Raw genomic sequence first — 57671 nt, forward strand, 5'->3', positions numbered from 1 at the left:
TCGATTCGGAGAAGCAAAGCTGACCGACCTCTTTCGCGCTCTCGCCTCCGGAAAGATGACGGCCGAAGACCTCGATTCGCGGATCCGAGCGGTCGTTGGCGTCGGAACCGAGGAACTGCGAGCCGGATGGGTCGACTGGACCAACAGCCATCTGGGCTGAGTAGTTCGCGGCTGGGTCGATTGCAGCGGCGAGGTGCCCTTCGCACGTTTGAAGCACCGAGTGCCCTACGGTGGACGGATGCGCCGGACCCTCTTGGTGACCAACGATTTTCCTCCTCGCCCCGGAGGTATCCAGTCCTATCTCCACACGTTCGCCGGGCATCTGCCGCCGGACAAGTTGGTGGTGTACGCACCGCGGTGGCGGGGCGACTCGCACAAGAAGTTCGATGCGGCACAGCCTTTCGAGGTCGTTCGGCACCCGACGACGCTGATGCTGCCGTCGCCTTTTGTCGCTCGTCGAGCCGCGAAGTTGGTCAAGAAGCACGACTGCGAGTCGGTCTGGTTCGGTGCGGCAGCGCCGTTGGCGTTGTTGGCACCGGTTGTTCGACGCGCCGGAGCGAGCCGAGTGATCGCGAGTACTCACGGCCACGAGGTCGGATGGTCGATGATTCCCGGTGCGCGGCAGTCGTTGCGTGTGATCGGTGACCACACCGATGCGGTGACGTTCGTCAGCAAATACACCCGTGGGCGGTTCTCGGCGGCCTTCGGCCCGCAAGCGGCGCTCGAGCACCTTCCTTCCGGAGTGGACACGTCAGTGTTCCACCCGGACTCGGTCGCCCGCGCGGAACTGCGTAAGCGATACGGGCTGGGCGAGCGGCCCACGATCCTGTGCCTGTCGCGGCTCGTGCCACGCAAGGGGCAGGACATGCTCATCAAGGCGCTGCCGACCGTACGCAAGAGCATTGACGGGGCGGTACTGGTGATCGTCGGAGGTGGGCCGTACGAGGACCATCTCCGCCAATTGGCGCGTAAGACCGGGATGGACGATCACGTCGTCTTCACGGGCACGGTGCCCGCCGCAGAGTTGGCAGCGCACCACACGATCGCCGACGTGTTCGCCATGCCGTGCCGTACCCGAGGCGCCGGATTGGACGTCGAAGGACTGGGAATCGTCTACCTCGAGGCCTCGGCTACCGGTGTGCCGGTCATCGCCGGGCGCAGTGGTGGCGCTCCGGAAACGGTGCAGCAGAACAAGACCGGGCTCGTGGTCGACGGCACCTCTGTTCGCGACGTCGCCGAATCCGTGATCGAGGTGCTGTCCGATCGTGATCGCGCGGCCGCGATGGGAGCAGCCGGCCGGGCATGGGTTGCCGAAGACTGGAAGTGGGACACGCTCGCTTCGAAACTGCGTAATCTCCTCGGCTGAGCAAACGGGACTCGAACGCGAACGGCCCGCACCGAATTCGGTGCGGGCCGTTCATGTCGGCACGTTCGTGTCGGCAGAGGGCTGATCGGCGAAAGACTACTTGGCGTAGATCTTTTCGATGTCGGCGGCAAAGCTCTCGTGCACGACGTTGCGCTTGAGCTTCATCGTGGGCGTGAGTTCGCCTGTGTCCTCGGAGAAGTCGACCGGAAGAATGCGGAACTTCTTGATCGCCTCGGCGTGTGAGACGAGCTTGTTGGCCTCGTCGATGGCGTCCTGGATTTCGCCGACCAGTTCGCCGTCCGAAACCAGGTCGGCCGCTGTGGTTCCTGCGGCCTTGTTGTTGCGCTCGTTCCAGGCGGGGAGAGCTTCGGCGTCGATGGTGATGAGGGCGCCGATGAAAGGCTTCTGGTCGCCGACCACGATGGCCTGGCTGATCAGCGGGTGCGCGCGAAGGGAATCCTCGAGCTGAGCGGGGGAGACGTTCTTGCCGCCTGCCGTGACGATGATTTCCTTCTTGCGGCCGGTGATGGTGATGTAGCCGTCCTTGTCGACGGTGCCGAGGTCGCCGGTGTGGAACCAGCCGTTCTCGATCGACTCGGCGGTCGCCTTCTCGTTGCGCCAGTAGCCGGTGAAGACCACCGGTCCCGAGAGGAGGATTTCGCCGTCTTCTGCGATACGAACGGAGTTGCCGGCCAACGGCTTTCCGACAGAACCGACCTTCTGTGCGCCGATGGTGTTGACGGCGAACGCTGCGGTGGTCTCGGTCAGTCCGTAGCCCTCGTAGATCGTGACACCGATACCGCGGAAGAAGTGGCCGAGTCGAGCGCCCAGAGGTGCACCACCGGAAATGGCCAGCTGGCACTGCCCGCCGAGCGCTGCGCGCAGCTTCGAGTACACGAGCTTGTCGAAGAGAGCGTGCTTGGCCTTGAGAACGATGCCGGCGCCGCCCTTGTCCTGCGCCTCGCTCCACGCGACGGCGGTGTCTGCGGCCGCGTCGAAGATCTTTCCCTTGCCGTCGCCGTGCGCCTTGGCGCGTGCGCTGTTGTAGACCTTCTCGAACACGCGCGGCACCGAGAGGATGAAGTCGGGCTTGAACTCGCCGAACGTCGGAACGAGGTTCGGGATGTCGCTCGTGTGCCCCAGCGCTGCACCGGCATCGAACGACGCGATGCTGACTGCGCGAGCGAGAACGTGCGCGAGCGGCAAGAACATCAGAGTGCGAACGCCAGGAGTCTTGAGCAGCGTGCCGAGGTTGGAGTCGAGGATGCCCTTCGACTCGGCAATCAGGTTGGAGTGCGTCAGCTGGCAGCCCTTGGGTCGGCCCGTGGTGCCCGACGTGTAGATCAGGGTCGCGGGATCGGATGCCTTCAGTGCAGCGACGCGGGCGTGGACGTCCTCGTCGGAGATGTCGGCGCCCAGTGCGGTCAATTCCTCGACAACACCTTTACCGCCTGCCGCGGCATCGATCTGGTACACCGTGCGCAGCGCGGGGGCGGCTGCAGCGACGTCCTTCACGGTCGCGGCATGTGCGTCGTTCTCGACGATGAGGTCGATTGCTTCGGAGTCCTCGAGAATCCAGCGAACCTGCTCGGCTGCGGAGGTTTCGTAGATCGGAACCGTCACGCCGCCGGCCGCCCAGATGGCGTAGTCGACGAGCGGCCATTCGAAGCGAGTCGCCGACATGAGGCCGACGCGATCGCCCTGCTCGACTCCGATCGCGATCAGGCCCTTGGCGACGGCAGTCACCTGAGCGGCGAAATCGCCTGCAGTGACATCGACCCATGCATTTCCGACTTTGCGCTTGTAGACAACCGCCGCCGGCTTCGTCTTCGCGAAGGCGAAGACCGAGTCGACCGCGGAGGCATCCTCGGGAATGGTGAACGTCTGGGGTGCGCTGAACTCAGGCACGAAATACCTCCGACACTGCGAAATACTGACGAGTAGGGTTTTCGTCTCCTACTGTAGTCGCATGTCCGACGCAGTTGTGGCCAGGCTTACAGTCTGTCCGGTATGTAGTGTTGCGACACCCCTCGACGCTTCGCGGACGCGATATGTGAAGCTACTTCGGTGAGCAGCATTCAGGTCGCAGACCAGACTTTCATCGCCGCCCCGCCCGAGCGGGTCGCCGAACTGTTGTCCTCGCGCGCGCAGTGGCGTCGCTGGTTCAGTGATCTCGAGCTCGAAGTCCGGGAAGATCGCGGTCCCGCAGGATTCCGTTGGGGGGTGTCCGGTCAGCTGGTCGGCACCATGGAGGTGTGGCTCGAACCGGTCATGGACGGGACGATCGCGCACTACTTCCTGCATTGTGAGCCGGTCGGCGTATCGCCGTCCGATCTGGCGACCCTCGACCTCGCCGGGATGAACCGCAAGCGTCGGGTCGACGGCAAGGTCATGTCGTTCCAGCTCAAACGCGAACTCGAAGCGGGACGTGCCGCCGGAGTAGCACCGGACTGATAATCGAAGCACTGCACGTTGTGCAGGTTCTGGACTTTTGACGAAGGAAGGTAGCGCAGTCGTATGGCCGAGAAGACCAAGGGGTTGATCAGCATCGACGCTCCTGCCGACGCCGTGATGGACGTCATCGCCGATTTCGAGCGGTACCCCGAGTGGGTGGCCGCGGCGAAGTCCGTCGAGGTGACGGCGCCGGGACAGGGCGGCCGCGCGGACCGAGTACGTTTCGTCCTCGACGCGGGGATGGTGAAGGACACCTACGAACTGCAGTATTCGTGGGCACCGGACGGTATGGCGGTGAGTTGGGAGCTGATCTCGGGCGAGATTCAGAAGTCCCAATTCGGTTCGTACACACTCGAGCCCGGCCCGAACGGCACCACGTCGGTCACCTACGAGTTGACGGTCGACCTGACGATTCCGATGATCGGACTGTTCAAGCGCAAGGCCGAGAAGATCATCACCGACACAGCTCTGAAGGAACTGAAGAAGCGAGTCGAGGGCTGAGTGCCGGAGCAACGATCGCGCGTCCAACTGTTCGTCGGTAAAGGCGGAGTAGGCACGACGACGCTTGCCGCAGCGACTGCTGTGTCGGCTGCGACCGATGGGGCGAGAGTGCTGCTCGTGTCGATCGATCAGGCAGGTTCTCTTGCAGACGTCCTGGGCGTGCCGAATCCGCGAACGACCACATCTCTCACCGAGCGTCTCGACGTCCGGCAACTCGACACGTCAGCGCTCCTCGAGGACAAGTTCCGAGGATTGTCGGGGTTGATCGACGCTGCAGGAACTTTCGGAGCGGGAGATCACGAACACGGTTCGTCATTCGAGGGCTTGGAACCGGAAGAGTTGACGGGATCCCTGGGCATCCAAGACATGCTCGGGCTCGCCGAGATCGTCGACCTCTCGGACAGCGGCGACTACGACGTCGTGATCGTGGACTGTCCGGCCGCAGCCGAAGCGCTGCGGATACTCGGCTCGCCGTCGATGGTGTCGGAGTATCTCGAGCGATTGTGGCCGCGGCACAGGCGGATGGTCGCTGTGACAGGTACGGACATGCGGCTGCTCCTGCTCGTGTCCGTCGTCGAACGCGTGCTCGCGTCGGTGGATCGGATCGCGGTTCACCTCTCGGATCGGGAGAACACCGGCGTGCGTGTGGTGACGTCGGCCGACGGCGTGTCGGTCGCGGCGACTCGTCGGACGTTGTCCGGGCTGGCTCTGGCCGGGTTGCGAGTTGACGGGATTGTGGTCAACAACCTTGTCCCGCAGTTCAACTCGTCCGCCGGGAAGGGTGTCGACGATTCACCGGCGGCGCAGTGGCTCGCGTCGATCCGGGCGGCTCAGGCACTCGTCGTGGACGAACTGCGTGGATCAACCGATGGAATGTCCGTCACAACGGTCGAACGCGCTTGCGCCGAACCGGTAGGGTTGGCCGCTCTGGGCGAGATCGCGGCCACGTTCGAGGGTGGAGCGGGCACGGATTCGGGCACCGTCGGTACCGCGGACAACATCGTGGTGTCGTTGGAGTCCGGGACCGGAGTCGATTCGGTGTACGTGATGCGGATGTACCTTCCGCTCGTGGATCCGTCGTCGTTGTCGTTGGGCCGGGTGGAGGACGATGTGCTGGTGGGAGCAGACGGCGTACGACGCAGAGTTCGTTTGGCGTCGGTGCTGCGTCGTTGTGTCGTGAACGGGGCGGAGTTGGACGGCAGTTACCTGATCATCCGGTTCAGCCCGGATCCCGCGGTGTGGCCGGTATGAGCGAAGAGCACGAGCGCCTCGTCGCGGAGTTTCGCGCGCTGGCGGAAACCGTTCTGACGCGCCTGGAACCGGTGCTGCAGAAGGCCGCAGCAGCGACGGCAGACGTTGCGAGTGACTCGGCGTCCACGGACACGCAGCCGGTGTTCACCGGCTGCAGCTGGTGCCCGGTGTGCGCCCTCGCCGCACTGGTTCGCGGTGAGCACCACGAACTGTTGGCATTCCTCGCGGGTCAAGCAGCAGCATTCCTTGCGTTGCTTCGTGAGATTCTCGACGAGTTTCTCGGGGGGCCGTCAGGCCCCGATCGTGGACCCGAAGGCGGTCCGACGACGCCAGGTGCGGAGCGAACTCGCACGGCGGCATTTGTCCCGATCAACGTGACGGTCAAGGACTGACTCAGTACCCCGGGTAGAGCGAACGGCCCGAGATGAGCACAATCGACACAATGGTCACCGACGCACGAGGCACCGATTCAGGGTGCGCACTCCAGCGGACGCCGCTCGCGCGGGAATCGTCGCGATGAGCGCGCGCCGCTTGAAAGCGGTCTCCGACTCCACCATGGACGACATCTTGACGGTCGGCATCGACGTCGGCGGGACGAGTATCAGGGCCTCCGTCGTGGACGTCGACGGACAAGTGCTCGAGATGATTCAAGCCCCGACCCCGCAGTCGGCCAGGGCACTCGAAGACGGTCTCGATCGCGTCGTGCGCGAATTGGTCACCAGGCACGAGGTATCGGCCGTGGGGTTGGCGGTCGCCGGCTTCATCACCTCCGATCGAAGCTCGGTTCGGTTCGCTCCGCACTTGCCATGGGTGGACGCGCCGGTCGGAAGTGACTTGAGCAAGCGGCTCGGCTTGCCGGTCGTTCTCGAACACGACGCCAATGCAGCGGCGTTCGCGGAGCACCGATTCGGCGCGGCCGCAGGTGGCCGCAATGTCGTGATGGTGGCGATCGGGACCGGAATCGGTGGAGCGCTGCTGATCAACGGTGAGCTGTACCGGGGGAGTCACGGCGTCGCTCCCGAACTGGGCCACATCCAGGTCGTTCCGGGCGGGCGTCAGTGCGCGTGTGGCAAACGTGGGTGTTGGGAGCGCTATTGCAGCGGAACGGCGCTCGTCGACACGGCAATCGAACTGCTTGCCGCCGACCCGGCCGCGTCGACGGTCCTGGCGCGTGAGGTAGCGGTGGATCCTGGTTCGCTCACCGGTCGCCGGATCGCCAACGCCGCGCAGGACGGTGACCCACTCGCGCTGGCAACGATCGCCGAGTTCACCCGTTGGCTGGCCGTGGGTCTGGCCATGGTCGGTGACGTCTACGATCCCGATCTGGTCGTGATCGCCGGCGGCGTCGCGAGTTCTGCCCCACTGTTTCTCGACGACGCCCGCGAGCAATACGCGACATTGTTGACCGGGGCGAAGCACCGCCCACTGGCCCGCATCCGTTCCGCTCAGCTGGGCGAAGCTGCGGGCATGGTCGGCGCCGCCGCTTTGGCCCGATCGGTAGTGCCTCAGGATCTCGGTGGGGTCGACGGCGCTGGAACCACGTCTGCCGGACTGTGATCGGGTCGATCCTGCAGGGGCGTGTGTAGCGGGGGTTACCGGTCGGCAGTAAGGTCGTACTCAGCGAAATTCAGCTGTGAATGGGAGGGACGCCGTGTGGTATTGGCTCTTCAAGTATGTGTTGCTGGGGCCGATTCTCTGGCTGCTCGGGCGTCCGACGGTCAAGGGTCACGAGAACATTCCGACTGACGGGGCGGCCATTCTGGCCAGCAATCACCAGGCGGTTCTGGACTCGTTCTACCTTCCGCTTCGCGTCAACCGCCGCATCACGTTCCTTGCCAAGAGTGAGTACTTCACCGGTTCCGGTCTGAAGGGCGCTTTCCAGAAGTGGTTCTTCACCGCGGTCGGTCAGGTCCCCATCGACCGAACCGGTGCAGACGCGGCGCAGGATGCACTCAACGCCGGTCTCAAGGTCCTCGGTTCGGGCAGCCTGCTGGGTATCTACCCCGAGGGGACGCGCTCGCCTGACGGTCGCCTCTACAAGGGCAAGACCGGAATGGCGCGCCTCGCACTTGAATCGGGCGTCAAGGTGATCCCGGTAGCGATGGTCGGCACCGACAAGATGAATCCGATCGGCTCACGGATGTGGCGTCCCGCCAAGGTCACCGTGATCGTCGGCGAACCCATCGATTTCTCCCGCTTCGAAGGCATGGGCGGAAACCGCTTCGTCGAGCGCGCTGTGACCGACGAGGTGATGTACAAGTTGATGAAACTCTCCGGCCAGGAGTACGTGGACATCTACGCGGCAAGCCTCAAGAACCAGGCGCCCACGAAACCCGAAGCTGCCGTCGACGTTCCGGCGGAAGGCGGCGAGTCGGTTGTCGATCTCGTGGCCTCGGCCGAGTCGAAGGAATCCGCGAAGACCGACAAGGATTCGCTCCCGGACGCACAAGCCAGCTAGAGATTTCCCACACCGGCCGCACGCGCATTGGCTCCAGAGCCTGCGCGTGCGGCATAGTTTTCGGACGTGCGCTACTTCTACGACTGTGAATTCATCGAAGACGGTCGAACCATCGATCTCGTGTCCATCGGCGTTGTCTGTGAGGACGGCCGAGAGTATTACGCTGTCTCGACGGAGTTCGATCCCGCCCGTGCCGGTAGTTGGGTGCGCAAGAACGTGCTGCCGAAGTTGCCGCAGCCTTCGTCGCCGCTGTGGAAATCACGCGAGAAGATCCGCGACGATCTTCTGAAATTCTTCGTTCCGCGGCCGATGGTGGTTCCGGAGCTCTGGGCGTGGGTCGCCGCCTACGACCACGTCGCGCTGTGCCAGTTGTGGGGCGACATGACGGAACTACCGCAGTCGATGCCGCGGTACACCCGCGAACTCCGACAGTTCTGGGAAGACAACGGCAGTCCTGCCCTCCCGTCGGCGCCCGCCGACGCACACGACGCACTTGCCGACGCCAGGCACAACCTCGTGAAGTTCGACGCCATTTCGGCTGCACGGTCACTTCGCTGACCCAGGTTTCGGTGCGCGGGAAGTGTTCCGATTGGGCTGCGATCGAGAGCCTGTGTGACGCGCCGACGAGCGAGCGAATATCCTGTAGAGGTGAACTGGACTGTCGACGTGCCGATCGACCGCTTGCCCGAACTCCCGCCGTTGCCTGCCGGACTGCGTAAGCAGCTCGACGAGGCGCTCGCGAAGCCCGCTGCTCAGCAGCCCTCGTGGCCCGCTGACCAGGCGGCCGCCATGCGGACTGTGCTCGAGAGCGTGCCTCCCATCACGGTGGCCAGCGAAGTCGAGGCGCTGCAAGAGCGTCTCGCGCAGGTCGCGCGTGGTGAGGCATTTCTGCTCCAGGGCGGTGACTGCGCCGAGACCTTCGCGGACAACACCGAGCCGCACATCAAGGGAAACATCCGCACGTTGCTGCAGATGGCCGTCGTGCTCACCTACGGTTCCTCGATGCCGGTCGTCAAGGTCGCTCGCATCGCCGGCCAGTACGCCAAACCGCGCTCTGCCGACATCGACTCGTTGGGTCTGAAGTCCTACCGCGGCGACATGATCAACTCGCTCGTCGCCGACGAGGCAGTCCGCGCCCACGATCCTTCGCGACTGGTGCGTGCATACGCCAACGCCAGCGCCGCGATGAACCTGGTTCGCGCACTCACCGGCGCCGGCATGGCCGACCTGCACAAGGTGCACGATTGGAACCGCGAATTCGTCGCAGCGTCTCCCGCGGGCGCACGCTACGAGCAACTGGCAGCCGAGATCGACCGCGGCCTGCAGTTCATGAACGCGTGTGGCGTCACCGATCCGAGCCTGCACCAGGCACAGATCTTTGCCAGCCACGAGGCCCTGGTTCTCGACTACGAGCGCGCGATGCTGCGTCTCGACAACGACAGCGATCACCCCAAGCTCTACGACCTGTCGGCTCACTTCCTCTGGATCGGTGACCGCACTCGTCAGCTCGACGGCGCGCACATCGCCTTCGCCGAGTTGGTGTCCAACCCGATCGGCCTCAAGATCGGCCCGAGCACGACGCCGGAAATGGCGGTGGAATACGTCGAGCGTCTCGACCCCACCAACAAGCCAGGTCGTCTGACTCTGATCTCGCGCATGGGCAACGGCAAGGTCCGCGACCTGCTGCCGGCGATCATCGAGAAGGTCCAAGCCACCGGTCACCAGGTCATCTGGCAGTGCGATCCGATGCACGGCAACACCCACGAAGCCTCCACCGGGTACAAGACGCGCCACTTCGACCGCATCGTCGACGAGGTTCAGGGATTCTTCGAGGTCCACAACGGTCTCGGCACGCATCCGGGTGGCATCCACGTCGAGCTGACCGGTGAGAACGTCACCGAGTGCCTCGGCGGCGCGCAGGACATCTCCGACCTCGATCTCGGCGGTCGCTACGAGACGGCGTGCGACCCCCGATTGAACACCCAACAGTCGTTGGAGCTCGCGTTCCTCGTGGCCGAGATGCTGCGAGGCTGAAACCTTGCTTCGCCGAAGCTGATTCGCGCCCGGCATTGATTTCCGGCAAACGCCCTCACCCGCTCGCGCAGGTGGGGGCGTTCGCTATTGCGTGAATCGTGTGACGAATCGGCGCTGCCAGGGCATTTCGACGGCGCGAGGTGAGTAACGTGCGCGAACGTACGCGGTGGCGTCCTTACTGGGCACTCCGTCCATGACGGCAAGAGCGGCCAACGCTGTTCCGGTGCGGCCGTATCCACCACCGCACGCGATCTCGACTCTTTCGGTTGCCGAGCGCACCCACACTTCGTGCAGGGCCCTGCGCAGCGCATCGGGATCGCTCGGCAACCAGAAATCTCGCCAGCGGACCCACTCCGACTCCCACTCGGTGTCGGGAGGTTCTTTGCCGGTCAGATAGACGCCGAAGGTGGGGAGAGGTCCGGAAGGAAGTGGATTGCGGAGTCCTCGACCCCGAATCGATCTCCCCGACGGCAAGTCGAGTATCCCAATGCTCTCGGGTTCCCACGTGGCCATGAATTCAGATTAGGCCGAAGCGGACTGTCAGGGAATTGCGACGACGCTGATGTCGGTGCCCTTGGCAACGAGGTCGTTCTTGACGCTCTGGCTGATGATGACCGAGCTGTCGTTCTGGGTGAGCTGACGCACGGTGATCTCGAGGCCGAGGCGGCCGAGTTCTTCGCGTGCTGAGGAGACGGAGCGGCCGATCAGCGAGGGAACCTTGACGGAGTCGGAGATGAGGAGAACCACGGAGGTGCCGGCGTTGACGGAGGACCCGACTGCGGGATCGGTGCCGATTACGCTACCGCCCTCGACGGCGTCGTCGAACGTTGTTCTGGTGGTGCTGACTGAGATGCCTACCTTGTCGAGGGCGGCGCGCGCAGCGTTCTCGGACATGCCCTTCACATCGGGAATGTCCACGGGCGGTGACCCTTTGGATGTGATGACCTTGACCGAGGAGCCCACGGCAACTTCGGTTCCCGGTGCCGGGTCGAGCGCGGCCACGCCGCCGATCGGGATCTTGGAGCTGAATGTGTCCCCGCCGTCGACCGCGACGAGAGTGCGGTCGGCGAGTTGTGCGCCCAGGGCCGAGACGTCGCCGCCGGCCGGAATGGGCGGGACAGTCGGACGCCCGAGCGAAGTCAGCAGCGCGACGGTCGAGCCTTTGGTAACCCTCGAGCCGGAGGCCGGGTCTGTCCCGATCACCGTGTCGATGGGTTGGGCGTCGGAGTATTGACCCTGGACGTCGGGGGAGAGCCCGGCGTCCTGCAGAGCGGTGACCGCAGTGTCCTTGGTCAGCCCGTCGATCGAGGGAACAGCTGTATAGCGGCCCGAGCCCATCCACCATCCGCCGAAGCCCAACGCGAGCGCGAGGACCGCGATGACGAGCAGCCAGATCAGGGTGGCTCGTCGCGATTTACGACGTGCCTCGACAAAATGAGCATGCGGATCGTCGTGCCCCGGGTGGTCGTCGCCGAAATCGGAACCGTCGTCGAAATCCGAGTCACCGTCGACCGTCGCCGGACGAGCAGTTTGTGTGGTGACCGCGCGAGTGTGCTGGATACCGCCAGGGGGAGGAGAGCCCGTGCCGAGCGCCGTGGTGGCTGCCACAGCCGGGGCCACGCCGGACGCCAATACCGTCGTGGCAGCGGGGTTCGGTCGCGCAGCAGAGTTCGGATGTACCTCCGTGGGAGGCGCAGGCGCCGGTTGTGGCCGGGCCGGGGCAACTTGCGCGCTCTGGTGCTGGGCGCTTCGACGCGGAGCGGGAACGCGGTATGACGGAAGTTCCAGTTGCTCGCTCACACTGCGAAGTGCAGCTGCCATCTCACCGGCGTCGGCGAAACGATGTGCGGGCTCGCGGTGAGTGGCTTCGGCAACCAGACGATCGAACTGCGCCGGTACACCGGGGATACGTGAACCTGGGCGCGGGACATCGTCGTGGATGCGTTGGTAGGCGATGGAGAGTGACGTATCGCCGGTGAACGGTGTTGTACCGGTGAGAAGTTCGAACATCAACACGCCGGTCGAGTAGACGTCGCTTCGAGTGTCGGCAATTCCTGACGTCACCTGTTCCGGCGACAGATAGGCCGCGGTGCCGAGGATCACGCTGTTGGAGGTGGTGGTTGCTGCCGCAGCTGCACGCACCAATCCGAAGTCGGCGATCTTCACTTCGCCGGTGTCCGAGATCAAGATGTTCTCGGGTTTGACGTCACGGTGAACCAGTCCCGCTCGATGCGCCACCGCCAACGCGTCCAGGACAGGTGCCACTACTGCAGCGACTGCGTGTGGCGGCATCGGTCCGCGCTCACGAAGGAGTTCACGCAAGGTTCCACCGTCGACGAGTTCCATCACGAGGAACACGTGATTGCGATCGCTGCCTTGGTCGTAGACGGCCACAAGGGCCGGATGCTTGAGTCGGGCCACGGCCCGGGCCTCGAACTCGAAACGAGTCAGGAACGCTGGATCGCCGGCGAATTGCGGATCCATCACCTTGATCGCGACAGGTCGATCCAACCGTGTATCGAGGCCTCGATACACGGTCGACATACCGCCGCGCGCGATCGGTGCGTCCACTCGATAGCGGCGCTCGAGCATTTCGCCGATCAACCCTCGACCTCCGTAATGACTGTTCCTCCGTGCTTGCGATCTGCGTGCTTGTGATCTGCGTGCTTGTGATCTGTCTGCTTGCGGTCTGGGTGGTAGCTGTCAGCAATGTGGGTGGTTGTATACCGCGTACCGGTTCCCGTAGTGAGGGCACCGATTCACATCCACCGCGAAATCCCGGTTACTGATATGCCGCATCCCGTCCATCGTAGCCAGCGATACCGACGCGGAAGTCTCGAGAACGTCACAGAGCGTTGTGACCTGAGCGGAGCGGCAGTTTCGAGCACTGCACCGGGCGGTACACAGCGGGCTCGCCGGACCGGATAAACTTCTCGCGGTGAGCGCGATTCCTTATTGTGATGATGTCCTGGATTCTTCGGTTTCCCTGTTCCAGCTTGTGGATGTGGCGAAGAACGTCGGGTTGCCGGTGAGCAAGGTTCACCAGTTGCTTCGCGATCACAAGATCATCGCAGTCAAGCGGCATGGCGTTCTCGGTGTCCCCGAAGTGTTCTTCGGCGAGGACGGCCAGATCGTCAAGTGGCTGCCCGGTCTGCTGGCGGTGCTGCACGACGGCGGCTACACCGATGTCGAAATCCTCCGCTGGTTGTTCCTGGCCGACGATTCCCTGCCGGGGCGCCCGGTGGACGCACTGCATGGTGATCTCGCGCGTGAGGTCATCCGCCGCGCACAGGCCATGGCTTTCTGAGCTGCCGGCCTTCTGACAACTCACCGCATGCGGTTTTTCGCCGCGTAGGTTGCCGACCGGACCAGACCCGGCGCAGCGACTCGAAGTCGCGTGCGTCCGGGAACGGACACACGTCGATGCAGTATCCGGAAGTCGGCGCGCTCGACCTGGTCGAGAATTGCTCCGTACAACACGAAAGCCGTGCGGATCGACGGCTGGACCCGCCGATCGAGCATCGGGATGCCGGATTCGGCGGTCCGATACCGCCCCCGCGTCACGGCGATGAAGTGTGCCAGCGCGCGCTTGACCCGAACGTCCACCGTTTCGGTTCTTCGCCCATGTTCGAGCATCTCGATGTCGACCCCGAATGCGGCGAACTCGCCTGCCGGGAGATACAGACGTCCCCGGTCGAGGTCTTCACCGACGTCGCGGATGAAGTTGGTCAGCTGAAACGCCTCACCGAGATTCGACGCGGGCACTACCGCTTCCTGCTGCGGAACGCTCACTCCGAGAATCGGGAGCATCTGCAAACCGATGACGACGGCGGAGCCGTACATGTACTCGGCAAGCTCGTCCATCGTGTCGTAGACGGGTCGAAACTTCGCCGTGTCGGGGGCGTCCATCCGCATGGACTCGAAGAAGGCGTCGAAATATGCGCGCGGGATGTCGAACGTCTTCACAGCATCCGCGAAGGCCGGGAGTACGCGTGTCAGGTCGAGGGGAACCGTCGACGGAACGTCACCTGTCACAGTGGGGTTGTCGAGTGCGTTGACGGCTGCACGTTCGACGTCGGCGAGCACCGTGCCTCGTTCATGCGGACCCGAGGGTTCGTCCACGACGTCGTCGACGACGCGAGCAAATGCGTAGAGCGCGTGAACTGCGCGGCGTCGAGGTTCGGGCAACAACCGGGTGGCCAGAAAGTACGTTCGGCCGTGTTCCCTCGTCACGTTCTCGCAGAATTCATAGGACGCAGGCAGTGCGTTCATGACACGCGGATCACGCAGATCCTGACGTCGAGGGCGCCGAGGCGGCTGACGTCATTTCGATCGGTTTCTCGTGTTTGCGTCCACGAAGTCGCAGTGGGTCTTCCGTCTGCAAGGACATCGCCGCGATCACGGCAGCGACGATGGCCAGAGCAACGTGCGGGAAGGTGTACAGGCCGATCGATCCGTCCGGCTGGAACACCAGCATCAGCCAGGTGGACAGCCCGGTCAGTACGGCGAGAGTCGTCGGCGACATTGCGAAACCGGCAGCTACTGCCAGCGGCCAGGAGTAGTACCAGGGGAGTGCTGCGGGGGACAGAACGACGATGGCGACCATCACGATCACAATGCCCATGACGGCGTCGCGCTCGGTCTTGCGGTAGCGCCACCACACGACGGCGATGATCGCGATCAACACAACCGCCGAGATGGTCCGGGAGACTTCGAGGATGTCGTTGAAATGGTCGCCGGCGAACCAGGAGGTTGCCATGGTTCCGATGTGCGCCACGATCGTGGGCAGCGAGAGCCAGTTGATGATCTTTGCCGAACCGGAGAGTGCCGTCGTCCAGCCGAGGCCGACTCCGGCGATCAGTGAGGTGGATCCGAGTACCGCCACGAACACCGCGAAACCTGCGCCGGCCGTTTTGACGAACGATCGGATCGGTGACGCCGGTTCTCGCCCGGCGGCTGCGGCGTCCTCCCGCTCGTGGATCATCCAGATCCAGACTATGAAGGGAAGTGCGACGCCTGCGGTTGCCTTGATCGCGACGGCGAGCGCGATCAGCCCGATCCCGAAGAGGTGCTTGCGTTCGAGAGCGAGCGCAATGCCTGCGGCCATGAGGCCGACCATGAGCATCTCGTTGTGAACGCCGCCGATCAGGTGGATCAGGACGAGGGGATTGAGTACTGCGAGCCACAGGGCGATCGAGGTGTTTCCGCCGAGCTTCGTCGCGAGATGGGGAACGGCCCACATCATCAGGGCGAGTCCGGGGAGCATCGTGATCCGCAACAGCATCGTGCCGGCGATGACGTTCTCGCCGGTCAGCCGAACGATGGCGTCGGCAAGGAGAAGGTGAACCGGACCGTACGGGGTAGTTGTCGTCGTCCACACGTTGGAGACGTTGTCGAGCAGGATTCCCGGATTGACGACGGGGCCGACGGCATACGGGTCGAAGCCGTTGCGCAACAACGCGCCTTGCGCCAGGTAGGAGTAGGCGTCACGGCTGAACATGGGCACCGCGAACAGCAGCGGAAACGTCCAGACCGGGACGACGTAGCGCAGGCCGCGCAACGAGACGTCACCGCGCAGAGTTGAGCGGCCCAGTCGAACCCAGGCGGCGATCATGCACAGGACACCGATCCAGACGATGGCCGCCGACAGAATCGATCCGTGTCCGAAACGGAGCCAGGACAGATGCATCGACTCGAGCAGCGGATCTTGGCGCCGGACGCTACCGGCACCGAATCCGCCGAAAGTGATCATGACTGCGCCGAAGAAACCGAGCAGTGCACTGTGACCTTCGGGAGTCCGAAGGAAATTGGCGGCCCTTAGGTGCCACGGTCTTTCAGTGGCTGCGGCAGAGGACGTCATCGGTGCAGGTTCCTCCCCCGAGGAGATCGGTGTCGATCGGCGCATGCAGCGCCCGAGTCGGTGAATCGTGGATGAATGGTCGGTTACGAGGGGCTAGTTTAGTTGCTCGCACGAGTGCCCACCGCGCTGGCTCGCTCGCGTGTACCGGTAATACGTTCGGCGGCGAGCCGTCCGGACAGCAGAACGGTCGGTACTCCCACCCCCGGAACGGTTCCCGATCCGGCGAGAACGACGTTGTCGAAGCCGCGGGCGAGGTTCTTGCGTCGGAACGGCCCCGTCTGGGTGAAGGTGTGTGACGCCGCGAACGGGCTACCCGCGGCCATGCCCTTTTCGAGCCAGGTCTGCGGGGTGTCGATGTGATCGATATCGAACCCCTCCACCAGTCCCGTATAGCCACGTTCTTGCAGAGTGAGGATGATTTCACGCACGTAGGCCGGGCCGAGAACTTCCCAGTCGAGCGGCGCACTGTCCAGATTCGGGCACGGCGCGAGGACTGACAGCGGTTCACGGATCCGGCCGTCTCGCGAGAAGACCAGGCTCGGGTCGGTCTGCGCCGGTCGGGTGACGAGCAGTGACGGATCACTCATCAGCCGCCCGCGGCCGCGGCGTGCCGTGATCTCGGCGAAGGTGCGCTTCCACGCCTCGCCGAAGTCGATCATGTGGTGTCGCTGCGCGGGCCATTCGTCGGCGACCGCGGAGGAAACAGTGCCGTGAATCACGACGGCGGACGGCGATGTACGCACCGGGCGCGGACGCAATCGCGTATGCGGGCGCAAGAGCGAGTCCGTGACGGCCATGTCGGGAGTGAGGACGGCGGCGTCACAGTCGAAGCGCTCGCCGTCGCGTGTGTGAACGGTGTGCACGCGCCGATCGCTTACCTCGAGGCGTTCGACAGTGCGGCCGAGATGCAGAATTCCGCCGGCCTCGGTGAAGGCGTCGGCCATCGACTCGGCGATCGTGCGCATCCCGCCCTCGGGGAAGTAGACGCCGAGTGAGGTGTCCATGTGAGCGATCGCCCCGTACACCGCGAGGGCCCGAGACGGAGCAACACCCGCATACAGCGCTTGGAAGGTGAAGATCCGCCGGAGGCGAGGGTCGCGGATCTTGCGATCCACCTGCCCGCCCAGTTTCCCGAATCCTCCCAGTGCGACGAGCCGGCTCAGATCTTTGACTGCGTCACGCGAATTGACCAGTCCGAGGGGAGAATCGAAGTCGGCGTCCATGAAGCGGTCGAATTCCGCGTCGAAGATCCGGTTCAGCCATCGCCGCAACGCACGGTATCGCTGCGCTTCTTCCGGCCCGCAGACACGGGAGACTTCGGCAGCCATGTCTTCTGGGTCGGCGTGGACATCGAGAGCGGTGCCGTCTGCGAATCGCGCGTGGTACGTCGGATCGAGCTTGTGCACAACGAATTTGGGGTTTGTCGAGGCTGGGTCGGCGCCGACGGCCGCAAGGGCGTCTTCGACGAGTTCGGGCATCGTGAGCACCGTTGCGCCGTTGTCGATGCTGTAGTCATTGCCCTGGTAGACACCGACTCGCCCACCGACCGAGCTGTTGCTCTCGAGAATCGTGACGTCGCGGCCGGCGCCACGCAGATACAACCCCGCAGACAGTCCGGCAAGTCCCGCGCCGACGATCACGACTCGATCGGTCGGCGAGCTGACGGTTCGAGTGCGGTGCACGTGTGCCACGGTCAGTAGCTTCGCTTCGTGGCCGCGATCGCCATGTCGGTCAGGCGAGCCTTGGACTCTGCCGTTGCCGTGCTCGAGTCGAGGGCGTTCGCAGCTGCCTCGACGAGGGTGTCGATCTGCGTTTCGACGTCGGTGACGGCGCCCAGATCGGTGATCACCTGGCGCAGAGTGTCGACCTCGGTGTCGGTCAGCTGCGTGCCGATTCCGTTGCGGAGCAGTTCTGCTGCCGCCGGATCTGCGGCGTCGGCGCGGGCAAGCGCCATCGCGAACAGGACAGTTCGCTTACCGGCGATGAGATCGTCGCCCGACGGTTTGCCCGTGACGGACGGATCTCCGAAGACACCGAGCAGGTCGTCGCGAAGTTGGAAGGCGATACCGATGTCCGTGCCGAAGGTCCGGTAGGCATCGACCAACTCGGCGTCCGCACCGAACAGCGCGGCGCCGAGGTGCAGTGGGCGTTCGATCGTGTACGCGGCGGTCTTGTAGCGGTTGACCCGCATGGCTGCCTCGACGGTCTCGTCGCCTCGGGCTTCATTGCTGATGTCGAGGAATTGGCCACCGAGCACCTCGGTGCGCATTGCCGACCAGACCGGGCTCACTCGTGCGGCCGCCTCGGGGCTGATCCCGGATTCTCGGATCATGTCGTCCGCCCAGGCCAAGGCCAGGTCGCCGAGAAGAATGGCGACGGCCTCGCCGAAGTGCGCGGAATCGCCGCTCCACTCCTCGTCTCGGTGCTGGTCCTCGAATTCGACGTGAACGGTCGGGAAGCCGCGCCTGGTCGTGGATGCGTCGATGATGTCGTCGTGGACGAGCGCGCAGGCCTGCACCAGTTCGAGGGCGGCGCACGCACGAATCACCGCGTCTGCGTCCTTACCGTTCGGGTCGCCTCCGGCGCCGAGCCATCCCGTCCAGGCGAACGACGGTCGGACGCGCTTTCCTCCGCGCAGGACGAAGGCCTCGAGGGTGCTGACGGCCTCCTCGTATCCACCGCCGATGTTCGAGACGAGTTCGCGGCGTGAAGCGAAGAAGTCGCGGAGCGCTGCTTCGAACAGACCTGGCAGTTCGAGTGAGGTCGGATGCGGTGCGGTGTTGGTCGAACTCTGTCCAACGCGCGCGGTTCCTGCGGACAGGGTGGCCTCCAAGATCGGTATGTTCTCGCGCCGGATGGTTACACGGAAGCGAGCTTGGAGCCCAGCTTAGTGGGGGTTGGAATCAACGGCGGGTCGGGCCGTGAACTGCGTGATCCTGACATTCGGGATAAGCAGTCCTGGGCGATGAGCTTGTTTGCAGCTGGAAAACATATGCTTGACCGGTGACATTCGATCCAGTCAGGGGCCGCTCCAGCGAGGGGTGGGCCACCCGAACACCGTCGATCGTCGATCGGATCGCTTCCTCGACAGGTAGCCGTATTCCGTTCTCGGTCGAGTTTTCGCCGCCGCGTGACGCGGACGCCGAAGCGCGCCTGTGGCGTGCGGTGCGTACCTTCGAGCGGCTCGGACCGGCGTTCGTCTCGATGACCTACGGCGCAGGTGGCTCGACGCGCGATCGTACGGTGCGTGTCACCGGCGAACTTGCCGAAGAGACGACCCTGCTGCCGGTTGCTCACCTGACTGCTGTCTCACACAGCACCGAAGAGCTTCGCGCCATGGTCGGTGCCTACGCCGATCGTGGGATCAGCAACATCCTCGTATTGCGCGGCGATCCGCCCGGCGATCCGCTCGGCGAGTGGAAGAAGCATCCCGAAGGCGTCGAGTACGCCGAGGAACTCGTGCGGATGGTCCGTGACCTGGGCGACTTCCACGTCGGCGTCGCATCGTTCCCCGAGGGGCACTACCGCGCTCCGGACTTGGCATACGACACGAAGTACCTGGTGTCGAAGTTGCGTGCCGGCGCCGAGTACTCGATCACGCAGATGTTCTTCGACGTGGAGGACTACCTGCGTCTTCGTGACCGGGTGAGTGCGTACGACGCAGAACAGGGCGCCAAGCCGATCATCCCGGAGATCATGCCGGTCACGTCGCTACGCTCGGTGCGTCGCATGCTCGAGCTCTCGGGCTCGTCATTGCCCCCCGCTCTCGAGCGTCGATTCGACGCCGCGGCCGGAAGCGGTCCGGACGAGAACCGTGCAGCGGTCCGCGAACTCGGCATCGATTTGGCCACCGAGATGGGTGAGCGGTTGATCGCCGAAGGCGCTCCGTGCCTGCACTTCATCACGTTGAACTTCGCGCGCGCCACCAGTGAGGTCCTCGAGCGACTCGGTCTCACCCCCGACACCTCTGTCGGGACAGCACAAGCGGTCTGATCCCGGTTGCCCCGCTCGACGACAATCGAGTGGGGCAATCGAGGGGGCAATCGCCAGGCGCTACTTCGTGGTGTTTTTCGGATTCCTGTTGTCAGCTTGCTTGCTGGCAGGTGATTTCGTGACAGGCGTCTTCATGACCGGTGCTTTCGCGGCGGGCGCGCGCTTGATCGGTGCTCGATTGCGCGCCATCCAGGCCATCGCACCGACGACAATCGCGACACCGAGCGCCAGCCCGGCCATGATTCCTGCCCACCCGGCGAAGCTTCGGGTGCTTGGGTCCGCGTAGTTGACCTCGGCGCGCATCGTGGACACCTCGCCGGCGGGCAAGGTCCACGACACCCGGGAATCGCCGTCTCGTGTTCCGTTGGTCGTGCCGACCCGTGCCGGGAAGGCGATGCTGACCTGGACGTCGGCGCCCTGAGTCGGAACCGTCTTCAGGTCTGCCTTGCCGTCGAGCGTGACGGTGTCCCCGGATCGCTTGAGGGTGATCTGGAACGACCCGGACCCCTCGGCGTACATGGAGCCCAGTTGGGCGACGTCACCGAAGGACAAGTCGCTGAAGAACGCCTGGCTGCCGACGTACCCGTCCTTCTTGTACTCCTGAACCCGTATCTTGTCCTCCAGCGACGAAGGTGGGGTCAGCTGCGGACCCTTGTCCGCCTCGTTCGCCGGAATAGCGGCAGCTACCACCTGTCCGGTCACACGATCGTTCGCGGACACTCCCATCGACACCTGCACGCGGATGCACCCGGCAAGCAGGGGAACAATCATGAGGGCGAGCGCGGCAACCGTCAGGAAACGTTTCCGACTGGTCGGCTTGACGGCGGGATCGGTGGACTGTTGCACAGTGGTCATCGTGCCAGCCGTGGCGTAGCCAGTCATCGAGGCGGGGGCGTGTCGGCGGGTGAAGTTCGGCGGGTGACCTTCACGACCTGCTCGAACGACGCATCCAACGACGAGTCGCGCCCCGGCGGCTGTCCGACAGTGCGATTCGAGCCGCACTGCGACCACTGGCTCCGGACACACCGCCACCGGGATGAGTCGATGCTCCGGTCAGATACAACCCGTCTGCTCCCGGAACGCGATGGCCGGACAGTTCCGGAAGCGGTCGCCACAACATCATCTGATCGAGTGACATCTCGACGTGCATGACATTTCCGCCGATCATCCCCAATTCCGACTCGATGTCCCGGGGGGTCTGAATGAACCGGTCGAGGACGGAATCGGCGAACCCGGGTGCGAAAGCCTCCATCTCGCCGACGATCCGGTCGGCCTCCGCCTCGGCGACCGATGCCCAATCGCGATGTCCGCTGAGGCGATACGGTTGCCACTGCGACCACAGTGTCACCTGATGCCGACCGGCCGGGGCGATCGTGGGATCGATTCCGCTGAAACTCATTCCGAGAACCGCAGGGCGAGGAGGAAGTTCCCCCGCCAGTGCTGCGCCGTGTGCAGTGCGCAAGTGTGCGCGATCGGAGACGAGTAATTGCAATCCCGAGGTACTTTCCCGTGTCGTGGCGTCGCCGCGGTACGACGGAAGCGCGGATGTCGCCAGTCGAAGTACCGCGCCGATGCCGGGGCCGACCCTGATTTTCCGCCGCCAGTGATCGAGCGTGGCTCGGTCGAAGCCCCCTAGGCCCAGGAGGTCGAGCGTGGTCAGGATGTGGCACCCGGCGATTACCTTGCGAGCGTGAACTTCTCGACCGCTCTCGGTTGTGGCGGTCCAGTGACTCGAGTTTCGACGGATCGACGTCACGCCGTCACCGAGCGCGACCGTGGCGCCGTCGACAGCCATCCGGGAGGCCAACGCAGCACTCAGTGCGCCGCTTCCACCGACTGCTCGCCCTGGCGGCAAGACGTGCATGAGGGCCGCGAAGCCGACCATCGGAGCGGTTCCCGGTTCCGACATCGCAGGCCCGGACTGGGCGCCGAACCACGCAAGCGCTGCTTTGAGTGCCTCACTGTCGAAATACTCGTCGAGCAGTGCGTCGCCAGGCGCGAGGAACTGCCGAGACAGTTCGCTGTTGCCGCGTGCGGTGGCGAGACCTCCGAACGCACCGATCAGGTTCGATCCGGTGGGCGGTGCGGAAAACGCTTTCATGACATGTCGACTGCGCTCCGACCAGACCGCGACGAATCGCCGGTAGGAGTCGGCGTCCTTTGTCCCGCATGCTCGTTCGATGGACCAGCAGGTTGCGTCGAGGTCGCGGTGAAACACGATGCCCGGCCCGTCGGTGCCCGGGGCGGGCGGCGCGAACGCCCACGGGTCACAGTCGATGTAGCGCAGTCCGTGCGCGCCGAGTCCGAGTTCCTCGATGATGCCGCTGTGTCGGATCATGAGGTGTGCCGACGACCCCCGGTCCACCTTGTATCCGGGAAATCGCTCGACGGTCGAGACGGCGCCGCCGAGAACCGTGTCCTTCTCCAGAACCTCGACCGACCAACCCTCGCGTGCGAGGTAGGCGGCCGATACGAGCGCGTTGTGTCCGGAGCCGACGACGACGGCGTCGAGAAGCGCGCTCACAGCGGCAGTCCACGGCCGAGGACTGCGAACGGCCGGTTGTCGCCGGCAAAACGAAATCTGCGGAGCACGTCACGAAAGCCGAGGCGACGGTACAGCCGCCAGGCTCGGTTGTCCTCGTCGTACACCTCGGGTGTCGACAACAGAACACTGCGTTCGGGTCGATCGACGAGGAGGTGACGCAAGAGCGATTCGCCCAACCGGTGACCTTGTCCGTTCGGATGCACGTGGAGTTCGGTGAGTTCGAAGTAGTCGCTCAGAATCGCGTCGATCTCGCTCTGGGGACGACCCGAGCGCCGAAGCCCGTGCAGTACCTGTTGATGCCACCACTGGTCCGGGCTCCCGCGATACCCGTAAGCGATCCCCACCAGCGGCAGATTTTCGTGTGACGGTTGCTGAGGAACCGCCAATGCGCCGACGGCCTTCCAGCCAGGCCGGTTCGCGTGCTCCTGCCACATCGGTGCGCGATGGAACTCGGTTCCTCGCGGATAGTCCATCGCGGTGACGTACACGGCCAGTGCCTCGTGGAGTCGACTCGCGAATTCTGCGCGATCGAGGTCGACCGTATGTGGTGTCCAGGCGATCTGCGGGTCGACCGGTCTCACCTCTTCTCTTGACGGCGTGTCGGTGGGTGCAGTTATATTGAATAGGTCGAACAGATGTTCGATGTGGGTGATCCGGAGATGCCCGAAGGGAAGCGGGCATCTCCGGCCCACCTGGTCTTGGATCCTCACGGTGCAGGAGGTGCCCCGATGTCCGAGCGTGTGAAGCCTGAACGTGTGAAGTGCCAACGAACTCTTCCTGCCGAGTTGTCGAGTCCGTCGGATGCCGCAATTTCTCGATTGCCGATGTCGGCGAGGCGGTCCTTCGGCGCGACGGACGCCAGCCACCGCACTGCTCGAGTGGGAATGTCCGGTGTGGCGTGGGGGCTGCTCCGGAAGGCGGATGCGCTTCTCGAGGAAGCGATTGGGGCGGGCGATCCTGCCGACCGGTTCCGGTGTGCCTACCTGGCGGCCCTACGTGGTGCCGGGGCAGTGTTGGCCGCAGCTCCTGCCGGTGCCGGCTCGAAGCGCAAGCGAAGCGGAAACGCGTGGGTTCTGATGGACGCCGCAGCGCCCGCGTTCGGAGCGTGGTCGAAGTTCTTCGCAGGGTGGTCCGCTACGCGTGCGGCCGTGGAAACCGGCGTGTCGATCGTGATCACGGACTCCGATTCCGACGCATTCTTCGCCGAGGTCGGCCGTTTTCTCACGGCGGTCGAAGATTTCATCGGTCAGGACGCGTCCGAGCATTTGCGAGCGTCGTGAACAAATGGTCCGTGTCGGCAGTTGTTTCCGGGGAATTTCCTGGTCCGCACAGGCAAATGGAGCCGAATCGGGGCCCTTCGGCACGAATACGTACGCTTGTGGCGGAACTCGTACCCGGAGTTGGTGGTCCGAGACCTAAACTGCTCGTATTATGAAAACAGGTAATCGTCCAACTTGATTACCCGCCGCCTCACACCGTGGGGTGGTTGCCAAACTTCCAGTGCCGGGGGAGGTACCGTGCCACTCTCCGAGCACGAGCAGCGCATGCTCGATCAGATCGAGAGCGCTCTCTATGCCGAAGACCCCAAGTTCGCCTCCAATGTGAGGGGCGGCCGTATGCGGGCGCCGTCGAGTAGACGGCGGTTCCAAGCAGCGGCTCTATTCGTGCTGGGTCTGGTCCTGCTGATCGCGGGGGTTGCACTCCCGCTCAAGCCGGGCGGTTTTCCGATCATCAGCCTGTTCGGTTTCTTGTTCATGTTCGGCGCAGGGGTGTTGTTCCTCTGGGGTGGTGGACGTAAGTCTGCGCCGGCCGCCGACTCCGCTTCCGAAGGTGGCAATCATCCCTCCGGTCCGCCGGGTAGGGGTAGTGCCGGCGGATCCGGGCGGGGACGCGGCCGGAAGTCCGGCGGCGGATTCTCGTCGCGGATGGAAGATCGATTCAAACGCAGGTTCGAGCAGGACTAGCTCTCCCGCCCTTCTTCGGGCGTACTTCGAGAGTGATGCAGTTCGGACGTGACGCCCTCTTCAGGGCACGGACGACCACACGTGTGGCGGTCGGCAACCAAGGTTGCCGACCGCCACACGCCGTTGCTGTGGGTGTTGTACGTGTGCGCCGGCAATCCATCGAGTGAATCAGTGACGTGCGAGCGAATCACTCGCCACTCCTGCTGCCTCAGGGCATGCCCGCGGGCTTCCTCCACTTCGCTCCACTCGGCCCTCCACTTTCCTCCACCCTGGTCGAACTGCAACGCACGACCAGACCTCGTCCCGCTCACGTCTATTCGAAAACCGCGCTTGTACTGCGATTTTGTGTGGGGGAGCAACAGATCGTGGCGTAAAGGGTCGATCTGACGGCGGTGTGGGCCGGGACACGGTTACAAATTTCCCCCACGTCTCCCCACCTGCGCTGACCTGCTATTTATCAGCAAATGATGCTGAATAGGGACCATGTGCTCCTTGTTTGTGGGGGAAAGTGGGGTACTGTGGGTTCGGGCGGAGAGCTGAAGCACGATCCGCTCGATAGGGAGGGTTTCAGCGCAAGCTCGCAGGAGGTGTCGAGTGTTCCTCGGTACCTTCACGCCGAAGCTCGACGACAAAGGTCGGCTCACGTTGCCGGCAAAGTTCCGAGACGAACTGGCAGGAGGATTGATGATCACCAAGAGTCAGGATCACAGCCTCGCCATCTACCCCCGGGACGAGTTCGTCAAGCTTGCTCGAAAGGCAGCGGCAGCTCCACGCAATGATCCGGCAGCTCGGGCGTATGTCCGTGCCCTGGCCGCCGGCACAGATGAACAGCACGCCGATGCCCAGGGGCGAATCACCCTCTCGGCTGATCATCGGCGTTACGCAAACCTGTCCAAGGAATGCGTAGTGACCGGCTCCGTCGATTACCTCGAGATCTGGGATCTAGCAGCCTGGGAGAGGTATCTCGGAGACAACGAAGAGGACTATTCGCAGGCAACAGGCGAATCTCTCAGCGAGATCGTCTAGGCGAAGAGCCCCCGGCGAATGCCGCGAGGCCTCTGCCCGGAAAGACCCTGACGCACTTCCCCAGCGCCAGGTTCTCCTTCGGGCAGGGACCTCGAAGCATTCGCCTTCTCGAACAGTCATCGCCTTCTCGGAAAGTCAGCACCTTTTCGAAAAGTCATCGGAAATCATGAAAGTAGGAGCCGGAGCAATCATGGTGGATCACGAGGTGAACGAACCCTCGGATGCCGATGGCTTCGCGCACGTCCCTGTACTTCTGCACCGCGCCGACGATCTTCTCGGCCCTGCCATCACCGCCGTCGGTGACGGTGGAGCGGGCGCATACATGATCGATGCGACGTTGGGGCTCGGTGGCCACTCCGAATTCTTCCTGGGCAAGTACCCGGGCCTTCACCTCATCGGTCTCGATCGCGACACCAACGCACTCCGGATCGCTTCCGAGCGTCTGGCGCCATTCGCGGACCGAACGACGTTCGTGCACACCACGTATGACGGGATCGAGGACGCGCTCGAACAGGCAGGTCTGCCGTCGACGGAGTCGGTTCACGCGATCCTTTTCGATCTGGGTGTGTCGTCGATGCAGTTGGACGAAGCCGACCGAGGTTTTGCGTACTCGATCGACGCTCCTCTCGACATGCGGATGGATCAGACGGTCGGGCTGACCGCGGCAGAGGTCCTGAACACCTACAGTCACGGCGACCTTGCTCGCATTCTGAGCACGTACGGCGAAGAACGGTTCGCGGGAAAGATTGCGTCCGAGATCCTTCGGCAGCGTGAGCGTGAACCCTTCACCACCAGTGCAGCTCTGGTCGAATTGCTGTACCGAACAATCCCGGCAGCCACGCGGCGTACGGGGGGACACCCGGCCAAGCGCACCTTCCAAGCGCTGCGGATCGAAGTCAATGCCGAGTTGGATTCGCTTCGTGCAGCCGTTCCTGCCGGGCTCGACGCACTGGCAGTCGGTGGGCGAGTGGTGTTCATGTCCTACCAGTCGCTCGAGGATCGAGTTGTGAAGGCGGAGTTGGTTCCCCGCTCGAAGTCCACCAGTCCTGAAGGACTACCGGTCGAGTTGCCGGGTATGGGACCGGAGTTCCGCATTCTCACCCGTGGCGCAGAACGTGCGTCAGAGCAGGAAATCGAAGAGAACCCACGATCAGCTCCGGTGCGTTTGCGTGCCGCAGAACGCATTTCCAGGAGGCGGGCATGAGTCGTCAGGGCAAATCCGGTGCAGCGCAACGTGCATACGACAAGCGCACCGCACGGGCGGCAGGCCGGACCGGAACTGTCGCTGCTGCCGGCCCGTCTATCTCTCCTCGGGCGATGCTCAAGGGGAGAGTGCCGTTCGTCGCCTCCGTCATCGGACTTCTGTCCATCGGTCTCGCGGTGACTCTGCTGCTGACCACTCGCGCTGCCGAGGATTCGTACCAACTCAGTGATGCACGTGCATACAACCAGTCTTTGGTCGAGCAGAAAGCAGCGCTCGAACGTGACTTCCAGTCGCGTAACTCGGCTCCGGAGTTGGCAAATCAGGCAAGCGCTCTCGGCATGGTCCCCGCCAAGGACCCTGCACGACTGGTAGTTCATCCGGACGGTTCGGTCGAGGTCGTCGGAACGCCGACTCCCGCGACTGCCGGAGCTATGCCGCCGCTCGATGCGCCCGCATCGGTGCCCGCACCGACTGCGACACCCCCGCGCACCACAACGCCGGTTGCTCCCGGAGCCACGCCGAGCGTTCCGAATAACACGCGAAACCTCGCGCAGAGTGAACAATTGGTTCCTGTGATCCCCACGACGACAGCACCCGCCACCACGACGGCGGTGCCTGCTCCGCCTGAGGAACGTCGGTGAGTCAGAACTCCCGTAACAACCCCGGTCGGCGTCCGCGCCGCTCGGCCACCGCCTCATTTCCGTTTCGTCAGCGAGTCGGTCGTATCACCATGTGTGGTGCGCTCGCCGTTGCGGCATTGCAGCTCTTGTGGATTCAGGGAATCGACGCGCCGAGTCTGGCTGCGGAATCTGCCAATCAACGAACCACGACCCAGGTCGATCCGGCTGTACGTGGCTCTATAACCGATCGCAACGGAAACCCCCTCGCCTTCACCATGGAAGCCAAGGCGCTGACTTTCCAGCCGGTGCGGGTACGCAAGGAACTCGAGGAAGCGCGCGCCAAGAGCATCGAGCAGGGCGCCGAGGGTGACAAGCAGGCGCCGGAAGTGAGCGATCGCCTCGCCGAGATCGCCGCCGGAATCCACGCCAAGCTCGGCGATACCGTTCCGGAAAAAGATCTGCTTCAGAAGATGAACAGCAACGAGACTTTCACGTACCTCGCCCGCAGCGTGGATCCGGCGGTTGCTGCCGAGATCTCGGACAAGTTCCGGGAGGTCGGCCTCGAGCGTCAGGACATTCGCGAGTACCCCGGTGGCTCTCTGGCCGCGAATCTCGTCGGCGCGACCGGCTGGGACGGGCACGGTTTGCTCGGTCTCGAAGATTCGATGGACTCCACGCTCGCCGGAACCGATGGATCCGAAACGTATGACCGCGGTTCCGACGGCGCTGTGATCCCCGGTAGCTGGCGCGACAAGCAACCGGCAGTCAACGGTTCGGGTGTCGAGCTGACCATCGATTCGGACCTCCAGTTCTACGTTCAGCAGCAGGTCCAGATCGCCAAGGACAAGTCGGGCGCAAAGAACGCTTCGGTTGTGGTCATGGACTCCAAGACGGGACAGGTGTTGGCCATGTCCAACGACAGCACCTTCAACCCCGCAATCGGCATCGACAAGAACGCGCCGACAGCCGAAATGGGCAATCCGTCGGTCAGTACGCCGTTCGAGCCCGGATCGGTGAACAAGATCGTCACCGCAGCAGCGGCCATCGAGGACGGTAAGACAACTCCGGACGAAGTTCTGCAGGTCCCGGGCAGCATCACGATGTCCGGTGCCACAGTCAAGGACGCGTGGGATCACGGTGTGGCCCCGTACACCTCTACCGGTGTGTTCGGAAAGTCCTCGAACGTCGGCACCTTGATGCTCGCTCAGCGAGTGGGCGAGGATCGCTACGCAGACATGCTGAACAGGTTCGGCCTCGGACAACGCACCGACGTCGGACTTCCCGGCGAGAGCGCGGGCAGCGTTCCGAGTCGCGACCAGTGGTCGGGCGGAACCTTCGCGAACCTGCCGATCGGGCAGGGTCTCTCGATGACAACCCTGCAGATGACCGGGATGTACCAGGCCATTGCCAACGACGGCGTGCGAATTCCTCCGCGGATCGTGAAGTCGACTGTCGATTCTTCCGGCACGCGGACCGAGACGCCGCAGCCCGAGGGCGTCGAGGTGGTCAGCGCCCAGACAGCGGCGACCGTTCGGGACATGTTCCGGTCGGTCACTCAGGAAGACACCGGCAACCAACGAGGAACCGGTGTTGCCGCGGGTGTGGAGGGATACCAGGTCAGTGGAAAGACCGGGACCGCGCAGCAGGTGGATCCCGCGTGCAAGTGCTACTCCAACTCCAACTACTGGATCACCTTCGCGGGAATCGCGCCTGCGGACAATCCTCGATTCGTGATCGGAATCATGCTCGACGCACCGGTTCGCGGCGTGGACGGCGGCGGCGGTCAGTCGGCGGCACCGTTGTTCCACAACATCGCGTCGTGGATGCTCCAGCGTGACAGTGTCCCGATGTCGCCGGACCCCGGTCGCAAGTTGGTGTTGCAGGCGGACTGATTGCGGTGTGTCGGTTTCGACACGGTCTTCGGGTGAATCCCGGACACGGTAATCTCAAACGTCGCAGTAACCTCATTCATCGCAGTGCGCCGAACTTTGCTTGCGTTGCGACCGCCATAGACAACGACCGCCATAGACAACGACCGCGATAGAACAACGACAATTGCCAGGAGTCGAGTGACAGTGCCGAATCGTTTGCAATCGTCGAACTCGGACGGCGCTCCCGGGACGCGTCCGACACAACCGGTTGCTACCGCGATCACGGCGCTCTCCGAACTGTCCGGGGCTCGCCTCGAATGGGTGGGGCAACCGGGATCACAGTCCTCGGAGGTCGTCGTCAAGGGCGTCGACCTGCGTGCGCAGGGAATCGTGACCGATGACCTCTTCGCCGCTCTGCCCGGTGCACGGACCCATGGCGCTCAGTTCGCCGTCGACGCTCTGGGGCGCGGTGCGACCGCGATCTTGACCGACGAGGCCGGCCTCGAACTGATCGAGGCCGCGGACAAGGCGCCTGACCGGTCCGTCCCAGTTCTCGTTCATCCGAACCCGCGGGATGTGCTCGGTGAGATCTCCGCGGAAATCTACGGCCGGCCCTCGGAGAAGATGCAGGTCGTCGGCATTACCGGTACATCGGGCAAGACCACGACGTCGTACTTGCTCGAAGCTGCGATTGCCGGAGCCGGCCGCAAGCCCGGCCTGGTCGGGACCATCGAGACTCGAATCGACGGCCGCCGGGTGCCCAGCGCTCTGACCACGCCGGAAGCTCCGCAACTGCATGCTCTGTTCGCCGTGATGGCAGAGCAGGGGATCGATACCGTCGTCATGGAGGTCTCCAGTCACGCTCTTGCTCTCGGACGCGTCGACGGCATCCGCTTCGACATCGGCGCGTTCACCAATCTTTCGCAGGACCACCTGGATTTCCATCGGGACTTCGAGGAGTACTTCCAGGCCAAGGCTCGGTTGTTCGATCCTGAGTCGACGGTGCGAGCCGAGCATGCCGTCGTCTGCGTCGACGACGTGTGGGGTCGACGGATGGCCGAGTTGGCCGCGACCGACGAGAGCGACGCGGTGACCACGGTCTCGACCTCGACGGCCGAGGCCGAGTGGACGGTCGGCGCAGTCGAGGTTGCCGAGGACGGCTCCCAGACCTTCGAGTTGGTCGGGCCGGACGGACAGTCGTGGCCAGTCTCACTTCGTCTCCCCGGGCGATACAACGTGGCCAACGCTGCGCTGGCGTTGACCGTCAGTTTTGCTGCGGGACTCGACCCGGACGCGGCTGTTCGAGCGCTCGGGACCGTGGACGTCCCGGGGCGAGTTCAGCGGATCGACCGGGGGCAGAGCTTTCTCGCCGTGGTCGACTACGCCCACAAGCCGGCAGCGCTCGAAGCCGTGATCGCCACGCTGCGCAACCAGGTTCCCGGCCGAGTGGCCGTGGTGGTCGGTGCGGGCGGTGACCGCGACGCCGGCAAACGGGCACTCATGGGTGAAGCGGGTGCGCGAGGCGCAGACCTGCTGATCGTCACCGACGACAACCCACGCACCGAGGATCCGGCGAAGATTCGCGCTTCGGTGATGCAAGGCGCCATGGACGTGCCCGAATCCGAACGCGGCGAGGTTCGCGAAGTGGGGGACCGGGCCGCCGCGATCGAGCAAGCAGTCCGGTGGGCACAGCCAGGAGATGTCGTCCTGGTGGCAGGCAAAGGCCACGAAGTAGGTCAAGAAATCGACGGGGTCAAACACCCGTTCGACGACCGCGAGGTGTTGGGCGAAATGATCGGCCGATTCGCGATCAACACAGCACATGGAGGCAAGCAATGATCCCGATGACGCTCTCTCGGATCGCCGAGATCGTCGGAGGAACCCTGCACGACGTCGACGATTCGTCGACGCAGGTGACTGGAACCGTCGAATTCGATTCGCGCAAAGTAGCTCCAGGTGGGCTCTTCCTCGCCCTACCCGGAGCGCGTGTCGACGGTCATGATCACGCGGAAGCGGCGGTGGCAGCGGGCGCTGTGGCGGTGCTCGCGGCGCGGCCGGTCGGAGTTCCGGCAATCGTCGTTCCATCGGTGCCGAACGACGGTCCCAGTGCAGTGATGCTGCTCGAACACGACACCGACGGGTCCGGAGCCGCGGTCCTGCATGCCCTCGGCCTTCTGGCCCGAGCAGTCGTCGACGAACTGGCAACTAACGGCGCACCGACCGATGGTGGACTGACGCTGGTCGGTGTCACTGGTTCTGCCGGCAAGACCTCGACCAAGGATCTGATAGCAGCGCTGCTGCGCGAGTGCGGCGAGGTGGTTGCGCCCCCCGGGTCGTTCAACAACGAATTAGGTCTGCCGTGGACAGTGCTCCGCGCCGACGAGAGGACCCGCTTCCTCGTTCTCGAGATGTCGGCCCGTGGGGTCGGTCATGTCGGCGAACTGACGAAGATCGCGCCGCCGAAGATCGGCGTAGTTCTCAATGTGGGCACTGCCCACCTCGGTGAGTTCGGTTCGCGTGAAGCGATCGCGGTCGCCAAAGGTGAACTGGTGGAAGCACTCCCGTCGGCAGCCGACGGTGGAGTTGCGGTCCTCAACGCCGACGACCGCATGGTCGCCGCAATGGCGAGTCGAACCAAGGCCCGGATCGTATTCGTCGGTCAGTCCGAAGACTGCGACGTTCGGGCGACCGACGTGGTTGTCGACGACCAGGCCAGGGCTTCCTTCACACTGAACTGTTCACAGGGTTCTGCACGTATTCGCCTGGCCGTTCACGGCGAACACCACGTGAGCAACGCCCTGGCCGCGGCGGCCGTCGCACTCGAGAACGGCCTCGCGGTTGCAGACATCGCGCGTGTCCTCGAGGGCACGAAGGCAGCGTCCGCGAGGCGGATGGAAGTCACCGAGCGCGCCGACGGCGTCACCGTCGTCAACGACAGTTACAACGCCAATCCCGATTCCATGCGCGCTGCGCTCAAAGCGTTGGTGTCCATGGCGCGATCGGATCGGCACTTCGGTCGCCGTAGCTGGGCTGTGCTCGGAGAGATGGGTGAGCTCGGACCGGAATCAGTTGTCGAGCACGACGCGATCGGTCGCCTGGCCGTCAGACTCGATGTCAGCAAGTTGATCGTCGTCGGGACGGGCCGCACCTCGCGTGCGATGCATCAAGGAGCAGTGATGGAGGGGTCGTGGGGTGACGAGTCCGTCGTCGTGCCCGACGCAGCTGCGGCAATCGCCATTCTCGAAGCGGAACTCGAACCGGGCGATCTCGTCCTGGTGAAGGCGTCCAAGTCGGTGGAACTGTGGACGGTCGCCGAAGCGATACTGGCTGCAACGCCCAACACCGACAGCGAGAACACCGACAGCGAGAACACCGATGGCGAGAACGGCGGGGATTCGCAGTGATCCAGATTCTTCTCGCCGCAGGCATCGCGCTGGCGGTCTCCATCATGCTCACGCCGATCCTGATCAAGGCGTTCTCGAAACAAGGTTTCGGGCAGGAGATCCGAACCGAAGGTCCAGCCAGTCACCAGGCCAAGCGCGGCACTCCCACGATGGGCGGCGTCGCGATCCTGACCGGAATCTGGGCCGGCTATCTCGGTTCACACCTCATCGGTCTCGGCATGGACAACGCGGAGGGACCGTCGGCGTCCGGCCTACTCGTTCTCGGTCTGACCACCGCGCTCGGTGGAGTCGGTTTCCTCGACGACTTCATCAAGATCCGCAAGCAGCGCAATCTGGGACTGAACAAGACAGCGAAGCTGGTCGGCCAGTTCGTCGCTGCCATTGCCTTCGGAATTTTGGCCCTTCAGTTCCGCGGTGACGACGGGCTGACTCCGGGCAGTGTTCATCTGTCGTACGTCCGCGACATCGCCACCGTCTCACTCGGTTCCGTGGTCTTCATCGCCTTCTGCTACCTACTGGTCAGCGCCTGGTCCAATGCCGTCAACCTGACCGACGGCCTCGACGGATTGGCCGCCGGAGCGATGAGTTTCGTTCTCGGCGCCTACGTCATCATCACGTTCTGGCAGTTCCGCTACTCGTGCGAGACGAATCCCGGTAAGGGTTGCTACGACGTCCGAGACCCGCTCGACCTCGCGGTGCTCTGCGCGGCAGGCGCGGGCGCGTGCATCGGTTTCCTCTGGTGGAATGCCGCACCCGCCAAGATCTTCATGGGCGACACCGGTTCTCTTGCCCTCGGCGGCATGCTCGCCGGATTGTCGATCACCACCAGCACGGAACTGTTGATGGTGGTCATCGGTGCACTGTTCGTCGCGGAGGCCGCGTCGGTGGTGATCCAGGTAGCGGTGTTCCGGTCCAGCCGACGGCGGGTCTTCCGAATGGCGCCGTTCCATCACCACTTCGAACTCGCCGGGTGGGCTGAAACCACGGTCATCATCAGATTCTGGTTGCTGGCGGCTATTGCGTCGGCTATCGGATTGGCACTCTTCTACAGCGAATACCTCGCAGCGCTCGGAGGCTGAAAACCATGACCAGCTCAGCGGATTCCGAGAACGACCTGTCCTGGCTCCGCGGTACGCGAGTGCTGGTCGCCGGTGGGCGGGTGTCCGGTCAAGCGACCATCGAACCTCTCGTCGCCCTCGGTGCTGTCGTGACGGTTGCCGATTCGACCTTGGACTTCGCGGAGCGCTGCGCGGAGCTCGGCGCGGGCATGGTGACCACCACCTCGATCGAGGATGCTCCGGATTCGATCACCGAGTACGGGCTCGTAGTCACCAGTCCCGGCTTTCGGCCGGATGCACCGATCCTTGCAGCCGCCGCCGGTCACGGGATTCCCATCTGGGGAGACGTCGAGTTCTCCTGGCGCGTCGACCACAGCGGGCACTTCGGCACACCCCGTAAATGGCTCGTCGTGACGGGGACGAACGGAAAGACCACGACGACGTCGATGCTGGCCTCGATTCTCGACGCCGCCGGAGTTGTCGGCCGAGCCTGCGGAAACATCGGGCTGCCGATACTCGACGCACTCGCCGAGACGTCGCCGCGCGTGGAGTACCTCGCTGTCGAACTGTCGTCCTTCCAATTGCACTGGGCGCCTTCGGTGCGTCCGGATGCCGGCGTGGTCCTCAACGTCGCCGAGGATCACCTCGACTGGCACGGCGGAATGAGCGCGTACGCCGAGGCCAAGTCGCGGGCGCTGAGCGGAAAGGTCGCGGTGGTCGGCCTCGATGACGCGATCGCTTCCGAACTGGGAACTCGCGCAACTGCAGACATTGTCACCGGGTTCAGATTGGGTGAACCGGGCGAAGGAGAACTGGGTGTCGAAGCGGGACACCTCGTGGACAACGCATTCGGCGATCACGTCCGCTTGGCCGAAGCAGCGTCGATAGATCCCGCCGGCCCGGCAGGCGTCATGGACGCGCTGGCCGCCGCCGCCTTGGCGCGGGCACTCGGATTCGAGGCAGATGTAATCGAAAGCGGTCTGGCCGCACACAAGGTCGGCCCACACCGAGGGGCGCTGGTCGGCCGTGTCGGGTCCGTTGTGTACATCGATGATTCCAAGGCCACCAATCCGCACGCAGCCAGGCCGTCGTTACTCGCGCACGATCGCGTCGTCTGGGTTGCAGGCGGTCTGCTCAAGGGAGCCAGCGTCGACCAATTGGTGAGCGAAGTCGGCCCTCGACTCTCCGGCGCTGTCCTCCTCGGGCGTGACGCTGGTGTGATCGAGGACGCGCTCGCGCGACACGCGCCCGATGTTCCCGTGGTGCACGTGATGTCGGGGGACGATGCAGTGGTGAGCGAAAACAGCAGCAACTCGACTCTCACCATCCGGCTGCCGTCGGGTGCCGACGCGGATGCCGTCATGGCCGCAGTGGTAGTCGAAGCTGCCGAGTTGGCGTCCCCCGGTGATGCAGTTGTACTCGCACCGGCCGCCGCGTCCTTGGACATGTTCGCCAGCTACGGACATCGTGGTGACAGCTTCGCCGCCGCCGTAGCCGCATTACCCGATCCGTTCACGGATTCGCCTGGCCAAGCCGGGAACTTGCGATGACCAAGGGTCCCAAGACCCGAATCGGTGCCTGGTTGGCGCGGCCGTTGGCGTCGTTCCACCTGGTGGTGACGATTGCCACGATGTTGACTGTCTTGGGGCTCGTGATGGTTCTGTCGGCGTCGAGCGTCGAGCAGTACGTGTCCGGTGGCTCGGCATATTCGTTGTTCACCCAGCAGCTGATTTTCGCGATTCTCGGGGCGGTGCTCTTCTACGTCGCGCTGCGGATCCCGGCGAGAGTGCTCCGGCAGTATTCGTTTCCGCTGTTCGTCGTCGTGCTGATCATGCTGGTACTCGTCCTGATTCCGGGAATCGGCACAGAAGCGCAGGGCGCGCGTCGCTGGTTCAACGTCGGCGGGTTCTCGGTGCAGCCCTCGGAAATCATGAAGGTCGCGTTGGCGATCTGGGGGGCCCATCTGTTGGCTTCGCGGCGGCCGGACGACCGATCCGTGAAGTCGATCCTGATTCCGCTCGTGCCCGCAGCAATGCTGGTCTTCGCGCTGGTCGTCGCGCAACCGAACCTCAGTACGACCATCGCATTGGGAATCATCGTCGGGGCTCTGCTGTGGTTCGGTGGGCTGCCACTGAAGCTCTTCGGCTCGATCGCGGTGACGGGCGTCGTCGTGGCGGGCGTGCTGGCCATGACAGCCGGTTATCGTTCCGATCGAGTTCAAGCCTTCTTCAACAAGAGCGACGACCTGCAGGGCAACAACTATCAGGCCAAGCAGGCTTTGTATTCGCTCGCCGACGGGGGCGTTTTCGGACGCGGACTCGGTCAGAGCGTCGCCAAGTGGAACTACCTACCCAACGCGCACAACGACTTCATCTTCGCGATCATCGGCGAAGAGTTGGGATTTGTCGGCTGCGCAGTGGTGATCGGTTTGTTCGCTGTATTCGTCTACACGGGATTGCGGATCGCAGCCCGCAGTATCGATCCGTTCTGGCGGCTCCTGTCGGCCACTGCAACTACCTGGATCGTCGGCCAGGCAATGATCAACATCGGTTACGTCATCGGACTGCTGCCTGTGACCGGTCTCCAGTTGCCCTTGGTCTCCGCCGGCGGTTCGTCCTTGGCGATCACGTTGTTCATGTTCGGTGTCATCGCCAATGCAGCGCGCCACGAGCCCGAAGCAGTTGCCGCTCTGAACTCCGGGCAGGACGGCAAGATCTCGAAGTTGCTCAGACTGCCGAAGCCCGTGCTGTACCACCCGCCGTCAGGGGGCCGGCCGATCCGTCGACCGAAGCCCGCACGGCAGATCGATCCGGCACGCGGACGCGACGGCCGACGCGCGATCGAGCCGGGCGATCGACGCAAGCGGGCAGATCAAGGCGCTCGCCCTTCCTCGGATTCCAACCGAGGTGCGGCCGCTGGGTCACGGAAGCGCACCGCGGGAGGGCAGAATGGTCAGCGTCGGCAGGCGCCGACACGTAGGGCACAAGATCCACGAGAAGTTCGAGAGCGAGGAATTCGTAGGTGAGCGGCAACAAATCGGCTCTGTCGGTAGTGGTGGCAGGGGGAGGCACGGCTGGTCACATCGAACCCGCACTTGCTGTCGCGGACGCAGTCAAGGCCGCTGCGCCCGACACCAGAATCACTGCGCTCGGGACGGCGCGTGGTCTCGAAACCACCTTGGTGCCGGCTCGCGGGTACACGCTCGAGCTCATTCCGCCGGTTCCGCTTCCTCGTAAGCCCACGATGGATCTCGTCAAACTGCCGACACGCATCCTCGCCTCGGTGCGCAAGACCCGCGAGGTACTCGATTCCGTCGACGCCGACGTGATCGTCGGTTTCGGTGGTTACGTCGCGCTTCCGGCGTATCTTGCCGCACGTGGTGGTGTTCTTCGGCGCCGGCGCAAGATTCCGATCGTCATCCACGAGGCGAACGCCAGTGCCGGTATCGCGAACAAGATCGGTGCTCGCCTGGCGACGCGGGTGCTTGCCGCTGTTCCGGGTTCCGGAGTGAAGAACCGCGGCGATCAGGACGCCGAGATCGTTGGCATCCCGGTTCGCGCGTCGATCGCCAATTTCGATCGAGCGGGACTCCGCTCGCAAGCTCGCGAGTACTTCGGACTGCCTCAGGACGGTCCCGTTCTGCTCGTCTTCGGCGGATCGCAAGGCGCGAAGTCGCTCAACGACGCGGTGTCCGGAGCAGCGGAAGAACTGGCGAAGGCCGGGATCTCGGTCCTTCACGCACACGGACCCAAGAACTCTCTCGAAGTCACGCAGTACTCGGAGACGGCACCGTATGTGGCTGTTCCCTATCTTTCGCGGATGGATCTCGCGTATGCCGCAGCCGACGCGACTATCTGTCGTTCGGGCGCGATGACGGTCGCCGAGGTCTCGGCGGTCGGGCTTCCGGCCGTCTACGTTCCGTTGCCGCACGGCAATGGTGAGCAGGAACTCAACGCGAAACCCGTTGTCGCAGCGGGCGGCGCGATCATCGTCTCCGACAACGAGCTCACGCCGCCGTTCGTCGCCGGTACCGTCGTCCCGATGCTGAGCGACAGCGCGCGCCTCGACAAGATGAGCAGTGGTGCTGCCAACGTCGGGCACCGCACCGCGGCAACCGAGATCGCACGGATCGTGCTCGACATCGCGGCAAAGGAAAACGCCGTCCAGGAAAACGCAAGGGGAAACCGATGACCGCGCTGCCCGCCCACCTCGAGCGAGTACACATGGTCGGAATCGGCGGTGCCGGTATGTCCGGCATCGCGCGAATCCTGCTTTCCCGCGGGGGTCTTGTCTCGGGTTCGGACGCCAAGGAGAGCCGAGGAGTCCTGGCGCTTCGTGCACGCGGGGCGCAGGTCCGGATCGGCCACGACGCCGATGCTCTCGACCTGCTGCCGGGTGGTCCGACCGTCGTCGTGACGACGCACGCGGCTATCCCGAAGGACAACCCGGAACTCGTCGAGGCCGCTCGCCGCGGAATCCCGGTGATTCTTCGGCCGGCTGTCCTTGCATCTCTGATGCAGGGCAATCGCACGTTCCTGGTTTCGGGTACACACGGCAAGACGTCGACGACCTCGATGCTCGTGGTCGCCCTGCAGCACTGTGGTTTCGACCCTTCGTTTGCCGTTGGCGGCGAACTCAACGAAGCGGGAACGAATGCCCATCACGGCAGCGGTGACGTCTTTGTCGCCGAGGCGGACGAGAGTGACGGGTCGCTGCTGCAGTACGACCCCAACGTGATCGTCGTGACCAACATCGAGGCCGATCACCTCGACTATTTCGGCAGCGTCGAAGCGTATGTGAAGGTGTTCGACGATTTTGTCGACAAGTTGCGTCCGGGTGGGCTCTTGATTGCTTGCCTCGACGACCCGGGATCGGCGGATCTCGCGAAGCGAATCGTGGCCTCGGGCCGTTCGGACATCCGGGTACTCGGTTACGGATCGGCAGACGCGCAGGAAGTGGAGGCGGGCACCGCCTTCGAGCCTGTCGACGGTGTCGAGGTCGGAGTCCGACTACTGGGCTTCCATGCGCACGACGTCGGGGGAGTCCTGCAGTTCCACCTGGCGGGCGAGAGCGCCGCGCGAACCGTGCGGATGGCAGTGCCGGGTCGTCACATGGCGCTCAACGCACTTGCGGCTCTACTGGCTGCCCGTGACGCCGGCGCCGAGACGGAGGAGATCGTCGAGGGGCTCGCCGGATTCGGTGGCGTACACCGCCGGTTCCAGTTCACCGGCCGCGAGCGTGGTGTCCGGGTGTTCGACGACTACGCCCACCATCCGACCGAAGTTCGTGCGGTTCTCGGCGCGGCGGCGGATCTGGTTCGACCGGAGGACGATTCGTCGTCGACCAATTCGGCAGCCGGACGCGTGATCGTGGTCTTCCAACCTCATCTCTATTCACGCACCGCCGCGTTTGCCGAGGAGTTCGCGCAGGCGCTGGACTTGGCCGACGAGGTTGTCGTTCTCGATGTCTACGGCGCTCGCGAAGAGCCGATGCCGGGCGTCAGTGGTGCGCTGGTCGCTCAGTCGGTCACGAAACCTGTTCACTATCAACCGGATCTGTCACAGGCGCCGAAGCAGGTGGCGGCGTTGGCTCACCCCGGCGACATCGTCATCACGATGGGTGCCGGTGACGTGACCATGCTCGGCAAACAGATCCTCGATGCTTTGCGTTCGGCGCCGCATCCCGCGCCGCGATGACACCCGACGCACGAAGTCGGCGCGGGCGTCGAGATCCTCGAGCCAGACAAGCCACCAGTACGCGTCGGCGCAGTACTCGCACCGAATCGCGATACTCGACGCGGTCGACGGAGCCGGCTCCCGAACCCACACCGACTCGTAAGTGGTTCAAGCGACCGCTGATCGTGGCACCGCTGGCAATCGTGCTGGTGGTGGGAATTGCGTTGACGGCTTGGTTGTCTCCGGTGCTCTCGGTCCGGGGCACCGAAGTTCTCGGTGCGACGACCGTCAGTGAGGAACAGATCCTTTCGCTCCTGGCCGTACCGACCGGTCAGCCGTTGATGCGGGTAGACACCGGCGCCGCCGCCGCACGTGTGGCGACGATTCCGAAGGTGGCCTCGGCTCGTGTGCAGCGGATGTATCCGTCGACTATCCGCGTCACCGTCACCGAACGGGTACCGGTCGTCTTCGTCGACTCACCTGAGGGTGCACACCTGCTGGACGAGAAGGGCGTCGACTTCGAGATGGGCGTCCCGCCGCCCGGGGTTCCGCGTCTGGTGACACCGACGCCCGGGTGGAACGACGAGCCGACGCTTGCCGCGCTCGAGGTGTTGTCGGTGTTGCCGCCGGATCTGAGATTTCAAGTGGGAGAGGTTGCCGCTCGGTCGATTTCGAGTGTCACGCTGACTCTGCTCGACGGTCGCGTCGTAAACTGGGGCGGTGTCGAGCACTCGGATCGTAAGGCTGCTGTGACGCTTCCGCTGTTGACCCAACCGGGGCAGACGTACGACGTGTCCAGTCCTGATCTGCCGACGGTGCGATAGCGCCCGGTGCAGCCGTGCGTCAGTGCGCAGCAAATACTTCGGTGTGTCTCGGCGCGCCTAATGGCGGAACGCGACGACGGTGCATAGCGTTTCGTTTCAGATCGAATACTTGACATAACTCTAACCCTGTGGTTGAGGTTTAGGGTTGTTCTCGAAGAGCATGAAGCTACAAAAACAGCAGTAACAAAGACAGCAGCACTGACAAGCAGCGTGAAACACGACACGGAAGGCGAGAGCCGATGACGCCCCCGCACAACTACCTCGCCGTAATCAAGGTCGTCGGCATCGGCGGCGGCGGCGTGAACGCAGTCAACCGCATGATCGAACAGGGACTCAAGGGAGTCGAGTTCATCGCGGTCAACACGGACGCGCAAGCCCTTCTGATGAGTGACGCCGACGTCAAGCTCGACGTCGGTCGTGAATTGACCCGTGGCCTCGGCGCCGGTGCCGACCCGGAAGTGGGTCGCAAGGCAGCCGAAGATCACAAGGACGAGATCGAAGAGGTCATCAAGGGCGCCGACATGGTGTTCGTGACCGCAGGCGAGGGTGGTGGCACCGGAACCGGTGGTGCCCCTGTCGTGGCAAGCATCGCCCGGAAGCTGGGCGCACTCACCGTCGGTGTCGTGACGCGACCGTTCTCTTTCGAGGGCAAGCGTCGTGGGGGACAGGCGGATACCGGAATCCAGGCGCTCCGCGAGTCCTGCGACACGCTGATCGTCATTCCCAACGATCGCCTGCTCCAGCTCGGTGACGCGGCCGTCAGCCTGATGGACGCGTTCCGCAGCGCGGACGAGGTTCTCCTCAACGGCGTCCAGGGCATCACCGACCTCATCACCACTCCGGGTCTGATCAACGTCGACTTCGCGGACGTCAAGGGTGTCATGTCCGGTGCCGGTAGTGCGTTGATGGGAATCGGTTCCTCGCGGGGTGAGGGACGCGCGATCAAGGCGGCGGAATCCGCGATCAATTCCCCGCTCCTCGAAGCTTCGATGGAAGGCGCCCGCGGCGTGCTCCTGTCGATCGCCGGCGGTAGCGATCTGGGTCTGTTCGAGATCAACGAGGCGGCTTCGCTGGTGCAGGAAGCTGCCCACATCGACGCCAACATCATCTTCGGAACGGTCATCGACGATTCACTCGGTGACGAGGTTCGTGTGACGGTCATCGCTGCGGGATTCGACGGAGGAGCTCCGGCTCGTCGTCCCGTGGAGTCGACCGCGCAGGGACGTGGAGCTATCGGCGCCGGGCGCGCGGGTGAGGTCGGCCGGTCACCGGTGGCCGCCGAACCTGCTGGCGAGCAGCCGATTTCCGCAGCGCGCGAGACCACCGGTTCGGGCAGCTTGCCTCCGATCGGTGGCCCCCGCCATGCGCCGGTCCAGGAAGACGAGGGCGACGACGACGTCGACGTGCCGGTCTTCATGCGTCGCTGACGTAGGGCTACAAACAGTTTCGAGAACAGGGTGCCCGGAATTTCTGGGTACCCTGTTCTTGACTGGATGTCCGGTCACGTCTGAGCCGGACGACAACTTTCGACGTTTGTGAGCACACTTATCTTGAGTACCGAGAAGTCGACCACCCGCACCCGCATTCGCCGCGTCGTGACCAGCCGAGCCGGTGGTGTTTCCGCGTCACCGTACGAGTCGTTCAATCTGGGCGATCACGTCGGAGACGATCCGGCAGCCGTCGATGCGAATCGCCGACGTCTGGCACGCGAAATAGGCGTCGAGCCTGACCATCTCGTGTGGATGGAACAAATCCATTCGCGCAACGTCACTGTCGTGACGGAACCGACCGACGAAGTGATTCCGGTGACGGATGCTCTGGTCACCACTGTTCCCGGCCTGGCGCTCGCCACCCTCAGTGCAGATTGTGTTCCCGTTCTGCTCTCCGACGAGGAGGCCGGTGTGATCGCGGCCGTTCATGCCGGACGGATCGGTGCCCGCATCGGTATCGTCCCGCGCGTCCTCGCGGAGATGGTGCGTCAGGGCGCGGACGTTTCGCGTATCGGCGCCTTCCTCGGTCCGGCTGCGAGCGGACGCCAGTACGAGGTTCCCGCTGCGATGCGCGCGGACGTGGAAAAGCACTTGCCGGGCAGCGCAACTCGCACCGAGAAGGGCACGCCGGGGCTCGATCTGCGTGCGGGACTGCGTAAGCAGTTGCTCGCCGCGGGTGTGTCCGGTGTCGCCGAGGACCCGCGGTGCACGATCGAGGATCGCGCGTTGTTCAGTCATCGCCGAGAATCTCTGACCGGGCGTCAAGCTGCAGTGATCTGGATGGAAGCGCCCGCAGCGCAGGAAACCGTCTAGGCAGAAATGCGCGAGACGGAAATGCGGCTGACAGAAATATCGACGGCACTCGACTCGGTGAGGGCGCGATTGGCGGCCGCCTGCCTTGCCGCCGGTCGCGAGGTTTCCGACGTAGCACTGCTGCCGGTGACCAAATTCTTTCCGGCGTCCGACGCTCGAATCCTGTACGAGCTGGGGTGCCGTGAATTCGGTGAGTCTCGTGAGCAGGAAGCAGTGGAGAAGGTCGCGGACTTCGACGGCGCTGCACAGACGGGCGCGATCGATGATCCGGTTCGCTGGCACATGATCGGACAGTTGCAGCGCAACAAAGCTCGGTCGGTAGCGAAGTGGGCCTATGCAATTCACTCGGTGGACAGTGCGCGACTGGCCGATGCACTCGATCGGGCTGCGCTGAGTGCTTTGTCGGACGGTGAGCGCACGGAGCCGCTCCGGGCGCTCATCCAGGTAAGTCTCGACGGAGACCCCGCGCGTGGCGGAGTTCCGACGGGCGAGCTAACGCCTCTCGCCGAGCGGATCGAATCAGCCGAAGGTCTCGAATTCGCGGGACTGATGGCCGTCCCGCCGCTTGGATCAGATCCGGACGAGCAGTTCGAAATCCTCCGCAGGGCACATCTTTTGATCCTCGAATCGCATCCCCGGGCAACCGAACTCTCGGCCGGTATGACCGGCGATCTGGAGGCTGCAGTGCGCCACGGATCAACCTGCGTGCGTGTCGGAACCGCACTGCTCGGCTCACGACCAGTAATCTCGAGGTGATCGCTCAGGTGATCGCCCAACCCGTCCACACCGCTGCGACCGGTCGCAGTCGGATTGATTCCGCCGCGCCAAGGAAGGTCGATCAATGAGCAACCTGCATAAGTTCAAGGCTTACTTCGGCATGGTTCCCCTCGATGACTACGAGGACGAATACGTGGAGGAGCCCGATCAGGCTCGCCGCGCACCCCGTCGTAGTCACGACGGCTATGCCGAGCGCGACGACCGCGAGTTCGTCGAACCTGCCTTCTCGAAGGCGAGCTATGCGCCCAGTCGTCGTGACGAAGAGGACGCGGAGTTCGATCGCTACGACTCCCGGCCCCGCGTCGACACCGTTCCCAGCCGCAGCAGCCGCCCGGCGATGGCGCCGCGCCCGGCAAGCCGTGGCAACCTCGCGGTCGACGCGCGCGCAGAGCGACCCGAAGCGCGACGTGCGCCGGTTGTCGACGACGGCGGCCCGCTCGCCAAGATCACGACACTGCGTCCGCAGAGCTACGCAGAGGCCCGCACCATCGGTGAGCGGTTCCGGGACGGCACTCCCGTCATCATGGATCTGGTCGACATGAGCAACGCCGACGCGAAGCGTCTGGTCGATTTCGCGGCCGGCCTGGCATTCGCATTGCGTGGTTCTTTCGACAAGGTAGCCACCAAAGTGTTTCTTCTCTCACCGGCCGACATCGACGTTTCCGCCGAGGAGCGCCGTCGGATCGCCGAGACGGGTTTCTACAGCCAGAAATGATGGTCTCGACCGCAGTCCGGCCCCTGAGCAGGGGTGACGTGAGCACATTCGAACGGCGGCCCGCCTCGGCGGACGTCGCATTCGGACCCATCGCCGGCCGTTACAAGACGGACTCGATGCGGACCGGTTCCGGAATTGCTGCGGTGTGTCTGTTTTGGACACACCGCAGAAGTCAGGCAGAGTGAGGGTGTGGACGCGCTTCTCTCTGTGATCTATCTGGTGCTGGTTGTCTTCTGGCTGTTGCTGATCGGCAGAGTGATCGTCGAGTTCGTTCGTTCGTTTGCCAGAGATTGGCGACCGACCGGATTGGTCGCAGTCATTCTCGAAACCATTTTTACGATCACCGATCCTCCGGTGAAACTGCTCCGCAGGTTGATCCCCCCGATCAACCTCGGTGGAGTTCGCTTGGATCTATCCATCATGGTCTTGCTTTTCATCGTCATCATCCTGATGTCGGTTGTTCGCTGAGCGCAGTCCGAGTGAGTGGTGTGCCAGAATGGATGCCATAACTCATCCAGTGGTTCGCCACTACGTAGACTGTGTTGCAACTGAATGCTTGCTAGACCGCCAAATGACGCGTGAAGGGATCCTTCCATGCCGCAACTGACTCCAGCTGACGTGCACAACGTTGCGTTCAGCAAGCCGCCTATCGGCAAGCGTGGCTACAACGAGGATGAGGTCGACGCATTCCTCGACCTCGTCGAGCAGGCGCTGTCGCAGCTCATCGAAGAGAATGCGGACCTGCGCCAGCGCGTAGGTGAGCTGGATCAGGAGCTCGCGGCTGCCAAGAAGTCGCCGGCACCTGCTCAGCAGGCAGCACCCGTCGCAGCGCAGCCCAAGCCGGAGCCCGCTCGGGTCGTCGAACCGCCCAAGCCTGCACCTGTTGCAGCGCCGGTTCCCGCCGCTGCTGCCGTTGCAGCGCCGCAGAGTGGCGACACCCACATGCAGGCCGCGAAGGTCCTCGGACTGGCTCAGGAGATGGCGGATCGCCTCACCAACGATGCCAAGACCGAGTCCGAGCAGCTGCTCGGCAGTGCCCGCACCAACTCCGAGCAGCTCATGAGCGAGGCTCGCAGCAAGGCTGACGGCATGATCGCGGATGCGCGCAACAAGTCGGAGGCGATGCTCACCGACGCTCAGACTCGCTCCGAGACCCAGCTTCGCCAGGCTCAGGAGAAGGCAGACGCTCTCAAGGCGGACGCCGAGAAGAAGCACACCGAAATCATGGCGACCATCAACCAGCAGCGATCGGTCCTCGAGGGCCGTATCGAGCAGCTCAAGACGTTCGAACGCGAGTACCGGGTGCGCCTGAAGTCCTACCTGGAATCGCAGCTCGAAGAGCTCGAACAGCGCGGCTCGGCCGTTCCGGTCGACGGTGGACAGGATTCCTACAGCCCGTCCTTCGCCAAGGGAAACAGCTGACCGAGAGCGCCCCGTCGGCTCAGCTATCGGACCGGACAAAGGTTGATACGTGCTGGTCGTGACGTTGGTTCTCGCGGGAGTTGGTTTCGCTCTCCTGATCGTCGCCCTGACCACAGGGTCGCTGATCTGGGCGTGGGCATGTATCGCGATTTGTGTAGCAGGTGCCGTCCTCCTGCTGGTCAGTGCGCTGACCAGCAGGAAGGCGGTTCCTTCGTTGGATGACCCGGCATCGGGCAGCGGAATGTCGTCGCCTTACGGTCGAGTCGAGAGTTCCTCGAATTCGTCGATCGACGATGCAGCCACCGCCAACGATGACAATCAGAGAAATCATGGCGAGTCGCCGGGTGGCCCCGACAAGTCCTAGGGCGAGTTCCGACAAGGTCCAGGACGAGTATTAGACTGTCCAACACGAATACCAGGCTGTGATCCGGCAATCACCGGGGAGCTTTCGGAAGAACGGTTCTTGTCGCTTCAGGCGCCCAGAACTCAGTAGAACCGAACGGGTGAGCCCGTCACAGCTCGATCGAGTGGCACCTCGGGATCCAAGCGCGGATCTACGGGGTGCAAACGGGGTGGTACCGCGGTGTCGGCGCACAAGCGCCACGTCGTCCCCGTGCCGAGTCCGACTGGCACGAGGAGATCGCCATGGCGAGTAACGGGTATCCCAAAGTCGACTACGGTGTCCCCGCCGACACCGGAGTCAAGTTCCCCGAACTGGAACAGAAAGTCCTGAAACAGTGGGACGACGACGACACCTTCCGTGCGTCGGTTTCCAATCGGGACGGCAGCGAAGAGTTCGTTTTCTACGACGGACCGCCCTTCGCAAACGGCTTGCCGCATTACGGTCACCTGCTGACGGGGTACGTCAAGGACCTGGTGCCGCGCTTCCAGACCATGCGTGGACGCAAGGTCGAGCGACGCTTCGGCTGGGACTGCCACGGACTGCCCGCAGAACTCGAAGCGGAGAAGCAACTCGGCATCAAGGACAAGGCCGAGATCGAAGTCATGGGTCTGGCCAAGTTCAACGAGTACTGCAAGGCCTCGGTGCTCAAGTACACCGACGAGTGGCGCGACTACGTCACCCGCCAGGCACGTTGGGTCGACTTCGACAACGACTACAAGACCCTGGACGTCGACTTCATGGAGTCCGTCATGTGGGCCTTCAAGGAGCTGCACGACAAGGGCCTGATCTATCAGGGCTTCCGCGTGCTGCCCTACAGCTGGTACGAGCAGACTCCGCTGTCCAATCAGGAGACTCGTCTCGACGACGCGTACAAGATGCGTCAGGATCCTGCAGTCACGGTCGACATGCCGCTGGTCGCTCCGGGTTCACCATTGGACGGCGCAAACGCGATCATCTGGACCACGACTCCGTGGACACTGCCGTCCAACTTGGCCACTGCGGTTCATCCCGAGGTCGACTACGTCCAGGTGCTCGGCGAGGACGGAAAGCGGTACGTGCTCGCGGAAGCACGGGTTGCTCATTACGCACGTGAGCTGGGGGAGGACCCCGAGGTCGTTTCCCGTCACAAGGGCGCCGAATTGGTCGGACTGTCGTACACACCGCCGTTCGACTTCTTCCTCGGACATCCGAACGCGCACGTCGTGCTTTCGGCCGACTACGTGACAACCGATTCCGGAACCGGAATCGTCCACCTCGCACCGGCTTTCGGTGAGGAGGATATGGATGTCGCCACGGCCAACGGTATCGAGGTCGTGCAGCCGCTCGATCCGGGTGGAAAGTTCACCTCGATGGTTCCGCCGTACGAGGGCTTGATGGTCTTCGACGCCAACCCGGTCATCATCAAGGACCTCAAGGCCGCTGGAAAGCTGCTGCGGCACGAGACGATCGAGCACTCGTACCCGCACAGTTGGCGCAGTGGGCAGCCGCTCATCTACATGGCGGTTCCCTCGTGGTTCGTCGCGGTCACCAAGTTCCGCGATCGCATGGTCGAGCTGAACAAGGACATCACGTGGGTGCCCGAGCACATCCGTGACGGCCAGTTCGGCAAGTGGCTCGAAGGTGCACGCGACTGGAACATCAGCCGAAACCGCTACTGGGGCAGCCCGATCCCGGTGTGGGTGTCGGACGATCCGCAGTACCCGCGTACGGACGTCTACGGATCGCTCGATCAGTTGGAGGCAGACTTCGGTGTGCGTCCGACCGATCTGCATCGCCCGATGATCGACGACCTGGTCCGCCCGAACCCCGACGACCCGACCGGGAAGTCGATGATGCGCCGCGTTCCCGAGGTGCTCGACTGCTGGTTCGAATCCGGTTCGATGCCGTACGCGCAGGTGCACTACCCATTCGAGAACCGTGAATGGTTCGAGGGCCATTTCCCGGGCGATTTCATCGTCGAGTACAACGGGCAGACTCGCGGCTGGTTCTACACGCTGCACGTGCTGGCCACCGCACTCTTCGATCGTCCGGCGTTCAAAACCGTTGCTGCGCACGGCATCGTGCTCGGCGACGACGGACTCAAGATGAGCAAGTCCAAGGGCAACTACCCGGACGTGAAGGAGGTGTTCAACCGCGACGGCAGCGATGCCATGCGATGGTTCCTGATGTCTTCGCCGATCTTGCGCGGCGGAAACCTCATCGTGACCGAGCAGGGCATCCGCGAAGGTGTGCGTCAGGCATTGCTCCCGCTGTGGAACGCCTGGAGCTTCCTGCAGTTGTACGCGCCGGAATCCGGTGTGTGGCGTACCGATTCGGAGAACATCCTCGATCAGTACATCCTGGCCAAGCTCGCTACCACCCGCGACGTGATCACCGAGGCCCTCGAGGTCAACGACATCGCCGGCGCGTGCGACGAGCTTCGGTTGTTCTGTGACGCACTCACCAACTGGTATGTGCGACGGTCGCGTTCGCGGTTCTGGGACGAGGATCGCGACGCGATCGACACCCTGCACACCGTGCTCGAGGTCGTGACGCGTCTCGCTGCGCCGCTGTTGCCGCTGGTGTCCGAGGTGATCTGGCGCGGGCTGACCGGGGAGCGCTCGGTTCACCTGGCTGATTGGCCCGAGGCGTCGGAGCTCCCCGCGAACCCCGAGCTGGTAGCGGCGATGGACGACGTCCGGACCGTGTGCTCCACGGTGCTGAGCCTGCGCAAGGCGCAGAATCTGCGTGTTCGTCTTCCGCTGCCCGAGGTCACGGTTGCGGCGCCGGATGCCGAGCGTCTGCGTCCGTTCCTCGGACTGATCGCCGACGAGGTCAACGTCAAGAAGGTCGATCTGACCGATGACGTCGACGTGCACGGGCGCTTCGAGATCGCGGTCAACGCGCGTGCTGCAGGACCGCGTCTGGGCAAGTCCGTTCAGACTGTCATCAAGGCGGTCAAGGCGGGCGACTGGACCGAGAACGCGGACGGCGTCGTGGTTGCGGCGGGCATCGAACTGCTGCCCGAGGAGTACACGCAGAAACTGGTTGCGGCCGAGCCGGATTCGACGGCTGCTCTGCCGGACGGTGCGGGACTGGTCGTACTCGATTCCGCTGTGACGGAGGAACTCGAAGCCGAGGGATGGGCCAAGGACCGTATCCGTCAGTTGCAGGATGCGCGCCGTGCCGCCGGTTTGGACGTCTCGGACCGGATCAACGTCGTGCTCGAGGTTCCGCAGGACTGCAAGGAGTGGGCAGAGCGTCATCGCGAATTGATCGCCGGTGAGGTTCTGGCCACCTCCTTCTCGGTGGGTGAAGCGGGAGACGACGCCGTCGATCTCGGTGAGGGTATCCGCGCCGCAATCACGAAGGTCTAGTACCGACGCGACTACTCCGGCTCTCCGATGAATGTCTGTATGTCGGGGTGCCGGAGTAGTTTGCTCTCATGAGTACGAGCAAGGAAACCGTGGCGCGCATTCTCGAGCAGTTGGAACCGCTCGACGTGCGGGCAAGGGCGATGTTCGGCGAGTACGGATTGTATTGCGACGAGAAGATCGTGGGCTTGATCTGCGGAGACGTTCTGTTCGTCAAACCCACCGAGGTCAGTACGGAGTTCGGATCAGAGGCCGATCTGGCTCCGCCGTACCCGGGAGCGAAGGATTATTACCGGGTGACGGAGGAACGGTTGCAGGACCTCGATCACCTGCACGCCTTCATTCAACGGACTGCCGACGTATTGCCCCTGCCGAAGAAGAAGTCGCCGAAGAAGAAGGCGCGGACGTAAATTCTGCACCTACTTTCGAGAGAACCGTAACGCCCTATGAATCAAGGTGATCCCACACGAAGTCGTAGGTGGGTGCTGCATCTCGACATGGATGCGTTTTTCGCTTCCGCCGAGCAGTTGACCCGCCCCACTCTGCGAGGTCGCCCGGTGCTGGTCGGCGGCTTGGGTGGGCGCGGAGTGGTGGCCGGGGCAAGCTACGAAGCCAGAGTTTTCGGTGCGCGTTCGGCAATGCCGATGCACCAAGCACGCCGGATGGTCGGCGCTGGCGCGGTGGTATTGCCACCGCGGATGTCGTTGTATTCGGTTCTGAGTAAACGCACCTTCGACGCGTTGCGCCTTCGTATGCCGATCCTCGAGCAATTGTCGGTGGACGAAGCCTTTGGTGAACCGGTGGAGTTGGCCGGTGTCGGAGCTGACGAGGTCCGCGCGTTTTGCGAGGACCTGCGGGCGTTGATCAAAGCCGAGACCGGGTTGGTCGCTTCGATCGGGGCCGGCGCAGGTAAGCAGGTCGCCAAGATCGCGTCGGGACTGGCAAAGCCCGACGGCGTCGCAGTCATTCCTCCCGGGATGCAGCACGAGTTGCTCGATCCACTGCCGGTGCGGAAGCTCTGGGGGATCGGCCCTGTTGCCGAGGAAAAGCTCAAGCGTCTCGGCATCGAAACCATCGGAGGGTTTGCCCGCACTCCCATAGCGGAGGTGGCGTCGATACTCGGAACCACTGTCGGACCGGGGTTGCATCGGCTCGCACAGGGGATCGACGATCGGCCGGTCGCCGAGCGTGCCGAATCCAAGCAGATCAGCGCGGAATCCACGTTCGCCGCAGACATCGTCACGATGGCGCAACTGCGCGCCGCCGTCGAAAGTAGTGGTCGTGCAGCATTTTCCAGGCTGGAGAAGGACGGAAGAGCTGCTCGCACCGTCGTACTGAAGCTCAAGAAGTCCGATATGAGTATCTTGACTCGATCCGTGACGCTGCCGTTTGCCACCATCGACCGCCAAATCCTCATCGCGACTGCGCAGAAACAGGTCATCGATCCACAGGAATTGGGGCCGATTCGCCTGGTCGGTGTGGGATTCGCCGGTTTGTCCACCGTTCGGCAAGGATCACTTTTTCCCGAGTTGGATCAGGATGTTCCCGGCTATCCGGTCGAGACTCTCACGGGCGCCCTCGATGAGGCTGAACTCGACGTTCCGGTGGCCGCACGCGTGCCTCAGCGCTACTGGCACCCCGGTTTGGACGTGAAGCATCCAGAATACGGACACGGTTGGGTGCAGGGTGCCGGGCACGGAGTGGTGACAGTTCGCTTCGAAACCCGTTCCAGCGGAACGGGAATAGCCAAAACCTTCGCCGAATCGGATGAGGTGCTCGAGGTAGCAGATGCGGTCGACAGCCTTCTCTGAGGATGTCCTTAGACTTTTTCCGCTTACCGTTGGGTAATGTTGTCGACGATCCTCGAGCAAGCACGATGTTCGACTGACGCTCGAATGTGAACACCCGAATGGATAGGACTGAGAAGTTGAAGCTTCAGAAGATGACCGTTGCAGCCGTGGCGATCGCAGCAGCCCTGACGATGACCGCTTGTGGCTCGGATGACAAGACCGACTCGCCCACCACGACGTCGAAGACCACGACGACCACGACGGCCTCGGACTCGACAGATGCGCCGGTCGCGTTGCCGACCGCCCCTGAGCTCAACGCCAAGGTCGCCCAGGCACTCGACGAAACCGTTCCGGCCGCAGACAAGGTCAACCTCGTCCAGGGCGCCGAGGCTGATCCCGAGCTGATCAACCAGGTCGCCGCTGCCGCCAAGGCTGCCGGCGCGCAGGTCGAGATCCTCGACCCGGTCACCGACACGGGCAGCGAGACGGCAGCAGCTTCGCTGAACATCGTCGTCAACGGCCAGCCGCTGCAGCAGGGCCTGCAGGCTTCGTTCGTCTACGAAGACGGCGTCTGGAAGCTCTCGAAGACCACCGCTTGCCAGATCGTCGGCGTTGCAGGTCTGACCTCGCCGGCTTGCGCTGCTTGATCTCTCGGTAACACCTGAAACACCAGAGCGGCCGCCGACTCCCGAAGGGGAGTGGGCGGCCGCTCTTCACGCGGTAAGCGACGTCAGTGATGGAATCCCTCGGTGACGCGCGGCCGCGGCATCGGGCTGTCCAGTTCGTCGAGGAACGCGGTTTCCTCTTCGATGATGCGCAGCAGATTGGCCGCCAGGTCCATGCTCAGTCCGTTACGAACCACGATGCGCTGCACTGTCAGATCCGCGAGATCGTCCGGCATGGGGTAGGCCGGCACCAACCAGCCCTTGCCTCGCAACCGGTCCGAGAGGTCGTACAGCGTCCAGTTGGACGTGTGCCCCTCGGCGAGGCGCCACGCGAAGACCGGGATGTCGGAACCGTCGTTCCACAGTTCGAACGCGTCGAGTTTCCCGATCCCTTCGGCGAGAAATTTCGCCACGTCCTGGGAGGACTGCTGGATTGCGCGATAGCCGTCGTGGCCGAGACGCAGGAACAAGTAGAACTGCAGGATCACCTGAGCGCCGGGGCGCGAGAAGTTCAGTGCGAAGGTCGGCATACTGCCGCCGAGGTAGCTCACCTTGAAGACGAGGTCGTCGGGAAGTAGATCCTGCGATCGCCAGACCACCCATCCGAGGCCGGGATAGACGAGCCCGTACTTGTGCGCCGAGGTGTTGATGGAGTGGACGCGCGGTAGTCGGAAATCCCATTCGAGTTCGGGCTGAAGGAACGGTGCGATCATCGCACCGGAAGCGCCGTCGACGTGGATGGGGACGTCGAGTCCCGTCTTCGCCTGGATCTCATCGAGTGCCTTCGAGATTTCCAGGACCGGCTCGTACATCCCGGTGTAGGTGACGCCCATGATCGCGACGACGCCGATGGTGTTCTCGTCGACGTACTTGTCCAGATCGTGACCGTCGAGGGTGCGGTGTTCCTCGCTGATCGGCACGTAACGCGCTTCGACGTCCCAGTAGTTGCAGAACTTCTCCCAGCACACCTGGACCGCGGAACTCATGATGAGATTTGGCTTTTCGGTCGACTTGCCCGCGGCTTTTCGTGCGTGCTGCCAGCGTCGTTTCATCGCCAGGCCGCCGAGCATGCAGGCTTCGGACGAACCGATCGTCGAGGTGCCGATTGCGTCCTTGGGGGAGGGTGAGTGCCAGAGATCGGCAAGGATGCGCCAGCAATAGGTTTCGATCGCGGCGGTCTGCGGATACTCGTCCTTGTCGATCATGTTCTTGTCGAACGACTCGGCATACAGTTTGGTGGCGTGATCGTCCATCCACGTGCTGACGAACGTCGCGAGATTGAGCCGCGCATTGCCGTCGAGCATCGTTTCGTCGTGGACGATCTGATACGCGGTCTCGGGAAGCATGCCATCGGGTTCGAGTGTGTACTTCGATGCAACCGAATCCTCGCCAGGCCTCGAGAAGATCGGATTGACGGCTACGTAATCGGTGTGATCTGACCTTCTGGGTTCCGGCATGAACTCTGGCTCCTCACATCAGTGTGTCGCGTTGGTCTGTTTCGTACCTACTCTCACCGTTCAGTGTGGACGGGCAGTTGTCAAAGGGTCTGTGGTCCCGAATCATTCGCGAAAGGCCGAGACAGGACGAATCCGCTCGTTGTCAGGGCGTTTGTGCGCGCAGGCGATCTGCGGCGGCCGATGCCATCGAGAGGAGAACATCGGGGGCGATCGGACTCGGCGCCGTCGCGGACAGCTGAGTCAACGTCGTCCCGACTGCGGCCACGATCGCGTCGGCAACCAAGGTGAAACCGCCACTCTCCGTGATGATTCGGAAAGCGAAAGACGCGTCGCCGATGTTCGGGTCCGACGCTCCGCCGACGCGATAGGTGATTGTCGTTCCGTCGGCATCGGTTCCCGAATACTCCGCACACCCAGCCAGCGTGGTCTGAAGTTTCTCGAAAGCTGCTGCTGCCGCGGTGCCGTCGGCGTACGAAGCAGAGTCCTGATCGATGCTCGTGAAATCGGGGCCGGTGAACATGTCGGAGAGGTCGGCGACCGATCCGGGAGCCTGGGTGGCTATCGGCGCCAGAACCTGGGCGCAGACGGCGGGGTCGGTGCTCGACTTGTCCGCCTCCGAATTTTCCGGCGCCGGTGCGAGGCCGAGGTCGTCGACCGGGTCGGGAACTACGTCGAAGTCGGCAGGTAGCTCGGACAGGGTGAGCGCGGCTCGTTGCAGGCCGTCACGGTCGAGAGGCGCCCCGCTCAGCGGTGCGGCCGGAGCAGCCGTGAACGGCGCCAAGCCGACCTGTGGGGCGGAAACCTGCGTAGTCGTGTCGGCACCAGGCGAGTCGTCCGAGCCGCAACCGGTCACGACGAACAGTGCCGCCGTTGCGGTCAGACCAAGTGCGAGAAGCGACCGGCGTGTCACGATTCCCACCGAATGCTGTTGGAGATGGTCTGCCGGATCACCGAGGAGCTGTCCGGGTCGCCGTATGCCTGGTCGCCGCCGACGGTCATCTGTCCGTCGATCGGCAAGGGGAGTGAGAGGTCGACGGTGAGGTTTCCGGAGCCGGCCATGACGTACTGATCGATGTTCAGCGTTCCGGCGTCACCGGCCAGGTTCCAGACCGGGCTCTGCGGGGTCTGCGATACGTCCACCGCGAGCGAAAGCCGATTGCCCTCGCGCGCGGTGAGCGTGACGGTGGTTGTCTGATCGAGCAGGATTTCGCTGCTGACTTGCTGCCGAACCACCCAACGTGCGCCGACACCGACCGGAGCGTCGGGGAGTGCGACGGTCCGGTAGACCGCTTGGCCCAGCGCTTGTTCGATTGCAGCGCGGGCAGCATTGGCCGAGTTGGCGGAGGGCTTCAACCGTAGGGCGGTGATGGCGCCCGAATCCGTGACCGACAATCCGGCTGCAGACCCGTCGGCCCCGCTCAGCGCAGCCTGCAGCGTTGCATCGGGCGAGGTCATCGACGACAGCGTGAGGTCAACGACTGCGGTGGGATCGTCAGCGGTCACGTTTGCCGAGAGCGGGATCGTGATCTCCGGCGAAGAGAAATCCTGCGCCGGTTGTTGATCGATCTGCTGACTCACGACGGCCTGGGTGACGAGCGTCGCCGTCTGCGTGGTGCCGACAGGCAAGTTCGTACGCAAAACCTCGCGCGGCTCGCTTCCCGCCTCGAGAACTTCGACCGTCGCGGCGGTCACCGGAACAGTCACCTCACTCGGCGAGGAGGTCGGGGTGTTCGGAGGTTGATCCGAGTCGCCGCAAGCGGTGAGAACGGTGGTGAGAGCGAGGGCAGCGAGGGCGAACGGAACGCGTCGGCCGGTCGTGGACAGCAGTGGCACGCGCTCCAGGCTAGCCGCAGTTGCAGAGTGCGTGACCCGGTGCGGTGAACATGAGGGATGATGGTTGCGTGAGTACAGACCACCCAGACCGAGATGTCAACGCGGAGGATCAGCCGATTACCGAAATCTCGAAGGCCGACGAGCCCGAAACCGTGAAACCGGAAGCCGTGAAATCGGAAGACGGTGACCTGGCGGTTGTGCCGGTCGAAAAGCCCCGCCGGCTGACCATGCTCATTGCCATCGCCGCTGTCATCCTGCTCTCGGACATTCTCACGAAGGTGTGGGCAGTCGCCGCGGTCAAACCGGGGCAGCCGATCGAAATCATCGGTGACGTGGTCACATTCACGATGGTGCGCAATCCGGGGGCAGCGTTCTCGATGGCGACGTCGATGACGTGGATCCTCACTCTCGTCGCAATCGGTGTGGTCATCGGTGTGATCAAGATCGGTCGCACGCTCCGATCACCGTGGTGGGCGCTCGGTCTCGGCCTCGTTCTCGGCGGCGCGCTGGGTAACCTCGTCGACCGATTCTTCCGCTCTCCCGGAATCATGCGCGGACATGTGGTGGATTTCGTCTCCGTCGGCTGGTGGCCGGTGTTCAACATCGCGGATTCCGCGATCGTCTGTGGCGCGATTCTGCTCGTCGTCCTGACACTGTTCGGCTTCGAACCCAACGGTGAACGCCTGCGTGATCACAAGGCGGACGACAAGAAGCTCACCGAATCGAAGGCTGCAGCCGAGGGAGAAACCAAGTGAGGGAATCCCGTTCGATGCCAGTGCCCGACGGTCTCGATGCCATGCGCGTCGATGCCGGCCTCGCGCGCCTTCTCGGACTCTCGCGCACCGTGGTCGCGACACTCGCGGAAGAAGGCTCGGTACTCGTCGACGGTGTGGCCGTCGGCAAGTCCGATCGTCTGACCGCAGGGTCGTGGCTCGAGGTAGTCCTGCCCGAACCGCCGCGGCCCCTGACCATCGAAGCGACACCGGTCGAGGGAATGGAGATCCTCTACGCCGACGACGACGTCGTGGCAGTCGACAAGCCCGTCGGAGTTGCCGCGCACGCCAGCGTCGGGTGGACGGGACCGACCGTCATCGGCGGACTTGCCGCGGCCGGTTTCCGCATCTCGACGTCCGGTGCCCACGAGCGTCAGGGCATCGTCCACCGCCTGGACGTCGGAACGTCGGGTGTCATGGTGGTTGCCACATCCGAGCGCGCGTACACGTTGCTCAAGCGCGCTTTCAAGCAGCGGACCATCGACAAGCGCTACCACGCTCTCGTGCAGGGACACCCCGACCCGAGCAGCGGAACGATCGACGCGCCCATCGGACGCCATCACGGGAACGACTGGCGATTCACGGTCACAGCCGACGGCAAGCCCAGCGTCACGCACTACGACACCATCGAGGCGTTCCAGGCAGCGAGTCTGCTGGACGTGCACCTCGAAACCGGTCGCACACACCAGATCCGTGTCCACTTTTCGGCGTTGCGCCATCCGTGCTGCGGCGACCTGACCTACGGCGCGGACCCTCGACTTGCCGAAAGGCTCGGCCTCGAGCGCCAGTGGCTGCACGCCGTGTCTCTTGGATTCGCACATCCGGCGGACGGTCGCTGGGTCGAGATCAAGAGCAAGTACCCGAAGGATCTCGAACACGCACTCGAAGTTCTCCGGTCCTCATGACACCGCGCGGGCTTACCCCCGCGCCGGCCGTCGTCGCGGTGGTGGTCGGTGTGGCGGCGGTGGTGGGCGTGGGGTTCGCGAATCCCGTGCCGACCCCGCCGATCCGGACGGACACCCTGGGTCCGGACAGTGGGGAAGCTGTCCCGGACTACCTCGACCGAGCGCGAGATTCCGTCGCGTCGGTCGATGGGCCGGTGTGGGCGTTGGTCTCGTTCACGAAGGCACTCACCGTCGACGAGGTCATCACGTCGACCAGCAGTGTTCAGGTGCCGGGCGCTGAGGTCTCGGGCGTTCGCGTGTCCAGGGTCATGTTCCGAGTTCCGATCGAGCGCGTCCAGACGCCGCTCATGTCGGTGCCCGTTCCCGACAACGACGAAGCAGTACGCAGATCGCCCGGTGTTGCAGCCACGCGACTGGTCTCGCTCGGCGGCGACACCGATCGTCAGCAACAGGTGGCGCTCGCGTCGGCGAAGCAATTGTCCGCCGGGTGCGCCTGCGCGGTGGGCGTGCTGGTGCGAGCTACTCCCGAAGGACTCGAAGCGATCGAACATGACTCGAACGTCCGTGCAGTGGAAGCGTTGCCGTCCGACGCCTCGCCGTGGTTGGCAGCCGTCCGTCCCTTGCTGCCGGAGTACGTGGACGTCGTTGCTCCCGGCCCCGACGATGGTCCGGTCCCGTGAACTCCGGTTCTGTGAACAAGGACGAACGCGCTGAGTCCCGTTCGTCCTCGGGGATCTTCTACGGTGTGGCGGCTTTCCTGTTGTGGGGAACGTTCCCGGCCTTCTTCGGATTACTCGACTTCGCCGATCCGGTCGAGATCCTGGCGCACCGGGTGGTGTGGACCCTTCTGTTGATGCTGATCGTGTTGGCCTTTGCCGGCCGCCTCGGATCGCTTCGCGGAATCAGCGCACGCACCTGGCTGCTGGTGACCGCGGCGTCAGCGGCGATCGCCGTGAACTGGGGGACGTACATCTATGCCGTGGTGTCAGGCCGCGTCGTGGAGGCGGCTCTCGGGTACTTCATCAACCCGCTGGTCACCGTTCTGCTCGGCGTCGTGATCTTCCGCGAACGATTGCGTCCCGCCCAGATCGCCGCGCTCGTTCTCGCTGCCACGGCAGTTGTGGTGATCACGGTCGACTTCGGGAAACCTCCGATCGTCGCTTTGCT

The 57671-nt window shown here is 63.9% G+C and carries 54 protein-coding genes (2 of these 54 running past the window's edge); 41 read left to right on the forward strand and 13 right to left on the reverse strand.

The features are described from left to right. Both QM609_RS08855 and QM609_RS08860 read left to right on the forward strand, forming a co-directional pair. Nucleotides 1–160 carry the 3' portion of a peptidase MA family metallohydrolase gene (locus QM609_RS08855; RefSeq protein ID WP_223304499.1) on the forward strand. Its footprint begins 1199 nt before the window's first position, so the window shows 160 of its 1359 coding nt (coding positions 1200–1359); its start codon lies off the left edge, out of view; the stop codon is at nucleotides 158–160. A 78-nt stretch (nucleotides 161–238) separates the two neighbouring features. Next, the gene (locus tag QM609_RS08860; protein WP_003941734.1) at nucleotides 239–1366 is read left to right on the forward strand and encodes a glycosyltransferase family 4 protein; all 1128 of its coding nucleotides are present in this window, start codon (nucleotides 239–241) and stop codon (nucleotides 1364–1366) included. 96 nt (nucleotides 1367–1462) lie between these two features. On the opposite strand, the gene QM609_RS08865 is transcribed toward QM609_RS08860, so the two are convergent. After that, nucleotides 1463–3274, reverse strand: a complete 1812-nt coding sequence (locus tag QM609_RS08865) for an AMP-dependent synthetase/ligase (protein WP_003941777.1) — start codon at nucleotides 3272–3274, stop codon at nucleotides 1463–1465. 159 nt (nucleotides 3275–3433) lie between these two features. Between QM609_RS08865 and QM609_RS08870 the strand changes: the two genes are divergently transcribed. The 8 genes from QM609_RS08870 to QM609_RS08905 all read left to right on the forward strand — a co-directional run bounded on the left by QM609_RS08870 (nucleotide 3434) and on the right by QM609_RS08905 (nucleotide 10064). Further along, on the forward strand, nucleotides 3434–3820 hold the full coding sequence (locus QM609_RS08870; protein WP_003941776.1) for an SRPBCC family protein: 387 nt from the start codon (nucleotides 3434–3436) through the stop codon (nucleotides 3818–3820). A gap of 63 nt (nucleotides 3821–3883) precedes the next feature. After that, the gene (locus QM609_RS08875; RefSeq protein ID WP_003941701.1) at nucleotides 3884–4321 is read left to right on the forward strand and encodes an SRPBCC family protein; all 438 of its coding nucleotides are present in this window, start codon (nucleotides 3884–3886) and stop codon (nucleotides 4319–4321) included. After that, nucleotides 4322–5572 (forward strand): ArsA family ATPase, encoded by a 1251-nt coding sequence (locus QM609_RS08880; RefSeq protein WP_003941793.1) that lies wholly within the window; start codon nucleotides 4322–4324, stop codon nucleotides 5570–5572. After that, nucleotides 5569–5964, forward strand: coding sequence for a hypothetical protein (locus QM609_RS08885; RefSeq protein ID WP_007730069.1), 396 nt, complete (start codon nucleotides 5569–5571; stop codon nucleotides 5962–5964). Before QM609_RS08880 ends, QM609_RS08885 begins: the two co-directional genes overlap by 4 nt. Before the next feature lie 124 nt (nucleotides 5965–6088). Further along, nucleotides 6089–7129, forward strand: a complete 1041-nt coding sequence (locus QM609_RS08890) for an ROK family protein (protein WP_020969875.1) — start codon at nucleotides 6089–6091, stop codon at nucleotides 7127–7129. Between the two features lie 94 nt (nucleotides 7130–7223). Beyond that, a complete protein-coding gene (locus QM609_RS08895) occupies nucleotides 7224–8030 on the forward strand; it encodes a lysophospholipid acyltransferase family protein (RefSeq protein ID WP_029538272.1) in 807 nt (268 codons plus the stop codon). 66 nt (nucleotides 8031–8096) lie between these two features. Continuing rightward, nucleotides 8097–8588 carry a polyadenylate-specific 3'-exoribonuclease AS gene (locus QM609_RS08900; protein ID WP_003941683.1) on the forward strand — a complete coding sequence of 164 codons (492 nt, stop codon included), beginning with the start codon at nucleotides 8097–8099 and terminating at the stop codon, nucleotides 8586–8588. 90 nt (nucleotides 8589–8678) lie between these two features. Continuing rightward, on the forward strand, nucleotides 8679–10064 hold the full coding sequence (locus QM609_RS08905; RefSeq protein ID WP_007730070.1) for a class II 3-deoxy-7-phosphoheptulonate synthase: 1386 nt from the start codon (nucleotides 8679–8681) through the stop codon (nucleotides 10062–10064). Nucleotides 10065–10148: 84 nt separating this feature from the next. Here QM609_RS08905 and QM609_RS08910 read toward each other — a convergent pair whose 3' ends face one another. Both QM609_RS08910 and pknB read right to left on the reverse strand, forming a co-directional pair. Further along, entirely contained in the window at nucleotides 10149–10577 is a 429-nt protein-coding gene (locus QM609_RS08910) for a protein-tyrosine phosphatase family protein (protein WP_050655814.1), read from the reverse strand. A gap of 27 nt (nucleotides 10578–10604) precedes the next feature. Continuing rightward, nucleotides 10605–12668 (reverse strand): Stk1 family PASTA domain-containing Ser/Thr kinase, encoded by a 2064-nt coding sequence (pknB, locus tag QM609_RS08915; protein ID WP_082654851.1) that lies wholly within the window; start codon nucleotides 12666–12668, stop codon nucleotides 10605–10607. 334 nt (nucleotides 12669–13002) lie between these two features. On the opposite strand from pknB, the gene QM609_RS08920 reads away from it, so the two are divergent. Continuing rightward, nucleotides 13003–13371 carry an Rv2175c family DNA-binding protein gene (locus tag QM609_RS08920; RefSeq protein ID WP_003941747.1) on the forward strand — a complete coding sequence of 123 codons (369 nt, stop codon included), beginning with the start codon at nucleotides 13003–13005 and terminating at the stop codon, nucleotides 13369–13371. 20 nt (nucleotides 13372–13391) lie between these two features. Here the strand turns inward: QM609_RS08920 and QM609_RS08925 are convergent, their stop codons facing one another. The 4 genes from QM609_RS08925 to QM609_RS08940 form a co-directional block, all read right to left on the reverse strand. Continuing rightward, nucleotides 13392–14336, reverse strand: coding sequence for a phytoene/squalene synthase family protein (locus QM609_RS08925; RefSeq protein ID WP_050655812.1), 945 nt, complete (start codon nucleotides 14334–14336; stop codon nucleotides 13392–13394). Nucleotides 14337–14346: 10 nt separating this feature from the next. Further along, nucleotides 14347–15924, reverse strand: a complete 1578-nt coding sequence (locus QM609_RS08930; protein ID WP_003941737.1) for an alpha-(1->6)-mannopyranosyltransferase A — start codon at nucleotides 15922–15924, stop codon at nucleotides 14347–14349. Between the two features lie 98 nt (nucleotides 15925–16022). Continuing rightward, entirely contained in the window at nucleotides 16023–17615 is a 1593-nt protein-coding gene (gene crtI / locus QM609_RS08935; protein ID WP_050655811.1) for a phytoene desaturase family protein, read from the reverse strand. A 2-nt stretch (nucleotides 17616–17617) separates the two neighbouring features. Beyond that, entirely contained in the window at nucleotides 17618–18757 is a 1140-nt protein-coding gene (locus QM609_RS08940; protein ID WP_080712766.1) for a polyprenyl synthetase family protein, read from the reverse strand. A 170-nt stretch (nucleotides 18758–18927) separates the two neighbouring features. Between QM609_RS08940 and QM609_RS08945 the strand changes: the two genes are divergently transcribed. Then, nucleotides 18928–19917 (forward strand): methylenetetrahydrofolate reductase, encoded by a 990-nt coding sequence (locus tag QM609_RS08945; RefSeq protein ID WP_003941803.1) that lies wholly within the window; start codon nucleotides 18928–18930, stop codon nucleotides 19915–19917. A gap of 60 nt (nucleotides 19918–19977) precedes the next feature. On the opposite strand, the gene QM609_RS08950 is transcribed toward QM609_RS08945, so the two are convergent. The 3 genes from QM609_RS08950 to QM609_RS08960 form a co-directional block, all read right to left on the reverse strand. Then, the gene (locus QM609_RS08950; protein WP_238587984.1) at nucleotides 19978–20772 is read right to left on the reverse strand and encodes an LppM family (lipo)protein; all 795 of its coding nucleotides are present in this window, start codon (nucleotides 20770–20772) and stop codon (nucleotides 19978–19980) included. Between the two features lie 70 nt (nucleotides 20773–20842). Next, nucleotides 20843–22441, reverse strand: a complete 1599-nt coding sequence (locus QM609_RS08955; protein WP_076948668.1) for a phytoene desaturase family protein — start codon at nucleotides 22439–22441, stop codon at nucleotides 20843–20845. Then, the gene (locus tag QM609_RS08960; RefSeq protein WP_003941672.1) at nucleotides 22438–23043 is read right to left on the reverse strand and encodes a GNAT family N-acetyltransferase; all 606 of its coding nucleotides are present in this window, start codon (nucleotides 23041–23043) and stop codon (nucleotides 22438–22440) included. Before QM609_RS08960 ends, QM609_RS08955 begins: the two co-directional genes overlap by 4 nt. Before the next feature lie 147 nt (nucleotides 23044–23190). On the opposite strand from QM609_RS08960, the gene QM609_RS08965 reads away from it, so the two are divergent. The 25 genes from QM609_RS08965 (at nucleotide 23191) to QM609_RS09085 (ending at nucleotide 51518) form a co-directional block, all read left to right on the forward strand. Further along, nucleotides 23191–23742, forward strand: coding sequence for an SAV_6107 family HEPN domain-containing protein (locus QM609_RS08965; protein ID WP_228232668.1), 552 nt, complete (start codon nucleotides 23191–23193; stop codon nucleotides 23740–23742). 237 nt (nucleotides 23743–23979) lie between these two features. Continuing rightward, nucleotides 23980–24426 carry an SCO2097 family morphological protein gene (locus QM609_RS08970; protein WP_003941660.1) on the forward strand — a complete coding sequence of 149 codons (447 nt, stop codon included), beginning with the start codon at nucleotides 23980–23982 and terminating at the stop codon, nucleotides 24424–24426. Between the two features lie 594 nt (nucleotides 24427–25020). Then, complete coding sequence (mraZ, locus tag QM609_RS08975) at nucleotides 25021–25452, forward strand: division/cell wall cluster transcriptional repressor MraZ (RefSeq protein WP_003941779.1); 432 nt, start codon at nucleotides 25021–25023, stop codon at nucleotides 25450–25452. Between the two features lie 190 nt (nucleotides 25453–25642). Next, on the forward strand, nucleotides 25643–26656 hold the full coding sequence (rsmH, locus tag QM609_RS08980) for a 16S rRNA (cytosine(1402)-N(4))-methyltransferase RsmH (RefSeq protein WP_007730079.1): 1014 nt from the start codon (nucleotides 25643–25645) through the stop codon (nucleotides 26654–26656). Beyond that, nucleotides 26653–27297, forward strand: coding sequence for a cell division protein FtsL (gene ftsL / locus QM609_RS08985; RefSeq protein WP_050655308.1), 645 nt, complete (start codon nucleotides 26653–26655; stop codon nucleotides 27295–27297). Before rsmH ends, ftsL begins: the two co-directional genes overlap by 4 nt. Then, nucleotides 27294–29168 (forward strand): peptidoglycan D,D-transpeptidase FtsI family protein, encoded by a 1875-nt coding sequence (locus QM609_RS08990; RefSeq protein ID WP_003941764.1) that lies wholly within the window; start codon nucleotides 27294–27296, stop codon nucleotides 29166–29168. Before ftsL ends, QM609_RS08990 begins: the two co-directional genes overlap by 4 nt. Nucleotides 29169–29351: 183 nt before the next feature. Beyond that, a complete protein-coding gene (locus QM609_RS08995) occupies nucleotides 29352–30986 on the forward strand; it encodes a UDP-N-acetylmuramoyl-L-alanyl-D-glutamate--2,6-diaminopimelate ligase (protein ID WP_042921840.1) in 1635 nt (544 codons plus the stop codon). After that, entirely contained in the window at nucleotides 30983–32551 is a 1569-nt protein-coding gene (locus QM609_RS09000) for a UDP-N-acetylmuramoyl-tripeptide--D-alanyl-D-alanine ligase (RefSeq protein WP_050655309.1), read from the forward strand. The genes QM609_RS08995 and QM609_RS09000 overlap by 4 nt, the downstream gene beginning before the upstream one ends. Further along, the gene (mraY, locus tag QM609_RS09005; RefSeq protein WP_003941699.1) at nucleotides 32548–33630 is read left to right on the forward strand and encodes a phospho-N-acetylmuramoyl-pentapeptide-transferase; all 1083 of its coding nucleotides are present in this window, start codon (nucleotides 32548–32550) and stop codon (nucleotides 33628–33630) included. The genes QM609_RS09000 and mraY overlap by 4 nt, the downstream gene beginning before the upstream one ends. 5 nt (nucleotides 33631–33635) lie before the next feature. Next, on the forward strand, nucleotides 33636–35159 hold the full coding sequence (murD, locus tag QM609_RS09010; RefSeq protein ID WP_042452836.1) for a UDP-N-acetylmuramoyl-L-alanine--D-glutamate ligase: 1524 nt from the start codon (nucleotides 33636–33638) through the stop codon (nucleotides 35157–35159). Then, nucleotides 35156–36634, forward strand: a complete 1479-nt coding sequence (ftsW, locus tag QM609_RS09015) for a putative lipid II flippase FtsW (protein WP_050655310.1) — start codon at nucleotides 35156–35158, stop codon at nucleotides 36632–36634. The genes murD and ftsW overlap by 4 nt, the downstream gene beginning before the upstream one ends. Beyond that, entirely contained in the window at nucleotides 36631–37800 is a 1170-nt protein-coding gene (gene murG / locus QM609_RS09020; protein ID WP_050655311.1) for an undecaprenyldiphospho-muramoylpentapeptide beta-N-acetylglucosaminyltransferase, read from the forward strand. Before ftsW ends, murG begins: the two co-directional genes overlap by 4 nt. Further along, on the forward strand, nucleotides 37797–39305 hold the full coding sequence (gene murC / locus QM609_RS09025) for a UDP-N-acetylmuramate--L-alanine ligase (RefSeq protein WP_030537033.1): 1509 nt from the start codon (nucleotides 37797–37799) through the stop codon (nucleotides 39303–39305). Before murG ends, murC begins: the two co-directional genes overlap by 4 nt. Nucleotides 39306–39469: 164 nt before the next feature. Next, nucleotides 39470–40108 (forward strand): cell division protein FtsQ/DivIB, encoded by a 639-nt coding sequence (locus tag QM609_RS09030; RefSeq protein WP_007733212.1) that lies wholly within the window; start codon nucleotides 39470–39472, stop codon nucleotides 40106–40108. A 239-nt stretch (nucleotides 40109–40347) separates the two neighbouring features. Next, nucleotides 40348–41535, forward strand: coding sequence for a cell division protein FtsZ (gene ftsZ, locus QM609_RS09035; RefSeq protein ID WP_003941788.1), 1188 nt, complete (start codon nucleotides 40348–40350; stop codon nucleotides 41533–41535). Between the two features lie 108 nt (nucleotides 41536–41643). Beyond that, a complete protein-coding gene (gene pgeF, locus QM609_RS09040; RefSeq protein WP_007733207.1) occupies nucleotides 41644–42411 on the forward strand; it encodes a peptidoglycan editing factor PgeF in 768 nt (255 codons plus the stop codon). A 6-nt stretch (nucleotides 42412–42417) separates the two neighbouring features. Continuing rightward, the gene (locus QM609_RS09045; protein ID WP_030537030.1) at nucleotides 42418–43167 is read left to right on the forward strand and encodes a YggS family pyridoxal phosphate-dependent enzyme; all 750 of its coding nucleotides are present in this window, start codon (nucleotides 42418–42420) and stop codon (nucleotides 43165–43167) included. Between the two features lie 85 nt (nucleotides 43168–43252). Continuing rightward, complete coding sequence (locus tag QM609_RS09050) at nucleotides 43253–43903, forward strand: cell division protein SepF (RefSeq protein WP_003941752.1); 651 nt, start codon at nucleotides 43253–43255, stop codon at nucleotides 43901–43903. Nucleotides 43904–44092: 189 nt separating this feature from the next. Continuing rightward, nucleotides 44093–44371, forward strand: a complete 279-nt coding sequence (locus QM609_RS09055; protein WP_003941780.1) for a YggT family protein — start codon at nucleotides 44093–44095, stop codon at nucleotides 44369–44371. Between the two features lie 126 nt (nucleotides 44372–44497). Continuing rightward, entirely contained in the window at nucleotides 44498–45325 is an 828-nt protein-coding gene (gene wag31 / locus QM609_RS09060; RefSeq protein WP_003941722.1) for a DivIVA-like cell division protein Wag31, read from the forward strand. Between the two features lie 49 nt (nucleotides 45326–45374). Beyond that, the gene (locus QM609_RS09065) at nucleotides 45375–45689 is read left to right on the forward strand and encodes a hypothetical protein (RefSeq protein WP_007733197.1); all 315 of its coding nucleotides are present in this window, start codon (nucleotides 45375–45377) and stop codon (nucleotides 45687–45689) included. A 281-nt stretch (nucleotides 45690–45970) separates the two neighbouring features. Continuing rightward, nucleotides 45971–49084: an isoleucine--tRNA ligase gene (ileS, locus tag QM609_RS09070; RefSeq protein WP_050655356.1), complete on the forward strand. Its 3114-nt coding sequence runs from the start codon at nucleotides 45971–45973 to the stop codon at nucleotides 49082–49084. A 68-nt stretch (nucleotides 49085–49152) separates the two neighbouring features. Continuing rightward, the gene (locus QM609_RS09075; RefSeq protein WP_003941748.1) at nucleotides 49153–49491 is read left to right on the forward strand and encodes a TfoX/Sxy family protein; all 339 of its coding nucleotides are present in this window, start codon (nucleotides 49153–49155) and stop codon (nucleotides 49489–49491) included. A gap of 36 nt (nucleotides 49492–49527) precedes the next feature. After that, nucleotides 49528–50892, forward strand: a complete 1365-nt coding sequence (locus QM609_RS09080; RefSeq protein ID WP_050655313.1) for a DNA polymerase IV — start codon at nucleotides 49528–49530, stop codon at nucleotides 50890–50892. Between the two features lie 116 nt (nucleotides 50893–51008). Further along, complete coding sequence (locus QM609_RS09085) at nucleotides 51009–51518, forward strand: WKL family lipoprotein (RefSeq protein WP_050655357.1); 510 nt, start codon at nucleotides 51009–51011, stop codon at nucleotides 51516–51518. An 83-nt stretch (nucleotides 51519–51601) separates the two neighbouring features. On the opposite strand, the gene gad is transcribed toward QM609_RS09085, so the two are convergent. The 3 genes from gad to QM609_RS09100 form a co-directional block, all read right to left on the reverse strand. After that, nucleotides 51602–52993 (reverse strand): glutamate decarboxylase, encoded by a 1392-nt coding sequence (gad, locus tag QM609_RS09090; protein ID WP_003941675.1) that lies wholly within the window; start codon nucleotides 52991–52993, stop codon nucleotides 51602–51604. 142 nt (nucleotides 52994–53135) lie between these two features. Beyond that, a complete protein-coding gene (locus QM609_RS09095; protein WP_228232670.1) occupies nucleotides 53136–53903 on the reverse strand; it encodes a sensor domain-containing protein in 768 nt (255 codons plus the stop codon). Continuing rightward, nucleotides 53900–54826: a hypothetical protein gene (locus tag QM609_RS09100; protein WP_003941753.1), complete on the reverse strand. Its 927-nt coding sequence runs from the start codon at nucleotides 54824–54826 to the stop codon at nucleotides 53900–53902. Before QM609_RS09100 ends, QM609_RS09095 begins: the two co-directional genes overlap by 4 nt. A 68-nt stretch (nucleotides 54827–54894) precedes the next feature. Here QM609_RS09100 and lspA point away from each other — a divergent pair, with 68 nt between their 5' ends. The 4 genes in view from lspA to rarD are tightly spaced (each overlapping or abutting the next) and all read left to right on the forward strand, a layout consistent with a single transcriptional unit that may run on beyond the window. Further along, on the forward strand, nucleotides 54895–55581 hold the full coding sequence (gene lspA, locus QM609_RS09105) for a signal peptidase II (RefSeq protein WP_050655314.1): 687 nt from the start codon (nucleotides 54895–54897) through the stop codon (nucleotides 55579–55581). Next, on the forward strand, nucleotides 55578–56504 hold the full coding sequence (locus QM609_RS09110; protein WP_007733161.1) for an RluA family pseudouridine synthase: 927 nt from the start codon (nucleotides 55578–55580) through the stop codon (nucleotides 56502–56504). Before lspA ends, QM609_RS09110 begins: the two co-directional genes overlap by 4 nt. Next, nucleotides 56501–57184: a hypothetical protein gene (locus tag QM609_RS09115; protein WP_007733159.1), complete on the forward strand. Its 684-nt coding sequence runs from the start codon at nucleotides 56501–56503 to the stop codon at nucleotides 57182–57184. The genes QM609_RS09110 and QM609_RS09115 overlap by 4 nt, the downstream gene beginning before the upstream one ends. Continuing rightward, a protein-coding gene (gene rarD, locus QM609_RS09120; RefSeq protein ID WP_007733157.1) for an EamA family transporter RarD crosses the window boundary here: on the forward strand, nucleotides 57181–57671 show its 5' portion. 463 nt of this gene lie beyond the right edge of the window; only the first 491 of its 954 coding nucleotides appear in the window; its start codon is at nucleotides 57181–57183; its stop codon lies off the right edge, out of view. Before QM609_RS09115 ends, rarD begins: the two co-directional genes overlap by 4 nt.

The sequence above is a fragment of the Rhodococcus sp. IEGM 1302 genome (genome assembly GCF_030056935.1).
Taxonomy (GTDB): Bacteria; Actinomycetota; Actinomycetes; order Mycobacteriales; family Mycobacteriaceae; genus Rhodococcus_F; species Rhodococcus_F qingshengii.

What these genes read in the sequence shown, in the direction of transcription:
- murD (WP_042452836.1), top strand. Translation starts at nt 33,636, where the DNA reads ATGACCAGCTCAGCGGATTCCGAGAACGACCTGTCCTGGCTCCGCGGT.
- QM609_RS08930 (WP_003941737.1), bottom strand. Translation starts at nt 15,924, where the DNA reads ATGACGTCCTCTGCCGCAGCCACTGAAAGACCGTGGCACCTAAGGGCC.
- QM609_RS08860 (WP_003941734.1), top strand. Translation starts at nt 239, where the DNA reads ATGCGCCGGACCCTCTTGGTGACCAACGATTTTCCTCCTCGCCCCGGA.
- QM609_RS08875 (WP_003941701.1), top strand. Translation starts at nt 3,884, where the DNA reads ATGGCCGAGAAGACCAAGGGGTTGATCAGCATCGACGCTCCTGCCGAC.
- QM609_RS08950 (WP_238587984.1), bottom strand. Translation starts at nt 20,772, where the DNA reads ATGACCACTGTGCAACAGTCCACCGATCCCGCCGTCAAGCCGACCAGT.
- QM609_RS09045 (WP_030537030.1), top strand. Translation starts at nt 42,418, where the DNA reads ATGCGCGAGACGGAAATGCGGCTGACAGAAATATCGACGGCACTCGAC.
- murC (WP_030537033.1), top strand. Translation starts at nt 37,797, where the DNA reads ATGACCGCGCTGCCCGCCCACCTCGAGCGAGTACACATGGTCGGAATC.
- ileS (WP_050655356.1), top strand. Translation starts at nt 45,971, where the DNA reads ATGGCGAGTAACGGGTATCCCAAAGTCGACTACGGTGTCCCCGCCGAC.
- gad (WP_003941675.1), bottom strand. Translation starts at nt 52,993, where the DNA reads ATGCCGGAACCCAGAAGGTCAGATCACACCGATTACGTAGCCGTCAAT.
- rsmH (WP_007730079.1), top strand. Translation starts at nt 25,643, where the DNA reads ATGGTGGATCACGAGGTGAACGAACCCTCGGATGCCGATGGCTTCGCG.
- QM609_RS08965 (WP_228232668.1), top strand. Translation starts at nt 23,191, where the DNA reads ATGTCCGAGCGTGTGAAGCCTGAACGTGTGAAGTGCCAACGAACTCTT.
- wag31 (WP_003941722.1), top strand. Translation starts at nt 44,498, where the DNA reads ATGCCGCAACTGACTCCAGCTGACGTGCACAACGTTGCGTTCAGCAAG.
- QM609_RS09080 (WP_050655313.1), top strand. Translation starts at nt 49,528, where the DNA reads ATGAATCAAGGTGATCCCACACGAAGTCGTAGGTGGGTGCTGCATCTC.
- ftsW (WP_050655310.1), top strand. Translation starts at nt 35,156, where the DNA reads ATGACCAAGGGTCCCAAGACCCGAATCGGTGCCTGGTTGGCGCGGCCG.
- QM609_RS08885 (WP_007730069.1), top strand. Translation starts at nt 5,569, where the DNA reads ATGAGCGAAGAGCACGAGCGCCTCGTCGCGGAGTTTCGCGCGCTGGCG.
- QM609_RS09050 (WP_003941752.1), top strand. Translation starts at nt 43,253, where the DNA reads ATGAGCAACCTGCATAAGTTCAAGGCTTACTTCGGCATGGTTCCCCTC.
- QM609_RS08925 (WP_050655812.1), bottom strand. Translation starts at nt 14,336, where the DNA reads ATGAACGCACTGCCTGCGTCCTATGAATTCTGCGAGAACGTGACGAGG.
- QM609_RS09115 (WP_007733159.1), top strand. Translation starts at nt 56,501, where the DNA reads ATGACACCGCGCGGGCTTACCCCCGCGCCGGCCGTCGTCGCGGTGGTG.
- ftsL (WP_050655308.1), top strand. Translation starts at nt 26,653, where the DNA reads ATGAGTCGTCAGGGCAAATCCGGTGCAGCGCAACGTGCATACGACAAG.
- QM609_RS08890 (WP_020969875.1), top strand. Translation starts at nt 6,089, where the DNA reads ATGAGCGCGCGCCGCTTGAAAGCGGTCTCCGACTCCACCATGGACGAC.
- ftsZ (WP_003941788.1), top strand. Translation starts at nt 40,348, where the DNA reads ATGACGCCCCCGCACAACTACCTCGCCGTAATCAAGGTCGTCGGCATC.
- QM609_RS09000 (WP_050655309.1), top strand. Translation starts at nt 30,983, where the DNA reads ATGATCCCGATGACGCTCTCTCGGATCGCCGAGATCGTCGGAGGAACC.
- QM609_RS09075 (WP_003941748.1), top strand. Translation starts at nt 49,153, where the DNA reads ATGAGTACGAGCAAGGAAACCGTGGCGCGCATTCTCGAGCAGTTGGAA.
- QM609_RS08910 (WP_050655814.1), bottom strand. Translation starts at nt 10,577, where the DNA reads ATGGCCACGTGGGAACCCGAGAGCATTGGGATACTCGACTTGCCGTCG.